A 57,671-nucleotide genomic window follows, 5' to 3' on the forward strand; every position below is an offset into this window, starting at 1 on the left:
TGGAACTTCTCGCTGCCCTGCACCGAGGCCCGCCACTGGAAGAAGCAGACGCCGTCGGCGCCGCGGGCGACGTGGGTGAGGGAGTTGCGGATCATCTCGCCCGGCGCCTTGGGCTTGTTGAGCGGCTGCCAGTTGACGGCGCCGGTCGAGTGCTCCATGAGGATCCACGGGGCGCCCTGCGCGAGACCGCGGGAGAGGTCGGCCGCGAAGGCGAGCTCCGACCGGGGGTCGCCGAGGCGGTGGTCGAGGTAGTGGTCGTTCGCGATGACGTCCATCTCTCCCGCCCACGACCAGTAGTCGAGGTTCTCGATGTGGGCCGTGACCATGAAGTTGGTCGTGACCGGCACGTCGCTGTGCGCGCGAATTACCTCGGCCTCGGCGCGGTAGTGCTCGAGCAGCGCGTCGCTGCTGAAGCGGTGGAAGTCGAGGACCTGACCCGGGTTGCGGCTGGACAGCGTCGCCTTCGGGGTGAGGATCTCGTCCCACTCGTAATAGGTCTGACTCCAGAAGGCGGTGCCCCATGCGCGGTTCACCTCGGCGACCGTGCCGTAGCGGGCCTGCAGCCAGGTGCGGAAGGCGGCGGCGCTCTCGTCGCAGTGGCACAGCGCGTTGTGGCATCCGAGCTCGTTCGAGACGTGCCAGAGCGCGACGGCCGGGTGCGCGCCGTAGCGGGCGGCGACGGCGTCGACGAGTGCGAGCGCGGCCTCACGGTAGACGGGCGAGCTCGGGCACCACGCCTGGCGTCCGCCGGGGTAGCGTCGGGTGCCGTCGTCGACGACGGGGAGGATCTCGGGGTGCGCCGTCGTCAGCCACGCGGGCGTCGACGCGGTGCCGGTGCCGAGATTCACCCGGATGCCGGCGGCGTGCAGCCGGCCGATGATGTCGTCGAGGCGGGCGAAGTCGTACTGCCCCGCGCGCGGCTCGAGGTGGGCCCAGCCGAAGATGTTGATCGCGACGAGGTCGACGCCGGCCTCGCGCATGAGCGCGATGTCCTCGTCCCAGACGCCCGGCGTCCACTGTTCGGGGTTGTAATCGCACCCGAACGCGATGCCGTCGTGCTCGAAGGGGCGGGCGGGGACCGACATGTTCTCCTCTGGATCCTGTGAACGTGCACAGGTCCGAGCGGTGTTCCTCCGCGTTGAGGCTCTGTGAACGTGTACAGACTAGGTGGGACGTCGCTGGCTGTCAAACACTGATCGAGAACCTCGGCGCGCGGTGTGTGCGTGCACATACGATGAACGCGTGAGCAGCGATCGCACGGATGTCATGGGCCGCCGCCGTCGCGCGACCGTCAAGGACGTGGCCACGGAAGCCGGCGTCTCGCGGGGCACCGTCAGCCGGGTGCTCAACGGTCAGCCTTACGTCTCGGACGAGGCACGCGAGGCCATCGAGGCCGCCATCGCCAAGGTCGGCTTCGTCCCGAACCGCGCCGCCCGGAGCCTCGTCATGCAGAGCTCGCAGGCGATCGGCCTCATCGTCCACGAGCCGCACTCGCTCTTCGTCGAGGACCCGAACATCGGCTCGATTCTCCTCGGTGCCAATGCCGCCCTGTCGGAGGCGGACTACCAGCTGACGTTCATGATCGCCGACACGACCCGCGACATCGAGCGCCTCGCCCGCTATCTGAGCGGAGGCCTCATCGACGGCGTCATCATCGTCTCGGCCCGCGTCGGCGACCCCATCACCCGCGCCGTCGCCGACCTCGGCCTGCCCGCCGCGTTCGTCGGACACCCGCGCGACATCGGCGACGCCGCCTTCGTCGCCATCGACAACCGCGGCGCGGCGCGCGAGATCACGAACCGGCTCGCCGCGACGGGTCGCCGCCGGATCGGCATGATCGCCTCCGCTCTCGACCGCGACTCGGGATCGGACCGCCTCGCGGGATTCGTCGACGCCCTCGGCAACCGCTTCGACCCCCAGTTGGTCGAACGCGTTCCGCTGTACTCCTACTCCGACGGACAGGAAGGCATGCGCGCTCTGCTCGAACGTGCACCCGACATCGACGGCGTCTTCGCGTCGAGCGACGCCGTCGCCGCGGGCGCCATGGACGTGCTGCAGTCCGCCGGCCGAGTCGTCCCCGACGACGTCGGCGTCGTCGGATTCGACGACAGTTCGTGGGCGCTGCGCTGCGATCCCCCGCTGTCCACGGTGCATCAGCCGGCCGATCGACTGGGCCGTGCGGCCGCGGAGTCCGTGCTGCGACAGCTCCGCGGCGAGGCCCCCGACGCGGGCGGGCACGTCCTCGAATGCCCCGTCGTCTGGCGCGGCTCCGCCTGACGCGTGCACATATGCGCAGGTCCCGCCCCGCGCATTGACATCCCCGACGCCGCGATGCGACTCTCTGCGTGCACGTTCACAGGCGACTCATCACGGAATCCGTGAACGTGCACAGCCACACACCGGGCATCGATACCCGGCATCCCACGAGGAAGTAGGAATCCGTGCCGCATCACGTCCCCCGACGGCGTCTGGTCGCCGTCTCCGCAGTGGCCGCCCTCGCGGCATCCCTCTGCATCGCCACCCCCGCCGTAGCCGCGCCCGCGGCGCCGACCGCTGCCACGGCGACCGCTGCCACGGCGGAGGCCGCGAGCGTCTCCCTCGACCTGAAGGGCACCTGGAAGTTCACGAAGGGCGATGACCCGTCCTACGCCTCGCCGGAGTTCGACGACTCCGCGTGGCAGGACATCGAGGTCCCGGGCGACGGCACCCCGTTCGCCGACTACGACGGCTTCGGCTGGTACCGCCTCAGCTTCACGCTGCCGGCCGAGGCCGCCGGGACGAATCTCGTCGCCTCGCTCGGCTTCCTCGACGACGTCGACGAGGCCTTCCTCAACGGCACGCGCATCGGCGGCTCGGGCACGATGCCGCCCGCCGCCAGCAGCCAGTGGTTCGAGAAGCGGCTCTACCCCGTCCCCGCCGACGCGCCGAACTTCGGTGGCGAGAACACCCTCGCCGTCCGCCTCTACGACATGAACGGCGGTGGCGGCTGGTACGAGGGACCCGTCGGGATCTATTCGAAGGATGCCGTCCGCACGAACGTCTACGGCATCACCGGTCCGCGCGCCTCGGCCGCGCAGTCCGCGGCCGTCGCCACGGTGCTCGAGAAGCAACGGGCCGCCCTCGCCGCCGGCGACGTCGACGCCTACCTGAAGACCCTCGACAAGGGCTACTTCCACGACGGCCGTTCCAAGGAGCGCCGCGCCCGCGAGCTCCGCGAGTGGATGAAGGAGTCCGGCACCCTGACCCTCACCGACGGCGAGGTCGAGGTCGTCACCGGTGAGGACGGCGCGCTCATCGTCGACACCAACCGGGAGATCACCGGCACCCGCGACGGCACGGCGTACACCTTCCAGCCCGCATCCCAGCAGTTCCTGCACATCGACGCTGCGACGCTGCGCGAGACCGGCAACGACTCGCGGTTCTTCCGCGAGACGGTGGACTCCGAGCTCGAAGGGCAGCCGCGCGAGTTCGCGACCTACCTGCCGCCGTCGTACCTGAGCCAGCCGAAGCGCGAGTACCCGGTCGTCTACCTGCTGCACGGCATCAACGGCGGTAGCCGCGAGTGGGAGCCGCGCGACATCGACGACGTCCTCGACGGACTGTGGCAGCAGGGCCTCGCCGAGTCGATCGTCATCATGCCCGACGGCGAGTCGCTCTGGTACTCCGACCAGCCCGACGGCGGCACGCCGTGGCGCAGCATGTTCCTCACCGAGATGGTGCCCCTCGTCGACAAGGAGTACCGCACCCTTGAGGGCCGTGACTTCCGGGCGCTCACCGGTGTCTCGATGGGCGGCTTCGGCGCCTGGTCGCTGGGACTGTCGAACCCCGGCATGTTCTCCTCGATCGCCTCGCACATCGGCTCACTGAGCTACTCGGGCTCGGCCCTGCCCACGCCGCTGAAGCAGGCGGGCGACATGACGGCGAAGCAGCTGAAGAAGTTCGACCTGTACTTCGACGCGTGCGAGTTCGACGAGTACCGCTTCGACGACGCCGCCCGCTCGATGGACACGATCCTCACCGGAAAGGGTGTGCCGCACACCTGGGCCGTGTACCCCGAGGGTCGCCACAACGACGCCTGCTGGATGCCGCACCTGAAGGACTCGTTCGGCATGCACTCGACACACTTCCGCGACGCCGGCCTGCGCGAGGACTACGTGAAGCCCGAGATCAGCGTGCCGGCATCCACCTCGGTCCGCTTCGGCGCGACGTTCGACGCCCTCGCCGGGGTGAGCGCCCGCGACGCCGTCGACGGGGACGTCACCGCCGACCTGAAAGTGCGCGGCACGGTGGACACGCGCAAGCTCGGCACCTACACGCTGACGTACACGGTGACGGATGCCGCCGGCAACCGCGCGCGCGTCGACCGGGTCGTCACGGTGGTGGCCGCCACGCTGACGGTCGGGACGCCCACCGTCACGGGCACGGCCGCCGTCGGCCGCACCCTGACGGCGAAGCCGGGCACGTGGACGAAGGGCACCGCCTTCGCCTACCAGTGGATGCGGGACGGCGCGCCCATCCGCGGTGCCGTCACCGCGACGCACCGCCTCACGGCATCCGATCTGGGCGCCCGCCTCTCGGTCCGCGTGACGGGAACCCTCACCGGACACGTGACCGCCGCGAAGACGTCGGCGGCCACGGCGAAGGTGGCGAAGGGCGCGCTGAGCGCGTCGACCCCGAAGATCACGGGCTCGGCGAAGGTCGGGAAGACCCTGACCGCGCGCGCCGGCACCTGGACCGAGGGGACGCGACTGTCGTACCAGTGGCTGAACGGCGGGAAGGCGATCAGCGGTGCGACGAAGGCGACCTACACGGTCACCCGCGCCGACCGCGGGGACCGCCTCACGGTGCGCGTCACCGGCAGCCTCGCCGGCTACGACACGACGAGCCGCACCTCGAGCGCCGTCCGCATCGCGCGCTGACCCGACGCGCGGCGCGGAATGCGCCGCCACCGGCCGGGGTTGCAGTGTTCGTTATGAGCATTGCGACCCCGGCCCTCTCCGTTCTCGACCTCGTCCCCGTCCGCACGGGGCAGACCAGCAGCCAGGCGATCGCCGCCTCGCTCTCCCTCGCGCAGCGCGCCGACGAGCTCGGCTACCGGCGCTACTGGTTCGCGGAGCACCACAACATGCCGGCCGTCGCCTCGACCACTCCCCCGGTGCTGATCGCCGCCGCGGCGGCGCGGACCCGCCGCATCCGTGTCGGCTCCGGCGGCGTCATGCTGCCGAACCACTCCCCGCTCGTCGTGGCTGAGCAGTTCGCCGCCCTCGAAGCCCTCGCCCCCGGTCGCATCGACCTCGGCATCGGCCGCGCCCCCGGCTCGGACCCCGTCATCACGCAGCTGCTGCGCCAGTCGGGGACCACGAGCGACGTCGAGCGGTTCCCGAACCACGTCACCGACATCCGTTCCCTCGTCTCGGCCGAGGGCGCGACGCTGCGGTTCACCTCGGGCGGCACGTACGACGTGCGGGCGACGCCCGCGTCGACCAGCACCCCCGAGGTGTGGCTGCTCGGCTCGAGCGACTACTCGGCCCAGCTCGCCGCGGGGATGGGCCTGCCGTACGTGTTCGCGAATCACTTCTCGGGCGACGGCCTCGAGCGGGCGCTCGACCTCTACCGCGGGCAGTTCCAGCCGTCCGAGACGCTCGCCGAGCCCCGCACCTTCGTCACGGCCAACGCCGTCGTCGCCGACACCGACGCGCAGGCCCGCGCCGCCGCGCTGCCGCAGGCGCGCATGATGGCGCGTCTGCGCGGCGGCAAGCCCCTCACGGCGCTCGAGACCGTCGAGCAGGCCGCGGCGGCGGAGGCCTCGGACGGGCTCGCCGCCCCCGTGTTCGACGCCATGATGTCGCGCTGGTTCGTCGGGACCGGCCCCGAGGTCCGCAGCCGGCTCGCGGAGTTCGCCGCCCGCCACGGCGTCGACGAGGTCATGGTGTCGCCCGTGTCCGCCGCGACCGAGGACGAGCCGATGGATGCCGCGCCCTCGCGCATCCGCACGCTCGAGCTGCTCGCGGCCTGAGGCGCGTGCCGCCTGAAGCGCGTGCCGCCGCGCGCGGGCGGCGACAACCGAGGAGATCCGTCACCGAGACGCGGTGGTAACCGATTCCACCCGCCGCGCAGCGGCACATCTCCGCGGTTGGTGCCGCGCAGGCGGGCGGGTCAGGCCTCGGGCTCGCCCGAGACGAGGCCGCGCAGCCAGTCGCGCGCCTCGACGAACACCTCGTCGGAGTACCGCTCGGGGTAGCGGACGATCGCGCGGTCGGCCCGCGGGTACGAGCCGAGGTAGAGCACCCGCGGCGAGAAGCGGCGCAGGCCCAGCAACGCGTCGGCCATGCGCTCGTCCTCGATGTGCCCGTCGGCGTCGATGACGAAGCGGTACCGGCCGAGCTCGTCGCCGATCGGGCGCGAGGCGAGCAGCGACAGGTTGATGCCCCGGGTTGCGAACTGCTCGAGCAGCTCGAGGAGGGCACCCGGGTGGTCCTCGGGCAGCTCGACGATGAGCGACGTCTTGTCCGCCCCCGTCGGCGCGGGCGGTGGAGCCGTGCGGCTCACCAGCACGAACCGCGTCACGGCGTGCGGGTTGTCGCCGATCTTCTCGGCCAGCAGGTCGAGGTCGTAGAGCTTGAGGATGCCGGGCGGGGCGATCGCGGCATCCGCGGAGATCCCGCCGTCGACGAGTCCCACGGCGGCGGCGACGTTGCTCGTGGCGGGGATGTGCGAGTGCTCGGGCAGCGCGGCCGTCAGCCACGTGAGGCATTGCGCGTAGGCGACGGGGTGGGCTGCGACGACCGAGACGTCCTCGAGCCGCACGCCGGGCCGGGCGACCAGCACGAACTCGACCGGCACGAGGTACTCCCCCACGATGCGGAGTCCCGGCACGGTCGCCAGCGCGTCCTGCGTCGTCGAGACGCCGCCGTCGACGGAGTTCTCGATCGCGATCATCGCGGCATCCGACCGGCCCTCGATGACGTCGGCGAGCGCCTCGCCGACGTTGCGGACGGGGCGCCAGGTCTGGTCGCGTGCTTCGGGGACCTGCGCGAGGGCGGCTTCGGTGAAGGTGCCGGCGGGGCCGAGGAAGCTGTACGTGCGACGGGTGGGGGAAGCCGGGGGCTCGGATGTCACGCGGACAGCCTAGTGGGCACCCCCATGAGCCCCACCGTCCGCGGCACCGGCTGTCGACGACGGATGCCGCTGACCAGCACGCCCGCGACGAGAACCGCCCCGCCGACCACCTCTCCGACGCTCGGAGCCCCGCCGCGCAGCAGTGCGGCCGAGCCCATCGCGACGACGGGCGCGAGCAGGATCCACGGCACGACGGCCGCGGACGGATTGCGGCCGAGCAGTCCGTTGAAGACGGCGTACGCGAACAGGGTGCACAGGCCCGCGGTGTAGAGGGTCGAGAGGACGGCCTGGGGTCCGATGGCGGCGAGCCCCGCTCCGACCGCCGCAGGACCGTCGATGACGAACGACAGGGCCAGGGCGGGGATCGGCACGACCAGCGACGACCAGACCGTCAGTGACAGCGTGCCGCCGCGGCCGATCCCGGTGACGACGCCCGCGCGGCGCGAGATCACGTTGCCGACGGCCCACGACAGCGCGGCCGCGAGCGCGAGGCAGACCGCGAGCACGGGAGCGTCGCCGCCGCGGAAGAGCGCCACGATCGCGAGACCGACGACGCCGAGGCCGACACCGATGACCTGCGTCGCTGAGGGGCGCTCGCGCAGGGCGATCGCGGCGATCACGATCGTGAAGACCGCCTGCGCCTGCATGAGGAGCGCGGCGAGTCCCGGGCTCAGCCCCAGCGCGAGCGACGTGTAGAGGAGCGCGAACTGGCCGAGGCTCATGAACAGGCCGACTCCGACGATCACGCGCCACCCGGTCTGCGGCCGCGGCACCACGAGGACGGCGAGTGCGACGACGGCGAACCGGATCGCCGCGAACATCAGGGGCGGGATGCCGCTCATCCCCCAGTCGATGACGACGAAGTTCAGCCCCCACAGCGAGGCGACGAGGGCGGCGAGGAGCATGTCACGGCGGGTCACGGGACCAGTCCACCCGCGGCATCCGTGAAGGACAAGCGATCATTCCGCGACGCGAATCGGTAGCATCGCTTCATGATCGATCTCGAGGCCGTCGTGTCCCTGCGCGCCGTGGCCACGGAAGGGAGCGTCGCCGCCGCGGCGACCGCTCTCGGCTTCACCCCCTCGGCCGTGTCGCAGCAGATCAAGCGCCTCGAGCGCGACACCGGCGTGGCACTGCTCGAGCGGGTGGGGCGCGGGGTCGTGCTCACCGAGTCCGCGACGCGCCTCGTCGTCTCGGCGACGCCGATCCTCGCCGACCTCGAGCGCGTTCGCGCCGACCTCCACGGGGGCGGCGAGCCCGACCGGGTCGCCGGCGAGATCCGCATCGGGGCGTTCTCGACGGTGGTGCGCGGGGTCATGGTGCCCCTCATCGCGGACCTCGGCCGGCGGCATCCGGATCTGCGAATGCCGCTGCGCGAGAGCGAACCGTGGGAGACTGTCGCCCTCGTCGCGTCGGGTCAACGGGACCTGGGACTCGTGCACCGCTGGGGCAACGTCGCGCTCGCGATCCCCGACCACCTCGTCGAGACCCCGCTGTTCACCGACGTCGCCGACATCATCCTGCGCCGCGACCACCCGCTCGCCGGCCGCACCGAACTGCGCCCCGAGGACCTCGGCGGCGAGCCGTGGGTCGCGACGTTCGAGTCGACGATCTGCCGGCAATGGCTGCGGCGGCTGTTCGACGGTGTCGGCGGAGCGCCGCGGATCGTGCACGAGTCGATGGAGTTCGAGAACCACCTCGAGATCGCCCGCGCTGGCATCGCCGTCGCGCTGGTGCCGCGCCTGGGCCGCCCGCCGCTCGGCCCCGACCTGGTCGCGATCCCGACCGTGTCGCCGGAGTCCATCCGCGAGGTGTCGGCGATACACCGCCGGACCATGTCGGACTCGCCGGCCCTGCGGACCGTGCTCGACGCTCTGTCGGAACGGGCGGCGGCGATGGTCACCGAGGCGGGCCGCCTTCCGGCGTGAGCTCGCTGCGGATCCGCGACACGCAGGCGCTCCCGTCCGACTTCCCTGGCAGACTGGGCGAATGAGCCGCGCAGGACAGCCAGCCGAAGCCTCTGACCTCGTCGACGTGGACGCCCTCATCGGCGCCTACTACGACCTGAAGCCCGACCCGTCGGTCGCCGCGCAGCGGGTCGCGTTCGGGACGAGCGGCCACCGCGGCTCGTCGCTGTCGCGCAGCTTCAACGAGGACCACATCCTCGCCACCACCCAGGCGATCGTCGACTACCGCGCGGCGCAGGGCATCACCGGCCCGCTGTTCCTCGGCCGCGACACGCACGGACTCTCGCTGCCCGCCGAGCACACCGCCATCGAGGTCCTCGTCGCGAACGGCGTCGACGTCCGCGTCGACAGCCGCGACTCGTGGGTGCCGACACCCGCCCTCAGCCACGCGATCCTCACCTACAACAAGGGACGGGACGAGGCGGATGCCGGTCGTGCCGACGGCATCGTCGTCACCCCGTCGCACAACCCGCCGCGCGACGGCGGCTTCAAGTACAACCCGCCGCACGGCGGACCGGCCGACACCGATGCCACCGGCTGGATCGCCGACCGCGCGAACGCGCTCATCGAAGCCGGCCTCGAGGGCGTCCGACGCATCCGTCACGCGGACATCGACGACGCGACCCTCGGCCAGTACGACTTCCGCGGGGGATACGTCGCCGACCTGGCATCCATCATCGACGTCGAGGCGATCGCGCGCTCGGGCGTGCGGATCGGCGCCGACCCGCTCGGCGGTGCGTCGGTCGAGTACTGGGCTCTCATCGGCGAGCGCTACGGCCTCGACCTCACGGTCGTGAACCCCGAGGTCGACCCGACGTGGCGGTTCATGACGCTCGACTGGGACGAGAAGATCCGCATGGATCCCTCCTCCCCCTCGGCGATGGCCGCCCTCGTCGCCCGGCGCGACGAGTTCGACATCCTCACCGGCAACGACGCCGACGCCGACCGTCACGGCATCGTGACGCCCGACGCCGGGCTCATGAACCCGAACCACTTCCTCGCCGTCGCGATCGACTACCTCTACCGCCACCGCGAAGGCTGGCCGCAGGATGCCGCCATCGGCAAGACCCTCGTGTCGTCGATGATCATCGACCGCGTCGCCGCCTCGCTCGGCCGCACCCTCCTCGAGGTCCCCGTCGGCTTCAAGTGGTTCGTCCCGGGGCTCCTCGACGGCTCCGTCGCCTTCGGTGGCGAGGAGTCCGCCGGCGCGTCGTTCCTCCGCAAGGACGGCACCGTGTGGACGACCGACAAGGACGGCATCCTCCTGTGCCTGCTCGCCGCCGAGATCCTCGCGGTCACCGGCAAGACCCCGTCGCAGCGGTACGCCGAGCTCGAGGCCGAGTTCGGGGCATCCGCGTATCAGCGCGTCGACGCGCCCGCCTCGCCCGAGCAGAAGGCGGCCCTGTCGAAGCTCTCGGGCGACGCCGTGTCGGCGAGCGAGCTGGCCGGCGACCCCGTCACGGCGAAGCTCTCGCACGCGCCCGGCAACGGTGCGGCGATCGGCGGGCTCAAGGTGCAGACCGAGTACGCCTGGTTCGCGGCGCGCCCTTCGGGCACCGAGGACGTCTACAAGCTGTACGCCGAGAGCCTCAAGGGTCCCGAGCACCTCGCGCAGGTGCAGGAGGAGGCGCGCAAGGTCGTCGCCGCCGCGCTGGGTTCCTGAGTCCGCGGGCGCCGGGTTCCTGGGGTCCGGCGGCCCGGTCCCTGAGGTCCGGCGGCCCGGTTCCGCGCCAGTAGGCTCGGGACCATGAGTTGGCTCGTCACCGGAGGCGCCGGGTACATCGGCGCGCACATCGTCCGCGCTCTCGCCGAGGCGGGTCTCGACCCGATCGTCCTCGACGACCTCTCCAGCGGACACGCCGCGTTCGTGCCCGAGGGAGTGCCCTTCGTGCAGGGCACGATCCTCGACCAGCAGCTCGTCGCCGACACCCTGCGCACGCACGGCGTCGAGGGCGTCATCCACGTCGCCGGGTTCAAGTACGCCGGTGTCTCGGTGCAGCGCCCCCTCCACACCTACGAGCAGAACGTCGAGGGCACCCGCGTGGTGCTCGCGGCGATGGCGGATGCCGGGGTCACGAACATCGTGTTCTCCTCCAGCGCCGCCGTGTACGGCACCCCCGACGTGCCCCTCGTGACCGAGGACCTGCCCAAGCGTCCCGCCTCGCCGTACGGCGAGTCGAAGCTCATCGGCGAGTGGCTGATCGCGGCGCAGGGTGTCGCGACGGCGGCATCCGATGCACCCCTGCGTCACACCTCGCTGCGGTACTTCAACGTCGTCGGCTCGGGCGACCCGTCGGTCTACGACACGAGCCCCCACAACCTGTTCCCGATCGTCTTCGAGATGCTGCTGAAGGGTGAGACGCCGCGAATCAACGGCGACGACTACGACACCCCCGACGGCACGAACGTGCGCGACTACGTGCACGTCGCCGACATCGCCGCCGCGCACGTCGTCGCGGCGCAGCGTCTGCGCGCGGGCGAACCGGTCGAGCCCGCCTACAACCTCGGTTCGCAGAACGGTCTGTCGGTGCGCGAGATCATGGATGCCGTCGCCCGGGTCACCGGCATCCCGTTCACCCCCGAGATCGCCCCGCGCCGCGCCGGCGATCCCGACCGCATCGTCGCCACCGGCGAGCTCGCCGCCCGCGACCTCGACTGGAAGATGCGCTACACCGTCGACGAGATGGTCCGCACCGGCTGGGACGCCCGCCGCACCGCCGGCTGAGAGCCCCCGGTCACGCGCGAGAGCGCGCGTCCGTGCCGACAGCGCCACTTGCTGCCGCGCTCGGACGGGCGCTCTCGGCAGCAGGGGGCGCTTTCGCGCGAACAACCGCGAGCGGGCGGCGCGTCAGCCCGACGCGCGGGCGATGAGCGTCGTCGGGACGACCGTCCGTGTCGCGGGCTCGCCGTCGAGCGTCGCCGCGAGGGCGGCGACGGCGGCCTCGCCGAGGGCGTCGAAGTCCTGCCGCACGGTGGTCAGCGGCGGGCGGTAGTCCGCGGCATCCGCCACGTCGTCGAACCCGATGACGGCGACGTCCTCACGTCCCGCCTCGGCGAGCGCGCGCAGCACGCCGAGCGCCATCTGGTCGTTCGCGGCGAACACCGCGTCGACGCCCGGGTCGGCGGCGAGGACGACTCCCGCCGCGTGACCGGATGCCGCACCCCAATCCCCGCGCAACGGTTCCCGGAGCGGCGGCCCGTCGTGCGCCGCCCGCCACCCGCGCTCGCGCTCGGCCGCCGCGAACGACCCGGCGGGCCCGGCGACGTGCGCGATCGCACGACGCCCGGCATCCGTCAGCCTGCGTGTGGCCGTCTCGGCGCCGCCGGAGTGGTCGGACTGGACCGTCGCGAACGCCCCGCCGGGTGAGTCGACTGCGACCAGCGCGAGACCCGCGGGCGGCGCGACGCCCTCCGCGATGGCCGTCGCCTCGTTGAGAACGATCGCGCCGTCGACGCCGAGGTCGTGCAGGCGGTCGAAGGCGTCGGCGATGCCCGTCCGCTCGGCGAGCGAGATGAGGGTGACCGCCAGGTCGCGCCGGGCCGCAGCGGATGCCACGGCCTCGAGCATCCGCGAGTTGCCGACGGTCGCGAGGGTCGCGACGATGACACCGATCGTGCCGGAGCGGCCCGTGCGCAGGGCCCGGGCGGCGCGGTGCGGGCGGTAGCCGAGGTCGGCCATCGCCGCCTCGATGCGCGCGCGGGTTTCGGGATCGACCCGCGGGCTGCCGTTGACGACACGCGACACGGTCTGGCCGGACACACCCGCGGCCGCGGCCACGTCGGCCATCGAGACGCGTCGCTGCACGGCATCCTCCCCCGGTGCGGCCCCGGCATCACTCCGGAGATCCGCGTGATGTTGACGATAACACAGCCCCTCGGCTACCGTGTTGACGTGAACACACCGGAGAACGGCACGCACGCGCCTGCCGAGACGAACGACCTCGGCGCCGGCGTCGTCAAGCGCAGCACCCGCCTCGCCGACGGTCGCGAGCTGATCTACTTCGACGACCCCGGCACGACGCTCGGCCCGGAGCGCGCCGTCGACACCCGCGATCTCGACGCCCGCCCCGAGACCGCCACGATGCGGCAGGACGTCCTCACCGGCGACTGGGTCTCCGTCGCCGCGAACCGGCAGAACCGCGCGTTCCTGCCGCCTGCCGAGCTCGACCCGCTCGCGCCGCAGACCCCGACGAACCCGTCCGAGATCCCGTCGCTCTACGACGTCGCCGTCTTCGAGAACAAGTCGCCCTCGTTCGGTCCCGCCCTGGCCGAGGCGACCGACGACGTCCCCGCCGCGGTCGACCCGCCCCGCGGGCTCGACGACCTCGCACACCTCGGGCTCGGCCGCACCCGCACGAGCGTCGGCCGCACCGAGGTGGTCTGCTTCTCGCCCGAGCGCACCGGCTCGTTCGGCACGCAGACCGTCACCCGTGCGCGCACCGTCATCGAGGCGTGGGCCGACCGCACCGCCGCCCTGTCCGCCCTCCCCGGCATCGAGCAGGTGTTCCCCTTCGAGAATCGCGGCGAAGCGATCGGTGTCACGCTGCAGCATCCCCACGGCCAGATCTACGCCTACCCGTACGTCACTCCGCGCACGACCCGTCTGCTCGACTCGATCGACCGCACCGCCCCCGACCTGTTCCAGCGCATCCTCGAGTTCGAGCAGGCCGGCCCCCGCGTCCTGCTGCGCGGCGAGCACTGGACCGCCTTCGTACCGTTCGCCGCCCGCTGGCCGCTGGAGATCCACCTGCTCCCGCACCGTCACGTCGCCGACTTCGCGACGCTCTCGGAGCCCGAGAAGGACGAGCTCGCCCCGGTCTACCTGCGACTGCTGCGGGGCGTCGACGCCCTCTACGAGTCCGAGACTCCCTACATCGCCGCCTGGCACCAGGCGCCGGTCCACGTCGGCCGCGACACCGTGCGCCTGAGCCTGCAGCTCACGAGTCCCCGTCGCGCCGCCGACAAGCTCAAGTTCCTCGCCGGATCCGAGGCCGCCATGGGCGCCTGGATCGGCGACGTCCCCCCGGAGGACGCCGCCGCGCGCCTCCGCACCGCCATCGAAGGAGTCACCCTGTGACCGCTGCCGGCGAGGCCCACGGCCTCTTCTCCACCCTCACCGGCAACGAGCCGGTCGGCCTCTGGTCCGCGCCCGGTCGCGTCAACCTGATCGGCGAGCACACCGACTACAACGACGGCTTCGTCTTCCCGTTCGCGACGCCGCACCGCACGCACGTCGCGCTCGGCCGACGGTCGGACGGCCGCATCCGCGTCGTCTCGACCTTCGACGAGGCGCCGGTCGAGGTGGCGCTCACAGACCTCGACGCGCTCTTCCCCGAGCGCCGCGACGAGGTCGTCGAGTGGGCCAGGTACCCGCTCGGCGTCGCGTGGGCGCTGCTGCAGGCGACCGGGACGGATGCCGCATCCGTCACCGGTGTCGACCTCGCGTTCGCCTCGGACGTCCCCGTCGGCGCCGGGCTCTCGTCGTCGGCGGCCATCGAGGGTGCGACCGGCTCGGCGCTCAACGATGTGTGGGGGCTCGGCCTCGACCGCGTCGCACTCGCGCAGGCGGGACGCCGCGCCGAGAACGAGGCCGTCGGCGCTCCGACCGGGATCATGGACCAGATGGCGTCGATGCTCGGTGAGACGGATGCCGGCACCTTCCTCGACTGCCGCAGCCTCGACGCGCAGGTGGTCGCCCTCGGCTTCGACGCCGCGGGGCTCGAGCTCATGGTGATCGACACGCGTGTCGCCCACGCGCACTCGACCGGCGGCTACGGCGAGCGCCGCGCCGCGTGCGAGCGCGGTGCGGAGGCGATGGGCGTCCCGGCCCTGCGCGACGTGCGCGTCAACCAGCTGCCGCAGGTCGAGCAGCTCGTCGACGAGGTGACCTATCGGCGGGTGCGTCACGTCGTCACCGAGAACCAGCGCGTGCTCGACACCGTGCGGACGCTGCGCGAACAGGGCCCCCGCGCCATCGGCGACCTGCTCTACGCCTCGCACGCCTCGATGCGCGACGACTTCGAGATCTCGGTGCCCGAGCTCGACCTCGCCGTCGAGACCGCCCGCGAGAACGGCGCGGTCGGGGCGCGGATGACGGGCGGCGGATTCGGCGGGTCGGCGATCGCGCTCATCGACCGCGCCGCCGTCCCGGCCGTGCGGGGCGCGGTTCTGGCAGCCTTCGCCGCGGCGGGGCACACCGAGCCGCACGTCTTCACGGTGCGACCGTCCGAGGGCGCCCGCCGCGACGGCTGATCCCGTTACGGCTCGGTAAAGCCGGCGATCCGCCCGTGCGCCCGCGGCGGGCGGAGGGCAGGATGGACCCATGCCCTTCGCCACCACCCCCGCCGCCGGCACGCCCCTCCTGCAGGTGCGCGACCTCGCTGTCGAGTTCCAGACCATCGACGGATCGGTGCGCGCCGTGGAGGGCGTCGACCTCGACCTCGCCGCGGGTGAGACGGTCGCGATCGTGGGCGAGTCGGGCTCGGGCAAGTCGACGACCGCGATGGCCGTGATCGGCCTGCTGGCCGGCAACGGACGCATCGCCGACGGCAGCATCCGCCTCGACGGCCAGGAGCTCGTCGGGGCCTCCGAGGCGACGATGCGCGGCATCCGCGGGGCGCAGATCGGACTCGTGCCGCAGGACCCGATGTCGAACCTCAACCCGACGTCGAAGATCGGCACGCAGGTCGCCGAGACCCTGCTCGCGCACGGGCTCGCGACGAAGAAGGACGTCGACCGGAAGGTCGTCGAGACCCTCGCGGCGGCCGGCCTGCCGAATGCCGAGGAGCGCGCGAAGCAGTACCCGCACGAGTTCTCGGGCGGCATGCGCCAGCGCGCACTCATCGCGATCGGCCTGGCCTGCAACCCGCGCCTGCTCATCGCCGACGAGCCCACGAGCGCGCTCGACGTGACGGTGCAGAAGACGATCCTCGACCAGCTCGGCCGCATGACGACCGAGCTCGGCACGTCCGTCCTGCTGATCACGCACGACCTGGGTCTCGCGGCCGAGCGCGCCGCCCGGGTCGTCGTCATGCACCGGGGCCGCATCGTCGAGCAGGGCCCCGCGCGGCAGATCCTCGAGGACCCGCAGCATCCCTACACCCAGTCCCTCGTGCAGGCGGCGCCCTCGGTCGCCGTCGCACGGTTGCGTCCCGAGGCGTTCACGGCCCCGACACCGGATGCCGCGCCGAAGCCGGTCGACAACATCGTCGAGGTCGAGGGGCTCACCAAGCTCTACAAGGTCCGCGGGCAGAAGGAGGACTTCGCCGCCGTCCGCGACGTCTCGTTCGCGATCCCCCGCGGCGAGACGGTCGCGATCGTCGGCGAATCCGGGTCGGGCAAGACGACGACGGCACGGATGCTGCTGAAGGTCGTCGACCCGACGGAGGGTGTCATCCGCTACGACGGTGCGGACGTGGCATCCCTCAAAGGACGGCAGCTGCGCGAGTTCCGGCAGAAGGTGCAGCCGATCTTCCAGGACCCGTACTCGTCGCTGAACCCCATGTTCACGATCGAGCGGATCGTGCAGGAACCGCTCGACTTCTACAACCGCGGCTCCGCGAAGGACCGTGCCGCGCGGGTGCGCAAGCTGCTCGACGACGTCGCCCTGCCCGAGTCGATGCTGCGGCGCTACCCGTCGGAGCTGTCCGGCGGTCAGCGTCAGCGCGTCGCGATCGCGCGGGCCCTCGCCCTGTCGCCGGAACTGATCGTCTGCGACGAGCCGGTGTCGGCGCTCGACGTTCTCGTGCAGGACCAGATCCTGTCGCTGCTGCGCGACCTGCAGAACGAGTACGGCCTGAGCTACCTATTCATCTCGCACGACCTCGCCGTCGTGCGCCTGATCAGCGACTACGTCTGCGTCATGAAGGACGGCGCACTCGTCGAGGCCGCCTCGAGCGAGGAGATCTTCACGAACCCGCGCGACCCCTACACACGCAACCTCCTCGCCTCGATCCCCGGCAACGAGCTCGACATCGCCGTCTGATCAGCCTTCCGGCATCACTCCCCTGTCAGAAAACGCCGCCCCACGCGGCACAACGCGACAGGCGAACACCGGATGCCGCGCCCCGCATCCCTCCCCTGTCACAACACGCCGCCCCACACGGCACAACGCGACAGGCGAACAGCCCCAGCACGCACGGGCAGCGAAGCGATCCCGGTGGGCCGGACAGTCGGGGAAGGGGCCCTGTTGTCCGACCCGCCGGGATCGCGCAGCGGTACCAGCCGACCCGCCGGGATCGCGCAGCGGTGCCCCGGCGAGTATCCCGGCGCGACTACGGCACGACCGCGTTGCCGAGCCCGCCGAGCGTGTACAGCGCGGCCAGCCCCACGACCACGACGACGGCGAGCCCGACAACGACGAGCAGCGCCCGCCGGCTCACGATCAGCGCCCGCGCGTCCGGGGGTCCATGGCTTCGCGCAGCGCCTCGCCGAACAGGGTGAAGCCGAGCGCGGTGATGGCGATGCAGATGCCGGGGAGGAACGCCAACCACGGCGCGATGGCGAGTTCCGCCTGCGCGTAGGTGAGCATGCGGCCCCACTCCGCGGTCTCGGGGCGTCCGCCGCCGAGGCCGAGGAACGACAGCGCCGCGGCGTCGATGACGGCGGTCGCGAGCGACAGGGTGCCCTGCACGATGACCGGTCCGACCGCGTTCGGCAGGACGTGGGTCATCGTGATGCGCCCGCGGCCGAGGCCGAGGGTCTGCGCTGAGAGGACGTAGTCGGCCGACCGCTGCTGCAGCATCGAGGCGCGCAGCAGGCGCGCGAAGATGGGCACCTGCGCGACACCGATGGCGATCATGACCGAGTTCTGGTTCTGGCCGAGGATCGCTGCGATCGAGACGGCGAGCAGCAGGCTCGGCACCGACAGCAGGATGTCGACGAGTCGCATGATGACGTTGTCGACCCAGCCGCCGAACGTGCCGGCGATGAGGCCGAGCAGCATCCCGCCGACGAGTCCGTAGGCGGTCGAGACGACGCCGATGAGCAGCGACGACTGCGCTCCCCAGATGAGCTTCGACAGCACGTCGCCGCCGAACCGGTCGAGGCCGAGCGGGAACGCCGCGATCTCGCCGGGACCGGGGATGTAGGTCGGGGTGATCTCGCGCGCACCCGGGAGGTCGGTCTCGGGGTACGGGGCGAGCAGCGGCGCGAGGATCGCGACGAGCACGAACAGCAGCACGATGACGAGGCCGGTCCACGCGACGGGGCTGCGCCGCAGGCGACGGAAGACGTCGTGCCAGAAGCCGCCGCGCGGCGCTCCGCCGCTGCCGGCCTTCAGGTCGACGGCCGTGGCGTCCTCGGCGGGGCTCCCGCCGGCGGCGGGGGGAAGGACGGTGCTCATGAGACCCTCACTCTCGGGTCGATCAGGCTGTACGAGACGTCGACGAGCAGGTTGATCAGCGCGTAGACGATCGCGATGAAGATGATGAAGCCCTGCAGGACCGGGAAGTCGCGGTTGAAGATGGCGCCGGCGAGGAACGATCCGATGCCGGGGAAGGCGAACACCGTCTCGGTGAGGATCGCTCCCGACAGCAGCAGACCCGCCTGCAGGCCGATCGTCGTGATGACCGGCAGCATCGCGTTGCGGAGGATGAAGCGGTTGCGCAGCAGCGCTCCTGGCACGCCCTTGGCCTTGCCGGTGCGGACGTAGTCCGCGTTCTGGACCTCGAGGACGGATGCCCGGGTGATGCGCACGATGATCGCGAGGGGGATCGTGCCGAGCGCCACCGCCGGCAGGATCAGGTGGAGGACGGCATCCCATGCCGCGTCGAACTCCCCCGTGATGAGGCCGTCGAGGACGTAGAAGTTCGTGTAGTGCGTCGCGTCGATCCGGGGGCTCTGGCGGCCGTCCGAGGGCAGCCATCCCAGCTGCACCGCGAAGACGTACTTGAGGATGAAGGCCAGGAAGAACACCGGCACGACGATGCCGAGCAGGCTGAAGACGACGGCGGCGCTGTCGGCCGCCTTGCCGTGGCGGCGGGCGGCCCAGTACCCGAGGGGCACGCCGACGCCGACGGCGATGATGAGCGCGGCGAGCGAGAGCTCGATCGTCGCGGGGAAGCGGCGCAGGAACTCGTCGAGCACGGGACGGCTCGTCTGCAGCGAGCTGCCGAAGTCGCCCGAGAGGAGCCTGCCGATCCACGTGAAGTACTGCTCGAGGAGCGGGCGGTCGAAGCCGTAGAGCTCGTTGATGCGGGCGACCGCTTCGGGGGTGGACTTCTCGCCGAGCAGGGCCTGGGCGGGCCCACCGGGGAGGGTTCTCACCCACCAGAAGAGCAGGATGCTCAGGCCGAGGAGGGTGGGGATCAGCAGCAGGAGCCTTTTGCCGATGGTTCGCAGCACGGGTGTCGCTTTCGGGGAGGTCGGTGCGGGGCGGGAGGGTGTCCCGCCCCGCACCGGTCAGGCGGCCGGGGCCGCCTCGATCGGCTTACTTCGTGAGGACGATCTCGCTGAACACCTCATCGTTCACGGGGCTCGCCGGGTAGCTCTCGACGCGGGGGTCGAAGGCCAGGGTGGGAGCCGGGTGAGCGAGCGGGACACCGGGGATGAACTCGGCGACCTGCTCGTTGATGTCGGAGTACACCTGCGTCTGCTCGTCGAGGTCCGCGATGCCACGGGCGTCGGTCAGCGCGGAGAACAGCTCGGGGTTGTCGAAGCCCCATTCCGCCGACTTCTGACCGAAGAAGACGCCGAGGAAGTTGTCGGTGTCGTTGTAGTCGCCGGTCCAACCGAGCAGGTGGATGCCGTGGTCCGTACCGCCGGTGATGAGGTCGAGGTACTCGCCCCACTCGTTCGACTTCGGCGTGGTCTCGACGCCGACCTCGTTCAGCTGCTTCGACAGCACCGTGAAGATCTGCTCGGGGTCCGGCATGTACGGACGCGAGACGTTGACCGGGTAGTTGAAGGTCAGCGCGAGCGGGTTGGCCTCGTCGTAGCCGGCCTCGGCGAGCAGCTGCTTCGCCTTCTCGGGGTCGTAGTCGTACGTCGTGACGTCGGCGTTCCAGCCGTTGACGGTCGGCGGCATGAACTGCGTCGCCTTCTCGGTGCCCTCGGGGAGGACCTGCGAGATGAGCGCGTCCTTGTCGACGGCGTACGAGAGAGCCTCACGGACCTTCGGGTCCTGGAGCTCCGGGACCGCCTGGTTGAAGGCGAGGTAGAGGATCGTGAAGGGCGGACGCGACACCATCTTGTAGCCGTCCTCCTCGAGAGCGGCCGTATCGGCGGGGCCGACGAGGTCGTACCCGTCGATGGAGCCCGACTCGAGCGCCTGACGGCGGGCGGTCGGGTCGTCGATCACGCGGAAGATGATCTCGTCGATCTGGCCGGCGTCGCCCCAGTAGTCCTCGTACGAGCTCAGCGTCAGCTGCTCGCCCGGCGACCACTCGTCGAACTTGTAGGGACCGGTGCCGACGGGGTGACCCATCGCGTACTCGCTGAGGGTCGGGGCCTCGGCGGTGCCGCCGACCTCGTCGGCCTTGTACTCCTCGAGGGCGGTCGGCGACTGCATCCCGAAGGCGGGGAGCGACAGCGCCGCGACGAAACCGGCGAAGGGCTTCTTCAGCGCGATGGTGACCGAGTCGTCGCCGTCGGGCGTGCAGGAGTCGTAGACCGCGGTGTCGGGGCTCGACGCGTAACCCTTGAAGAGCTTGTTGTAGTAGTAGCCGAGCGCCTCGCTGGCGGCCAGGCCCTCCCAGTTGTACCAACGGTCGAAGTTGACGCAGACGGCCTCCGCGTTGAACGGGGTGCCGTCGTGGAACGTGACGTCCTTCTTGAGGGCGAACGTGTAGCTCAGCGAGTCGTCCGAGACCTCCCACGACTCCGCGAGGAGCGGCGCCGGGTCGGCGGTGCCGGGCTCGGTGCCGACGAGACCCTCGAAGATCTGACGCGAGACGCGGAACGTCTCGCCGTCCTGGGCGAAGGCGGGGTCGAGGCTGGCCGGGTCGGCCGAGGCGCCGAAGACGAACGTGCCGTCGACGTCGGCCGAGCCTTCGCCTTCGGTCTCGCCGCCGCGCTGACTGGCACACGCGCTGAGCGCGAGCGCACCGATGACGAGGGCCGCGGCGCCCGCGACCACCCGCTTCCTGGACATGGGGAGCATTGCTGTGCACCTTCCGATGAGGCTCGTCGGCGACGCGCCTGGAGGGCGGCGCTGCCGAAGGGATGCCGCTGACGCTACCTGCCGCACTGCGGGCAAGCGGTTACATCTGCATCTCGATCGTGTTTCTTCCTGCGGGCTACCGTAGACGAATGGCCCGCTCCCGCGACCCGATCGACCCGCCTGTCGCGAGACTGTCCGACGGCCGCCAGGCGCGCATCGTGCCGGGTCGCTTCGCCGGCGGCTGGGAACTGATCGTCGACACCACCCCCCAATCCCACGTGGACCTCGACGATCCGTCGCACCTCCACTTCGAGTACGTCGCCCGGATGGGTGCGGTGATCGACCAGATCGGGATGCCGGGCGAGCCCCTCACGGCCGTGCACCTCGGTGCGGGCGCCCTGACCCTGCCGCGGTACGTCGAGCACACCCGGCCGGGGTCGCGGCAGCAGGTGATCGAGCTGGAGCAGGCGCTCGTCGACCTCGTCCGCGCGCACCTGCCGCTCCCGCGCACGGGACAGCTCCGGGTACGCATCGGCGACGCGCGCGACGTCGCGGCGCGCCTGCCCGCGGGGCTCGTCGGCAACGTCGACCTCGTCGTCTCCGACGTGTTCGCGGGCGCCCAGACCCCCGCCCACATCACGAGCGTGGAGTACTACCGCATCCTCGCGGGGCTGCTCGCACCCACCGGCATCCTGCTCGTCAACATCGCCGACGGCAGCGGGCTGGCCTTCGCGCGCCGTCAGGTCGCGACCGTGCGCTCGGTGCTCGAGCACGTCGTGATCCTCGCCGAGGTCGGCACACTCAAGAGCGGTCGGTTCGGCAACATCGTCATCGCCGCCTCTCCCGCTCCACTGCCGATGGACTGGCTGCCGCGGCTCATGGCGGCGGGGCCGCACCCCGCGAAGGTCGCTCACGGCGCCGAGCTCGAGGCGTTCGCGCGCGATGCGCGGATCATGACGGATGCCGACGCCACCCCGTCGCCGAAGCCCGCCGCATCCGTCTTCGACCGCTGAGGCCACGACGCGCGGCGCGCCCTCAGCCGATTCCGGGTCCCGCCCGGCGACACTGGAGGCACACGTCGCTGGGTGGGAAGGATTGGCCGTGGGCTTCATCAAGGGATACGACCCGGAGACACTCCGAGAGATCGTCGACCTCGACGAATGCCAGGCACGGCTCGTCGAGCTCGGCGAGCAGCGCAGCCTCGCGGCGATGCTCGAGAAGGTGTGGCTCCTCAAGGTGACCGGTCGTCTCGACGACGCGCTCGTGGTGTCGGAGGAGTCGGTCCGTCTCGCGCGGATGGCCGGGACCCGCAAGGACCTGCTGCGCGCTCGGATGCTGCACGCCACCGTCCAGCAGTTCCGCGGCGCCTACGCGGCCGCGATCCACGAACTCAACACGTGCGTCGAAGAGGCCGAGGGCCAGGGCTGGGCGGCGGTGGCCGCGTTCGGCTGCCAGCACCGCGGAAAGGTGCACTTCGACGCCGGCGACGATGCGTCGGCGCGTGCGGACTTCAAGAAGGCGCTCTTCCTGCGGCAGGAGGCCGGGGCGCCCGAGGAGCAGCTGGAGTCGACGCTGCTCGCGATCGACGCCGTCGACCGGCGCCGCAACCGTTCCACGGTCGCCAGCTGAGCCGTTCCCGGCGAGTGTCGTACATCCGTTCTATCGTGCTGGCATGAGCGATCTGATCGACGTCCGCCGCGAGGCGGAGTCCCTGCTGCGGCAGCTGCTCGACGACTCGTGGAGCTTCGCGTTCGACAACGCCAAACGCCGCGCGGGCGCGTGCGACTACCTGCGCAAGCGCATCACACTCTCGCGCTACCTCGCCGCGCGGTACGACGCCGAGACCAATCGGCAGACGATCCTGCACGAGATCGCCCACGCGATCGCGGGCGCCGCCGCCGGTCACGGCGCGGACTGGAAGCGCATCGCGCGCTCGCTCGGCTACACCGGCGGCGTGACGCACCGCGGTGAGACGGCGACCGAGCTCGCCCCCTGGGTCGGGGTCTGCCCCGCGGGGCACGTCGCCTACCGGCACCGCAAGGCCACGCGGGCGACCTCGTGCGCACGCTGCGCACCGACGTTCGATCCGCGCCACCTCATCACCTGGCGGCGGCGCGAGATCACCGCCGAGACGCGGCGGGCCGCCCTCACTCCGCGCTGATCGTCTCGTACGCCCGCCACACGCCGCCGCGCAGGACCGGCACCGCATCGTCGGCGTCGTGGACCGCGGCGGCGAGCACCTCGGCGCGGCGGTCGGCCTCGAGCAGCTCCTGCCCCGAGCCGCTCGCCGTCAGCAGGTGACGGACGGCGGAGCGGAGCCCGCGGAACGACTCGGATGCCGCCGCCGCCTCCGGCGACGAATGGTCGAGCCCGAGCGCCTCGAGGGCGGCGAACACCGCGCCCGCGCCCAGCTGGTCCTCGACCGAGAAGCGGAGGACCGCGGCATCCCCCTGCCCGGACAGCTCCCCCGCCGCGATCACGTTGACGCTCGTCCGCGCCGCGCGGCGGTTCTGCTCGGCCAGCACGGCGTGCGCGACCGCGGTCGCGTTGCGCAGGCACCCCAGGAAGACGACCGCGCCCGCGTCCGCGGCGGCTGAGGCGACGGCGGCGCCGTTGCGCGAAACGGCGTGGGCCGCATCGTCGTGCGGCACGGTCTCGCCGCCCACGATCCGCGCCGACACGGTCGACGAGAACCGCAGGACGTCGACCACGACGACCACGTCCGCGGGGGCGAGGCGGCGCAGGCCCTCCTGCCCCCAGTCGAAACGCAGTTGGTAGCGGGACTGGTCGAACGGGCTCGCGGTCATCCCTCCAGCGTACGAGCGTCGACGACCGGCTTCAGCGCGAGCGCGAGGCCGAGGACGTTCCGCGCCGTGCGCTGCAGTTCAGCGCGGGTGAGGCCGTCCGCGCGGGCGAGCGAGTCGAGGATCGACGTGTCGGCGTACGCCTGCGGCGCGCCGTCGCGCTTGACCCCGCCGGGCATGAGGACGTCCACCTGCGCACGGACGCGGTAGGCGTTGTCTGCGAGGGCGGGGAAGTCCGGGTCGGCGGACTCCTCGATCCACCAGTCGGTGATGACCGTGCCCTCGTACCCCCACTCGCCCCGCAGGACGACCGTCGCGAGGTCGTGGTGGTAGTGCGCCCATACCCCGTTGATCTGGTTGTACGACGTCATGATCACGCGGGGCGCGGCTTCGCGCACGCAGATCTCGAAGCCGCGCAGGTAGATCTCGCGCAGCGCGCGTTCGGAGACCCGCGAGTCGTTGCGGGTGCGGTTGGTCTCCTGGTTGTTCGCGGCGAAGTGCTTCGGGCAGGCGGCGAGTCCGGTGCTCTGCACGCCGCGCACGACGGCGGCGGCGATGCGTCCCGAGACGACCGGGTCCTCGCTGAAGTACTCGAAGTTGCGCCCGCACAGGGGGTCGCGGTGGATGTTCATGCCCGGGCTGAGCAGCACGTCCGAGCCCTTGCGCAGCATCTCCTGGCCGTGCAGCGCGGCGAGCTCCTCGATGAGCGGGACGTTCCAGGTCGAGGCGAACGCCGTCCCCGAGGGCAGCAACGAGGCGTAGGCCGCGAGGCGGATGCCGCTCGGCCCGTCGGTCGTCGTGATCGGGGGCACGCCCTTGGCGCGCAGCGACTCGGACACCCCGCCCAGCACGCCCGCGTTGCCGGCGGCTCCCAGCGGGCTGTCCATCGTGACGTCGCCGCGGGCGAGGAGCGACAGTTCCTCATCGCTCAGCTGCGCGACGAAGTCGTCGAGGGATGCCGCACCCGCGGCGACGTCGGCGAGGTCGACACCCCTGTCGCCCGTGTGCGGGATCTCGGCGGGCAGGGTGGTGAGGATCCGGTCGGCCCGCGCGACGGTGCGCGTGGGGACGGTCTCGTGGGCGACGACGGCCGAGCCGTCTGCCGCTCGCGCGAGCGTGAGTCGCTCGAAGGGCAGGACCGGGGCGGCGACCTCGGTGGCCGTACGCACGACCCGCGTCTCGGGCACGTCGAACGCCGCCACGCGCGTCGCCGAGCGCACGTCGGTCCCCACGAACACGGGGTACTCGCCGGCTTCGAGGACCCAGGCGCTGCGGGTACCGGTCGCGCCGGCGTCGTCGTACGAGGCGAGGTCGTCGAGACGCACCGTGAGCCGGACCGTCTCGCTCGCCCCGGGCGCGAGCAGCCCGGTCTTGCCGAACGCCGCGAGCTGACGGGCGGGCTTGCCGAGGGCGCCGTCCGGAGCGCCGGTGTAGACCTGCACGACCTCCTTTCCGGCGACGGCCCCCGTGTTGGTGACGACGGCCTCGAGGGTCAGGGCACCGGCATCCGTCGTCACCGTCGTCGACAGATCGAACGTCGTGTACGACAGGCCGTGGCCGAACGGGAACAGCACCCGGTCGGGGGCGAACGTCTCGAAGTAGCGGTAGCCGACGAAGACGTCCTCGGCGTAGACGTTGACGTCGAGGTGACCGAAGTTCGGCGCGCTGGGGTAGTCCTCGTAGCTGAGGGCGATCGTGTCGGTCAGCTTGCCGCTGGGGCCCGATTCGCCGGCGAGCACCCCCGCGACGGCGCGGGCACCCTCCATGCCGCCCTGCCAGGCCAGCAGCACGGCGCTGATCCGGTCGCCGTACGCGACGACCCACGACAGGTCCATCACGTTGCCCGCGTCCACGACGACCACCACACGGTCGAAGTGCGCGGTCACGGCGTCGAGGAGGGCGCTCTCCTCCGGCGTCAGGTAGTAGCTGCCGGGCTCGAGGATGCTGTCGCGCGCCTCGCCCGCCGCGCGGCCGATGGCGACGACCGCCGTGTCGGCACGGGATGCCGCGGCCGCGACCTCGGCGTCGGCGATGGGCATCTCGGGGAAGTGGTGCGGCCACTGGCCCCAGTTGGCGGTGAACACCGGCCGGTTCTCGGCGGACCACGTCGAGTACCGGGTCGCGAGGTCGTCGTCGACGCGGACTCCCGCGTCGCGGAGCCCGGCGAGCAGGTTCCAGATGTAGGGCACCTTGACGTCGCCGCCCGAGCCGTAGCCGACGGCGAACCAGTCCACCTGCACCCGCCCGAAGACCGCGACGGTGCGCTCGCCGAGCGGCAGCGTGCCGTCATTCGTCAGCAGCACGACACCCTCGGTGGCGGTCGCCCGCGCGATCTCGGCGAGGGCGGGATCGAGGGTCGGGTCGGTGTCGAGCAGCATCGACGAGATCTGCGCAACGGACTCGACGGGAGCGAGCGTGTGCGAGCGGTCGCCGGATTCGATGGCGGGTTCGAGGGGCATGGCGGTCTTTCGCAGGGTCACCGGGGCGACGGGAGGTCTGGGAGCGCTCCCAACGTACCGACTCCCCCGCCGGAATGCGAGAGTGGAGGCATGCGGATCCTGCTGAAACTCGAACTCGACTGCACCGCGGATGCGGCGTGGCGCGCCCTGCACTCGCCGCGGGCGGTCACCGAGCTGTACGGACCGCTCCTCGACATGGCGCCGATGGCCGCCTCGCTCCCCACCTCGTTCGAGCCGGGCGCCGACGTCCCGGTCGAGATCCGCGCCCTCGGCCTCCTCCCCGTCGGTCAGCAGCTGATCCACGCGAGCGACCGCTACACCGAGGACGCGAACGGTCCGGTGCGGATCTTCCGCGACAGCGGCATCCCGCTCACCGGTCCCCTCGCGGCGCTCGACGTCTGGGACCACCAGATGGCGGTCAGCCCGCTGCCGGGTGATCCGTCCAAGACGCTGTGGCGCGATCGCCTCACGATCGGCGGGATCGCGGCGGTGCCGCTGTGGCCGATGCTGTGGGCGGCGTGGCAGTACCGCGGCTTCCGCCTGCGGGCCCTCGCCCCGACCTGGTCGTACGACCCGCCCGCCGCGGAGACCGACTGACGGACGGATGCCGCCCCTCCGAGCGACCCGGACAGGTCGCGCGGAGGGGCGACGGTCTCACTCCGCGAGCGCCTCGACGGGCGCGGTGCGCGTCGCGATCCGCGTCGGCGCGACGGCTGCGCCGAGGGTGAGGGCCGCGGTGGCGACGATCACGATGGCCACCGGCAGGAGCGGGATGGCCGGGGCGACGAAGGTCGGCGACAGCCACAGGGGCGGCATCGCGACCGATCCGAGCAGGGACTGCGCGGCGACCCAGCCGTAGAGCACGCCGAGCGCGAGGCCGAACAGCAGCGCGGTGACCGTGACGTGCGCGGCCTCGATGAGCACCATGCGGCGGATCTGCGCCGACGTGAGGCCCAGCGCGCGGAGCAGGCCGAGCTCCCGCTTGCGCTGCACGATGCCGATCGTGAGGAGGTTCACGAGACCGGCGGCCGCGATCACCGCGCTGACGGCGACGAGGCACATCATGACCGTCGAGAACGAGTCCATCATCTGGTTGAAGGCGGCGTCGGGCTCTCCGCCCCCGGAGACGGCGACGAGCGACTTCGCGGACTCCGCGGCCACGGCGAACATCACGACGAGCGCGACGCCCATCACGACGCCGATCGCCATGCGGCTCGAGCGCTCCGGGTAGCGGACGGCGTTCTCCGCGGCAAGGCGAGCGGTCACCGACGTCCCGAAGAGGCGGCCGGTGGCCTTCAGGAGCGGCGGCATGATCGAGACGGCGCTGATCGAGACGGCGGTGAAGGAGAACAACCCGCCGAAGAAGGCGACCAGCACACCGATCGGGTTCAGAAGGCCCAGCAGCAGCCCGCCGGCGAGCAGGACGGCGCCGATGACGCCGAGCACGACGGCCGTGGCCTTGCGGCCGCGCCCCTCCGCGATCTCCTCGCGGGATCGCTCGACCGAGCCGCCCAGCGCCTCGAGCGGCGTGACGGTGAGCACCCGACGCGATCCGGACCAGGCCGCGATCCAGGTGGTGAGGGCGACGGCGGCGGTCGGCACGAGCAGCGACGGCTGCAGGGGCGACCAGGACGACGTCACCTCGAGGGCGCGGTTGAGGAACGGGACGGCGACGAGCATGAGGATCGTCGTCACGACGAGGCCGAGGACGGCGCCGATCGCGCCGACGATGAGACCCTGGCGGGCGACCTCGGCCCGCTGCGACCGGGCGGTCGCACCGATCAGACGCAGGAGCGCGATCCGGCGGGTCCGGCCGGCGATGATCGTCGAGAAGGTGTTCGCCGTCACGATCGCGGCCACGTAGACGGCTACGGCGAGCAGGATGCCGCTGAGCAGCATCAGCACGAGGGTCATCGTGCCGGAGGCCCCGTACTCCGGGTTCGACCCGAGCGCGTTCGAGAGGTATCCGGTGGCCGACAGCAGAACGACACCGAACGCGGTCGAGATGGCCGAGACGAGGATCGTGGCCCCCATCCCGCGTTCCCGCAGCCAAGCGAGTCGAGAGGTCCGAGCGGGCTCCGGCACGGCGGTGACGGGGGCGGCCGGAGCGGCGAGCGCGGTCACGCGGTCACCTCCGCGCTGAGCATGTGGGCCGAGACCTGCTCGGCGCTCTGACGCGGCTTGTCGGCGACGATGCGGCCGTCGCCGAGGAACAGCACGCGATCGGCGTACGACGCGGCGACCGGGTCGTGCGTGACCATGGCGATGGACTGACCGTGCTCGGTGCTCGCGGCGGCGAGCAGCGAGAGCACCTCGCGCCCGCTGCGGGAGTCGAGGTTGCCGGTCGGCTCGTCGGCGAAGACGAGGTCGGGCGCCGTCGCGAGGGCACGGGCGATCGCGACGCGCTGCTGCTGCCCGCCCGAGAGCTGGTGGGGGCGGTGCCGCAGACGCGGGCCGAGGCCCAGCGTCTCGACGAGTCCGTCGATGCGGGCGCGCTCCTGCGTGGTCGGCCGGCGACCGTCGAGGTCGAAGGGCAGCAGGATGTTGCCGATCGCATCGAGGGTCGGGACCAGGTTGAAGGACTGGAAGACGAAGCCCACCCGGCGGCGGCGCAGGATCGTCAGCTCGACGTCGGACAGGCCCGTGATGTCGGTGTCACCGATCCAGACGCGGCCGGAGGCCGGGGCGTCGAGTCCCGCCATGATGTGCATGAGGGTGGACTTGCCCGAGCCCGACGGGCCCATGATCGCGGTGAACTCCCCGCGGCGGATGCCGACGGTCACGTCGTCGAGTGCGCGGACGATCGACTCGCCCCCGCCGTAGGTCTTGGTCAGGTGCTGGACGCGGGCGGCGAGGCCCAGGTCGGTGGTCGTGATCTCCATGTCTTCGACGCTACGGAGGAGGCCCCCCGCGCCGCGTCGGCCTGACGGCGCCTCCGCGTACATCGTGAGGATGATCCGGCATCCCCCGTCGCGACGGTGGTCAGGCCAGGCCGTGCTCGAACGCGAAGACGACGAGCTGCACGCGGTCGCGCAGGCTCAGCTTGGCGAGGATGCGGCTGACGTGCGTCTTCACGGTGGCCTCGGAGAGGAACTCGCGCGCGGCGATCTCGGCGTTGGACAGGCCCCGTGCCGCGAGCCCGAAGATCTCGCGCTCGCGCTCGGTGAGGGCGTCGAAGGCGGGCGGGACCGGACGGGTCGGCCCGCCGAGCGAGGCGAACAGGTCCCGGGTCGCGGCCGCGGCGATGACCGACGACCCGGCGTGGACCGTGCGGATCGCGGCGAGCAGGAACTCGGGGTCGGCGTCCTTCAGCAGGAACCCGCTGGCGCCGCGCTGGATCGCCCGCGCGGCGGCCTCGTCGAGGTCGAACGTCGTGAGCATGACGACCTTCGGCGGGTCGGAGTCGGCCAGCAGCGCCTCGGTCGCGGCGAGTCCGTCCATCACCGGCATCCGGATGTCCATCATCACGACGTCGGGCCGGGTCGCGCGGACGACCTCGATGGCCTGCGCGCCGTCGGAGGCCTCGCCGACGACCTCGAGGTCGGGCTGCGAGGCGACGACCATCCGGATGCCGGCGCGGAAGAGGGCCTGGTCGTCGACGAGGACGACGCGGATCGGGGTCATGCGGGGTCTCCAGTGGGGGTCATGCGGCGGGTGCGCCGATCGGCAGCGATCCCGACACGAGGAAGGACGAGCCGGCGGGGGCGGCGTCCAGGCGGCCGCCGATCAGCTGCGCCCGCTCGCGCATGCCGATGAGCCCGTGACCGGGGGCGCGCTTCTCACCCGCCGACACGTCGACGAGGTCGTTCCGCACCGACAGGTCGACGCGGTCGGGATGCCACGCGAGCGCGACGTCGACTCCGCCGTCGCCGCCGTGGCGGATCGCGTTGGTCAGGGCCTCCTGCAGGATCCGGTACACGGCGAGCTGCACCGAGGCGGGCACCTCGGCGGTGGGGGCGGGGTCGACGTCGACGCGCAGCGGCGTGCCCGCCGCCCGCACCTGCGCGTACAGCTGCTCGAGGTCGGCGAGCGTCGGCTGCGGCCCTTCGGCCTGCGAGTGGCGCATCTGGGTGAGCAGCAGGCGCACGTCCGACAGCGCGGCCCGGGCCGTCGACGAGATCGTGCCGAGGGCGTCGGACTGCGCCTTCGGATCGGATGCTGCCGCGTACCGCGCGCCGTCGGACTGCGCGATGATGACGGCCAGTGAGTGCGCGACGATGTCGTGCATGTCGCGCGCGATGCGGGTGCGCTCCTGCTCGGCCGCGGTCTCCTCCTCGGCCCGCGACTGCGCCGCGCGGTTCGCTCGCGCGCGGAGGGCGGTGCGGACGAGAGCGCCGGCGGTCCACGAGAGACCGAGTGCGAAGAGGGCGGCGAGCAGGACGAAGATCAGGGTCGGGATGTCGGACAGCGAGCCCGTGCCGAGGAACGCCCAGCGGAAGAGGTAGGCCGTGATGGTCCCGGCGCCGAGGACGACGGAGGACAGCCCCAACCAGAAGACGCGGCGCGACCCGTAGGCCGCCGTCGCGTACAGGACGGCGAAGATCGCGATGTCGGCGAAGCTCGGCCCCCGGCCCAGACCCATCTGCACGACGGCGCCGACCCAGGCGACGGCGAGCGCGAGACCCGGCGAGAATCGTCGCAGACCGAGGGCGCCCGCCAGGAGGAAGACGACCGGGACCGCCGACCACCCGCCGATGGGTGACGACATCGTGCCGGTGTTCAGCTCGTACGGCAGCGCCACCAGCGCGAACAGCACCGCGACGGCCGCATCGACGGCGGCCTGGTAGGGGCGGAGCTTGCGGAACACTCCCCCGACGCTACGCGGTCGGCGGCGGCGCGGCATCCGCCCCGGGATGTATCCCGCGCTCAGCCGTCGGCGGCGGGAAGGTAGACCCGCAGACCGTCCGCGACCGCGCGCACCCGCATTCGGAATCCGTCGGCGCCGACCTCTTCGAGCTCGCCGTCGTGCACCCAGATGTCGGGCGCGCTGCCGGCGGCCACCTCGAGTTCGAAGTCCTCGTCGAGGATCCGTTCCAGATCGGATGCCGGGGGCATCACCCGCAGCGCGCGGAGGACCTTGACGGTGTTCTTGCCGAAGGCGAGCGAGGCGATGGCCCGCAGCCGCGACCCGCGGGCGTGGTGGACGCGGACGTCGATGACGGCGTCGTGCAGGGTGGCCCGCTGCATCGTCGCGATGTGGTCGGGGTCGTTGCGCCCGACACCCGCGAACACCGACCACACGCGGGCGCGCTTGCCGCCGCGGACGACGTCGACGGGGTGGGCACCGTGGACCTCGCGCCAGGCGGCGACCGCGCCGCCCCACCACTTGCCGAGGCTCGTGCGCCGCTCGCGCTCGGCGAGGAACTCGGGGTACGCCCCGAGCGAGACCGCGTTCAGGACCGTAATCGGATCGCCGCCGTCGACCGAGACCTCAGCGACCGCGACCGGACGCACGTGTCCCGCCGCGTAGGCATCGAGCCCGGCGTCGACGTCCTCGATCCCCGCCGAGCGCGCGAAGTGGTTGAACGTGCCGTTCGGCAGCACCAGGAGGGTGAGGTCGTGGCGGCGAGCGAGGTGCGCGGCGCGCGAGACCGACCCGTCGCCGCCGAGGATCGCGAGGACCCGCGGCGGACTGTCGTCGGCCACGGCCGCCGCGACGACGTCGTCGAGGGTCTCGTCCTCACCCAGGCGGTGCACGGTGGCGCCCGGCATCCGTCGCTGCACGTCGGGGACGCGATCGGGTCGCCCGAGAGAGGCACCCGAGCGGGCGTTGGCGACGACGAGGACCTCGGAACCGATCGGGGTGTCGCTCATGCCGCCACGGTAGGCGGCCTCGGGGTCCGTCGCCTCCCCTTGACACCCGCACGCGGTTCGCCGACGCGCACCGCCCGGCGCCGAATCACCGCCCCTGTGCCGAATCACCACCATATTGGCGACATCGCGATGGTGATTCGGCAACCGAGTGGTGACTCGGCGGTGAGGGGCGGGGGCGGGTCAGGCCGGCGAGAGCGGACGGTGCTCGAAGAAGGTCTGCAGGACGACGGTCGTGCGGGTGCCCACCGAGGCGGCCGAGCGGATGTCGCGGATCAGCCGCTCGAGGTCGCGCGGGGTGGCCACGCGCACGAACAGCATGTACGCCGCGTCGCCGGCGATCGAGTGGCACGCCTCGATCTCATCGAGGTGCGCGATGAGCTCGGGGGCGTTGTCGGGCTGCCCGGGGTCGAGCGGGGTGATCTCGACGAACGCGGCGAGCGGCTTGCCCGCGACCTCGGGGTCGATGACGGCGCGGTACCCCGAGATGAGCCCGCGCGCTTCGAGCCGGCGCACGCGCGCCTGCGTCGCCGAGACCGAGAGCCCGGCGACCGCGGACAGCTCGTTGAGCGTCGCGCGCGCGTTGGCCGAGAGGGCGGCGATGATCGCGGTGTCGGCGGTGTCGGTCTCGTCTGCGGCCACGCTCCGACCGTACCGCAGGCGGGTTGCACACGAGATCCTTACGGCCTTACCCTGAAATGACCGGAAATCTTCCCGCATCAGCGCGAGGAAACCGTGAGGAACCGATAGGAGGTCCACCATGAGCACCGTCACCACTGCGCCGACGATCATCGGGATGCCCGAGGTCGTCGAGGACGCCCGCACGGCCGAGACCTCCGCGGCCTGGGCGATGCTGCGGGATGCCGCGACCGCCCTGCAGGAACTGCAGACCACCGACGGCTCGGTGCCCGACGCCGCCGACCACGACGCCGCCCGCCGCCACGTCGAGGCGATCACCGCCGGCATCCGCTCGCTCTCCCCCGCCTTCCCGCACGACGCCGCCTACCTCGAAGCGAGCGTCGCGGACTTCGACCGCTGGGTCTCGGAGGGGTTCGGCGTCCCGGACTTCCTCGACTCGCTCGTCGCCTTCCAGCCGCAGGAGCACCGCATCGACGGGCTGCGCCACCTCGTGGTCTTCCCGATGTACACGCAGAACGGCACCCGCGACCGCAAGGTCGAGGCCGTGCTCGTCGAGACGATTTGGCCCGAGTTCATCGCCGAGCTCGAGCAGACCTACACGAACCGGCTGTTCGTCTCGTTCCGTCTGCTCGACTTCACCCCCGGGTACGACACCAACTCGGCCGTACTCTTCCCCGAGACCGTCGCGATGCGCGAGATCCCGACCTTCACGTGGGGCGCGATCTTCCAGGACCGCGAGGCGGCCCGCTACCGCCGCGTCGTGCGCGCCGCCGCGGACATCACCCGGCTCGACCTGCCCGACGCCGCCGCGCGGCTGCTCGACGACCAGCGCCTCGCCGAGAAGACGTTCGTCATGTGGGACCTCATCCACGACCGCACGCACATGCGCGGCGACCTGCCGTTCGACCCGTTCATGATCAAGCAGCGGATGCCGTTCTTCCTGTACTCGCTCGAGGAACTGCGCTGCGACCTCACCGCCTTCCGCGAATGCGTCGCCATCGAGAAGGACCTGTCGGCGAAGACCCAGCTGACGGATGCCGAGACCGAGATGCTCGAGCACGCCGGACTCGTCCAGTACGCCGTCATCTTCGACCGCATCTTCCGCTTCGCGATCACCGGCACGCGCGTGCGCAACTACGACGGGCTCGGCGGGCAACTGCTGTTCGCGTGGCTGCACCAGCGCGGCGTGCTGCACTGGACCGACACCTCGCTGGCGTTCGAATGGGACCGTGTCGCCGACGCCGTCATCGCCCTGAGCGACGCGATCGACCGGCTCTACTGGGAGTCGATCGACCGTCCGAAGGTCGCGCACTGGCTCGCCGCCTACGACCTCGTCCGCCAGACGGTCACCCCCCACCCCGCCTCGCAGTGGGCCCGCGGCCTGTCGGATGAGATCCTGGCCGGCCCCCCGAAGGGCTACACCGACGCGGTCCTCGACGACGAGTTCCCGCTGTCGATGTTCTTCGAGGCCCTCGAGAAGAAGATGCGTCCCGTGATCGCCGGCGTGGCCGGCATACGGGCCACCGACGCCTGATCCGCCGGCGGCCGGCTCCGGGGGGATGCCGGCCGCCGCGGTTCAGTGCCCGCACGGTCACTCGCCCGCGACGCCGCCCGCGGCTTCGCGTGACGACGACGGGATGCCGGGAGCCGCCGCATCCGCTTCGGTCGTCTCGGGCGCCTCGCGGTACTCGGCCGAGAGCGTCCGGTAGGAGCGGGTGAGGAAGGCGGCGAGCGCCGCGGCCACCATGACGAGCCCGCCGATGAGGAAGATGAGCGCGATCCCGCGCATCTCGCCCTCGCCGAGCAGCCAGGACCAGGTGCGCCGGCCCTCGTCGGTGCGCAGGGCGGGGATGATCCAGAACTCGGCGATCGGGGCGATCGCGAACGACGTGATCGGCCCTGTCGACACCTCGAGGGCCGTCGCGGCGCCGAACACCCGGCCCTGGCGCTCGAACGGCACGACCTTCTGGATGACGGTCTGCTCGGCGGACTCGATCACGGGGACGAGCGTCATGTACGCCCAGATGCCCAGTGCGTAGAGCCACCACCACTCCCGCAGGGTGAAGACCGCACCGAGCAGTCCCATCGCCGCGACCGCGAGCAGGAGCGTGCGGATCGGGTTCGTGCCGAGTCCCTTCGCGGCGACGATGCCGCCGCCGATGAGGAAGCCGGTCGCGGTCACCGCCAGGACGACGCCCCAGATCTTCACGTCGAAGAGTTCGAGACCGTAGGGGTCCATCAGCGCCATGTAGAGGCCGCCGATGAGGTTGTTGAAGGTGGAGAAGAGGATGAGCGCGAACAGCCCGGGGACGGCGCGGATGGCCGCCGCCGCGCCCCGGACGTCGAGGATCTTCGAGCCCGGGTCGGGCGTCGGCGCGTCTTCGGGGATGCGGACGAACAACAGGTGGACGAGGGGAACCGCGGTGAAGGCGATCGCGACGGCGAGCGTGCCACCCATGCCGACGAAGCCGACAGCGAGACCCGACAGGGCGCTCGTCACGATGAACGCGATGCCCTGCACGGTGCCGACGAGACCGTTCGCGTTGGCGTGGCGCTCGGTGGGGACCAGCAGCGTCACGGTCGTCGACAGGGCGATGTTGCGGAGGTTCTCGACCACGGCGCCGATGAGGATGATGCCCGAGAAGAGCCAGAACCAGGGGCCGCCGAGGTCGAGGATCGCCGACTCGGGCTGCGCGAGGTAGATCGCACCGGCGGCGAGGAAGGCGGCGAGGGTGAAGACCCCCGAGAACACCATGACGGCGTGCTTGCGGAACCGGTCGACGAGGGTGCCGAAGACCATGCCGAAGATCGCGAGCAGCAGCATGTAGGCGCCGCCGATGATGCCCGTCGCGAGCACGGACTCGGTCTCGAGGTACACCCAGAAGGTCAAGGCGAACCACAGGAAGCTCGTCGTGACGTTCGCGACGGCCGTGTTCACCAGCACGTGCAGGAACGTGCGCATGCCGCCGGGCGGGACGGTGCGGGATGCCGGCGTCGCGTCGCTCATGCCGCGAGGGTATCGCCGGCCTCCGACACGGGAAAGAGGGTCCGCGCGCGACCTAGGCTGGAGGGGTGACGACGCTCCACGACCCGACGATCCGTTCCTTCGCCAGCGACAACTACTCAGGGGTGCACCCCGAGGTGCTGGCGGCCCTCGCCGCAGCGAACGACGGACACCAGATCGCCTACGGCGAGGACCTCTACACCGAGCGCCTGCAGCACGTCCTCGCCCGCCACTTCGGCGACGACGCGCAGGCGTTCCCCGTCTTCAACGGCACCGGCGCGAACGTCACCGGCCTGCAGTCGATGCTCCCCCGCTGGGGCGCCGTGGTCGCGGCATCCACCGCCCACATCAACGTCGACGAGGGCGGCGCTCCCGAGAAGGTCGCGGGCATCAAGATCCTGAACGTGCCCACCGACGACGGCAAGCTCACCCCCGAGCTCGTCGACCGCGAGGCGTGGGGCTGGGGCGACGAGCACCGCGCGCAGCCGCTCGTCGTCTCGATCACGCAGTCGACCGAGCTCGGCACCCTCTACACGCCCGACGAGATCCGGGCCCTCGCCGACCACGCGCACGCGCGCGGCATGCGCCTGCACCTCGACGGCGCACGGCTCTCGAACGCGGCAGCGGCCCTCGACCTGCCGATCCGCGCGTTCACGCTCGACGCGGGCGTCGACGTCGTCAGCGCCGGCGGTACGAAGAACGGCGCGCTCGCCGCCGAGGCGATCGTCGTGCTCGACCCCGCGGCATCCGCGGGGCTCCCCTTCCTGCGCAAGCTCAACATGCAGCTCTCGTCGAAGATGCGCTTCGTGTCGGCGCAGCTGATCGCGCTGTACGAGGACGACCTCTACCTGCGCAACGCCCGCCACGCCAACGCGATGGCCGCGCGCCTGCGCTCCGCCGTCGAGGCCGGGCTCGCGGACGGGTCGATCGCCGGGGTGCGCTTCAGCCAGCCCACGCAGGCCAACGGCGTGTTCGCGATCCTGCCCGACGGCGTCGCCGACCGGCTGCGCGAGTCGTTCCGCTTCTACGACTGGGATGCCTCGAAGAATGAGGTGCGCTGGATGTGCTCGTTCGACACGACCGAGTCGGACGTCGACGCGTTCGTCGCCGAGCTCTCGCGCCTGACGCGCGGCTGAGGCTCAGCGCAGGGCGCCGACCGAGGCGAGCGCCTGCCGCACGAGCGTCGAGCGGCCGCCCTCCATCTCGGCGGCGAGGGCGTCGGATGCCGCCTCCTCGGGCGACATCCACGTCACCTCGAGGGCGTCCTGACGCGGCTCGCACGTTCCCGTCACCGGAACGACGAAGGCGAGAGACACCGCGTGCTGCCGGTCGTCGTGGAACGCGCTGACGCCCGGGATCGGGAAGTACTCCGCGACGGTGAACGGCGCGGGCTGCGGCGGCAGCAGCGGGAAGGCCATCGGGCCGAGGTCGTTCTCGAGGTGACGGAACAGCGCGTCGCGCACCGTCTCGCCGTACCGCACACGGCCCGACACGATCGTGCGCGAGATCTCCCCCATCGGTGTCGCGCGCAGCAGGATGCCGACCTCGGTCACCGCCCCCATGCCGTCCAGTCGCACCGGCACCGCCTCGACGTAGAGCATCGGCAGACGCCGACGCGCCTCCGCGAGCTCGACGTCGCTCAGCCAGGCCGGATTGCTCGCAGACCCCGGCCGCCCCATCGACGAGCCGAGCCCCCGCAGCGGATCGCGCGCGGCCCCCTCGTCGTCGCGCTCGTTCGGGTCGGGGTCGGGAGTGCGGACGGCCATGCCTCCATGTATACCCGAGCGGATGCCGCGCCGCCCGGCTCGTGCGCCGGTGCCGCCGGAGCGGTGTCGGCGCCCTGGTGCAGGATGGACGCATGGCCGCCGCCTCACCGCTCGATCCCGATGTCGTCCTGTGGTCCGCGCCCGCCGAGGAGCGCGGCGACCGCCCGCTGCTCGTGCTGCTGCACGGGTACGGCTCGCACGAGGGCGACCTGTTCGGGCTCGTGCCGCACCTGCCCTCCGCGTTCGTCGTCGCCGCCGTGCGGGCCCCGCTCGCCCCCCGGTTCCCGATGCCCGGGTACTCCTGGTTCACGATCGATGGCGTGGAGAGCCGCGATCACGGCGAGGTGTTCGCCAGTGCCGAGGCGGTCTGGGACTGGGTCGACGAGGTGCGAGGGGACGCGGCATCCGTCGGTCTCCTCGGCTTCTCGCAGGGCGCGGTCATCGCGCTGCAGATGCTGCGGATGCGGCCACGCGGCGCGGCGTTCGCCGTGAACCTCGCCGGCTACGCGTTCCCCGAGCCGCATCCCGGCGACGCCGAGCTCGCCGAGGGGCGCCCGCCGGTGTTCTGGGGGCGCGGCGCGCGCGACGAGGTCATCCCGCCGCGGTTCGTCGACCACACGGCGCAGTGGCTGCCGGGCCACGTCGAGCTCAGCGGACGCGTGTACCCGAACCTGGCGCACAGCGTCTCGGAGGAGGAGCTCGGCGACGTGCGGGTGTTCCTCGAGAAGCAGCTGGCCGCGCCGGCGAGCTGACCGGCCCCTGGCATCCGCTCGTCGTCGCGGCTACCATGGTCCGGTCCCCGTCCCGAGTGTGAGGAAGAGCCGTTGAAGGCAATCGACGCGATCGCGCTGTGATCCCGCGCTGACCCGTCGACCCTCCTCGAGGACGATTCCGACGGTCCGCCCGGTGATCGATTCACCGACCGGCGCGGACCGTCCCCCTTCGACCGCAGCACCTCGTGCTGCCCGGCTGCATCCAGCGCTGCACCCGGACCGTCGACGCCGGCGTCCGCGCACCCCGCTCACAGGGAGGCGCTCATGCCCACCACTCTCACCTCCGCGGTCACCCTCGACCGCGTCACCTACGCCTGGCCCGACGGCACCGTCGCGCTGAGCGACGTGTCCGGCGCCTTCGGCGGCGGCCGTACCGGCCTCGTCGGCCGCAATGGCAGCGGCAAGTCGACACTGCTGAAACTCATCGCGGGGACCCTCGTCCCGGCATCCGGATCCATCTCGACGGCCGGACGCGTCGATCTGCTGCCGCAGCAGCTCACGCTCGACACCGGACGCCGCGTCGCCGACGTGCTCGGGATCGCGCCGGTGCTCGACGCCGTCCGTGCGATCGAGCGCGGCGACGTCGACGAGCGGCACTTCGACACCGTCGGCGACGACTGGGACGTCGAAGCGCGCGCGACGGCGGCCCTCGCCGAGGTCGGCCTGCCCGACAAGGCGCTCGACCGCCGTGTCGGCGAGCTGTCGGGCGGCGAGGCGGTGCTCGCCGCGCTCGTCGGCGTGCGGCTGCGCGGCGCCGAGATCGCGCTGCTGGACGAGCCGACGAACAACCTCGACCGCGACGCGCGGGCGCGGGTGCACGAGCTCGTGCGCACGTGGCGCGGCACGCTGATCGTGGTCAGCCACGACGTCGCGCTGCTCGAGGAGCTCGACGACACCGCCGAACTCTACGAGCACGAGCTCTCGGTGTTCGGCGGCCCGTACTCCGCGTGGAAGGCGTGGCTCGACACCGAGCAGGCCGCGGCCGTGCAGGCCGAGACCGCCGCGCGGCAGCTGCTCCGGCGCGAGAAGCGCGACCGGCAGCAGGTCGAGTCGGCGATCGCCATGCGGAACGCGCACGGCAAGAAGCTCGCCGCGAAGAAAGCGGCGCCGAAGATTGTGCTGGGCGCCATGAAGCGCTCCGCCGAGGTCACCGCGGGCAAGCTCCGCGTCGAGGCGAACGAGAAGGTCGAGGCCGCCCGGGCGGCCGTCGACACCGCCGATCGACGCGTGCGCGACGACGACACGGTGCACATCGACCTGCCCGACCCCGGCGTCGGCACCGGTCGGCGCATCGCGACGATCGGTGACGGCGAGCGCTCCTGGACCATCCAGGGGCCCGAGCGCGTGGCGCTCGTGGGGCCGAACGGCGCGGGGAAGACGACCCTGCTCGAGCGGCTCGTCGCCTCGGCGGGGGCGGTCGGGATCCCCGGTCGGGCGCTTTCTGTGCCGAATGCAGGTTCAGCCGGCGGCGAAGGGGGCGAAACGGGGTCGGATGCAGCTTCGGCCCTGCACTCGGCACATCACGACGTCACCGCCGAGGCGCACACGGACCGGATCGGGTACCTGTCGCAGCGGGTCGACGGGCTCGACGAGGCCGCGTCGGTGCTGGCGAACGTCCGCGCCGGGGCGCCCGGCGTCGGCGACGCCGAGCTGCGGAACCGGCTTGCCCGGTTCCTCATCCGCGGCGACACGGTGCTGCGGCCGGTGTCGGCGCTGTCGGGCGGCGAACGATTCCGCGTCGCACTCGCCCAGCTGCTGCTCGCCGACCCGGCGCCGCACCTCGTGGTGCTGGACGAGCCGACGAACAACCTCGACCTCGACACGGTCGACCAGCTCGTCGACGCCGTCTCGGCGTATCGGGGCGCCGTGCTCGTGGTCAGCCACGACGACGCGTTCCTCGAGCGGATCGGTCCCGACCTCACGCTGGAACTGCGGGACGGCCGGATGACGGAGCTCTGACGCGTGGGCCGGGGCGCAAGCCCCGGCCCGATGTCGGTGGTCCGCGTGATGATAGGAGCATGGCGGACGTGCTCGAGCGCTTCAGTCCTGCGACGCAGGACTGGTTCCGCGGCGCCTTCCACGCCCCGACCGCGGCGCAAGCCGGCGCCTGGCAGGCGATCTCAGCGGGCAAGCACGCCCTCGTCGTCGCGCCCACCGGCTCGGGCAAGACGCTGTCCGCGTTCCTGTGGGCCCTCGACCGCATCTTCCGCGACCGTGTCGCCGAGGCGCCGAGGCAAGACGCGAAGCCGACCAAGAAGCGAGCGGATGCCGCATCCCCCCGTACGCGCGTCCTCTACGTCTCCCCGCTCAAGGCCCTCGGCGTCGACGTCGAGCGCAACCTCCGTTCCCCGCTGGTGGGCATCGGCCAGTCGGCCCGGCGGCTGGGGATGCCGGCGCCCGACGTCACGGTCGGCGTCCGATCCGGCGACACGCCCTCCGCCGACCGGCGCCGCCTGCTCGCGGATCCGCCGGACATCCTCATCACGACGCCCGAGTCGCTGTACCTCATGCTGACCTCGCAGGCGGCCGAGACGCTGCGCGGCATCCACACCGTCATCGTGGACGAGGTCCACGCCGTGGCCGCGACGAAGCGCGGCGCCCACCTCGCCGTCAGTCTCGAGCGGCTCGACGCCCTGCTCGACACCCCGGCGCAGCGCATCGGACTGTCGGCCACGGTGCGTCCGATCGACGAGGTCGCCCGGTTCCTCGGCGGCGCGGCTCCGGTGGACATCGTCGCGCCGAAGGCGAGCAAGGCCTTCGACCTCTCGGTGGTCGTCCCGATCGACGACCTCACGAACCCGCCCCCGCCGCCGGGTGCGCCCGAGGAGGAGGCGCCCGTCGCGACCAATGACGACGATGACGGCGACGGCGACGGCGGCAACTGGTACACGCCGCCGCAGTCGTCCGAGATGACGGGGTCGGTCTGGCCGCACGTCGAAGAGGCGATCGTCGACCGCATCCTCGCGCACCGCTCGACGATCGTGTTCTCGAACTCGCGCCGGCTCGCCGAGCGGCTGACCGGCCGGCTGAACGAGATCTACGCCGAGCGCGTCGGCATCGACGTGCCCGACCCGACGGTTCCCGCCGCGATGAGGGTCCCGGGAGCAGAGGCTCCGGGCGTCGCGAGTGCGACGTCTGGAGGAGCGGTCAGGGCGGCGCAGGCGGGGGCGTCGGCCGGCGTCGAGGCGATCCTCGCGAAGGCGCACCACGGCTCGGTGTCGAAGGAGCAGCGCGCGCAGGTCGAGGACGAGCTGAAGTCGGGTGCGCTGCGCTGCGTCGTCGCGACGAGCAGCCTCGAGCTCGGCATCGACATGGGCGCCGTCGACCTCGTCATCCAGGTCGAGGCGCCGCCCTCGGCGGCCTCCGGTCTGCAGCGCGTCGGCCGCGCGGGCCACCAGGTCGGCGAGGTCAGCCGAGCCGCGCTCTTTCCCAAGCACCGCGGCGACGTCCTGCACACCGCGGTCGTGACCGAGCGGATGCTGGCGGGCCAGATCGAGGCGATCTCGGTGCCGCAGAACCCGCTCGACATCCTCGCCCAGCAGACGATCGCCGCCTCCGCCGTGGCCGTCCTCGACGTCGAGGGGTGGTTCGAGACGGTCAAGCGGTCGGCCCCGTTCCGTTCGCTGCCGCGCTCGGCCTATGAGGCGACGCTCGACCTGCTCGCAGGGCGCTATCCGTCCGACGCGTTCGCCGAACTGCGCCCCCGCGTCGTGTGGGATCGGGATGCCGGCACCATCACCGGGCGGCCGGGTGCGCAGCGCATCGCCGTCACCAGCGGCGGCACGATCCCTGATCGCGGGCTGTTCGGCGTGTTCATCTCGGGCGAGGCCCGCAACGCCCGCGTCGGCGAGCTCGACGAGGAGATGGTCTACGAATCGCGCGTCGGCGACGTCTTCACCCTCGGCACGACGAGCTGGCGCATCGTCGAGATCACCCACGATCGCGTCAACGTCCTGCCCGCGTACGGGCAGCCGGGCAAGCTGCCGTTCTGGCACGGCGACGGCCTCGGCCGCCCCGCCGAGCTCGGCGAAGCGCTCGGCAAGTTCTCGCGCGAGCTGTCGACGGCGAAGCCCGAGAAGGCGACCGAGCGGCTGCGCGAGTCCGGCCTCGACGACAACGCGATCGGCAACCTGCTCGCCTACATCGGCGAGCAGCGCGAGGCCACGGGCAGCCTGCCGACCGACAATACACTGACCGTCGAGCGGTCCCGCGACGAGGTCGGCGACTGGCGCGTCATCCTCCATTCCCCGTACGGCATGCACGTGCACGCCCCGTGGGCGCTGGCCGTGAACGCGCGCATCCGCGAGCGTCTCGGCGTCGAAGGCGCCGCCGTCGCCAGCGACGACGGGATCATCGCGCGCGTGCCCGACACCGATGCCGAGCCGCCGGGCGCAGAGCTCTTCGTCTTCGACGCCGACGAGCTCGAGCAGCTCGTGACCTCCGAGGTCGGCGGCTCCGCGCTGTTCGCCTCGCGCTTCCGCGAGTGCGCCGCCCGGGCTCTTCTCCTGCCGCGCCTCAACCCGAACAAGCGATCGCCGCTCTGGCAGCAACGGCAGCGCTCCGCGCAACTGCTCGAGGTCGCGAAGGAGCATCCGACCTTCCCGATCATCCTCGAGACCCTGCGCGAGGTGCTGCAGGACGTCTACGACCTGCCCGCCCTGCTGCGCATCGCGCGGAGCATCGCGGACCGCCGCATCCGCCTCGTCGAGACGACGACCAGCTCGCCGTCGCCGTACGCGCGCGACCTGCTCTTCGGATATGTCGGGGCGTTCATGTACGAGGGCGACTCGCCCCTCGCCGAGCGTCGCGCCGCCGCGCTCTCGGTCGATCCGGCGCTGCTGAGCGAGCTGCTCGGCAAGATCGAGATGCGCGAGCTGCTCGACCCGGGGGTCATCGAGCAGTACGAGCGCGAACTGCAGCGGCTCGACCCGACGCGGCGGGTGCGCGGCGTCGAGGGTGTCGCCGACCTGCTGCGTCTGCTCGGTCCGCTCTCGGCCGCCGAGGTCGCCGAGCGGCTCGAGGGAGCGTCCGTCGATCCCGACGCGCCGGCGCCGGCCGCGACCGAAGCGGACGCCGCAGCGCTCCTCGACGAGCTCGTCGAGGCACGCCGGGCGATCCGCGTCACGTTCGGCGGCGTCGCACGCGTCGCGGGCATCGAGGACGCGGGCCGCCTGCGCGACGCCCTCGGGGCGGCGCTGCCCGTCGGCATCCCGACCGCCTTCCTCGAACCCGTCGCCGATCCGCTCGCCGACCTCGTCGCCCGCTACGCGCGCACGCACGGCCCGTTCCGCACCTCCGACGTCGCGACCCGCCTCGGCGTCGGCGGTGCGGTCGCGCGCCAGACGCTGCAGCGACTCGAGGCGCAGGGGCGCCTGGCGAGCGGATTCTTCCTGCCCGCCGACTCCGCGCACACCGACGACCTGGAATGGTGCGACAGCGAGGTGCTGCGCCGGATCCGGATGCGGTCGCTCGCCGCGATCCGCGGCAGCGTCGAACCCGTCGCCCCCGACGCGCTCGGCCGCTTCCTGCCGGTCTGGCAGCATCTGACCCGTCCGCTCGAGGGCGTCGACGGGGTGCTCGCGGTCGTCGAGCAGCTGGCGGGTGTCCCGCTGCCGGCGAGCGCGTGGGAGTCCCTCATCCTCCCCTCGCGCGTCCGCGACTACTCCCCCGCACTGCTCGACGAGCTCACCGCGACCGGCGAGGTGCTGTGGTCGGGTCACGGCTCGCTGCCCGGTCGGGACGGCTGGATCGCCCTGCACCCCGCGGATGCGGCATCCCTCACCCTGCAGGTGCCCGAGGACGAGCCCACGCCGTTCGAGCAGTCGATCCTCGACGCGCTCAGCGCGGGCGGCGCGTACTTCGCGGGACAGCTCGCCGGCATGGTCGAGGCGCCGAACGAGCAGTCCGTCATCGACGCGCTGTGGAACCTGACCTGGTCGGGACGGGTGACGAACGACACGTTCGCCCCGGTCCGGGGGCTGCTCGGCGGGGGGTCGCAGGCCCACCGCGTGACCCGGCGCACACCGCGCAGCCGCATGTTCCGCGGCACGCCGATCGCGGCCGCCGCACGTCCCGCACCGCAGCGTCCCGCGATGGTGGGCGGGCGATGGTCGCTGCTGCCGACGCCCGACTCTGACGCGACGCTGCGGGCGACCGCGACGGCCGGTCTGCTGCTCGAGCGCTACGGCGTCGTCACGCGCGGCTCGGTGCAGTCCGAGGGCGTGCCCGGCGGGTTCGCGCAGGTCTACCGGATCCTCGCCGGATTCGAGGATGCCGGGCACTGCCGCCGCGGCTACTTCGTCGAGAAGCTGGGCGCCGCCCAGTTCGCGACGTCCGCCACCGTCGACCGGTTGCGCGAGTTCGCGTCGGTGCCCGAGCCCGCGCCGCTCACCGCGCGGACGCTCGCCGCGACCGACCCGGCGAACCCGTACGGTGCGGCGCTCACCTGGCCCGCGCTCGAGGGTGTGAACCACCGGCCCGGGCGCAAGGCGGGCGGGCTCGTCGTGCTCGTGGACGGCGCCCTCGTGCTCTACCTCGAACGCGGCGGGCGCACGGCGCTGGCCTTCACCGACGACGAGGAGGTCCTCGCCGCCGCCGCCCGCAGCCTCGTCGACACCGCCCGCGCGCGGAAGCTCGACACCCTCACGATCGAGCAGGTCAGCGGCGCGTTCGTCTACACGACCGCCGCGGGCCGCGCCCTGCGCGACGCCGGGTTCGTCGAATCGCCGAAGGGCCTCACGCTGCGGCGCGGGGCTCGCGACCCGCAGCGAGCGTAGGGAGGCCGCATGCCCGAGGGCGACACCGTCTTCCGCGCCGCGCGGAAGCTCCACGAGGCGCTCGCCGGCCACGAGGTGACCCGTTTCGAGGTGCGGGTGCCGCGCAGCGCGACCGTCGACCTGCGCGGCGAGACGGTGCGCGAGGTCGTCCCCCGCGGCAAGCACCTGCTCATGCGCATCGGCGCGCAGACCCTGCACTCGCACCTCAAGATGGAGGGCCGCTGGCACGTCTACCGGCCCGGGCAGAAGTGGCGCGCGCCCGCGTTCCAGGCACGGGCGATCGTCGGCACGAGACCCGCGGATGCCGTCGGTTTCGAGCTCGCCATGGTCGAGGTCCTGCCGACCGCCGACGAGGGCCGCGTCGTCGGACACCTGGGGCCGGATCCCCTGTCCGCCGACTGGGATGCCGCCGAGGCGGTGCGCCGGGTCGCCGCCGACGAGCGGGCGATCCACGTCGCGCTGCTCGATCAGCGGAACGTGGCCGGGTTCGGCAACGAGTACGCCAACGAGCTGCTGTTCGTGCGCGGCATCCGTCCCACCGCCCTCGCCCGCGAGGTCGACGTGGCGGGTCTCATCGACACCGGGGTGCGGATGATCCGCGCGAACCGCGACCGGCAGGGGCGGACCTTCACGGGCGACAACCGACCCGGCAAGCAGACGTGGGTCTACGGACGCGGCGGCAAGCCGTGCCGCCGGTGCGGCACGCTCATCCAGGGGTCCGAGCTCGGGGCGCGCGCCACGAGCGAGCGGATCGTCTTCTGGTGTCCCGTCTGCCAGCCGTGACGGAGGCTCACTCCTCGGGCGGCAGCCCCTCGATGCGGTAGCGGCGTTCGATGCCCGCCGTCGCGCGGCCCCACTCGCTCTCCGCCGTACGACGCTGGTGGGCGCGGAACGCCTGCGCGTCGGTGAAGAGCTCCTCGACCGACCAGGCGCGACCCCCGCCGAGCGGCGTGATCTCGAACAGGAGGCATCCGGGCTCGGCCCGCGTGCGCTCGATGTGCGCGTCGAGGTGGCGACGCACGGCATCCGCTTCTTCCTGCGTGTGGCAGATCATGCGGCCCGACAGACGGACGCCTCCGATGTCGACCATCAGTGACCGATGTACCGGCCGGGCCGGTGGTTGAGGGCGAGCACAAGATTTAGCACGACGGCCCCCGCAGCGCTGAGCAGGACGTTCGGCCACGGGACCACGAGGAGGGCGAGCAGGATGACGAGGACATCGAAGACCATCATGGTCCACCCGACGCGGATGCCGGTCGCATCCTGGATGATCAACGCCACGACGTTGACGCCGCCGAGGCTGGCGCCGTGGCGGAAGACGATGAGCAGCCCGATGCCGGCGAGGAGGTTCCCGGCGACGGTGCCGAAGATCGGGTCGATGCGCTCAACGACGAAGAAGTGCTCGATGAGCACCGAGAACCCCGAGACGGCGCCGATGCAGACCAGGGTGCGGAGCGCGAAGTCCCAGCCGCGCTTCCAGACGGCCAGGATGCCGAAGGGCAGGTTGACCACCGCGAACAAGGCCCAGAAGGGCCACGAGACCGCATAGTTCAGCAAGAGCGAAAGGCCCGCGGTTCCGCCGGTGACCGCGGTGCTGAGGTGCAGCAGGAACAGGCCGAGCGAGACGGTGAAAGTGCCCGTCGCCAACCCCACGACGTCGTCGAGCCATGAATGCGGAGCGGCTTTCTGCTCGAACACGAGCGACGGACCGGTCTCGGGAGCGGCGGAGTCGATCGGGTCTGCGGGCGCGGTCACCGAATCAGGTTACCCAGCCCTGGTCAACCCCATGATTTCGGTGGTCTCAGGGGAATGAAATGCCTTGTGGGACGTTGTATCCGTCAAGGAGGACCCGTGGGCAAGAACTACATCGACATCGAGAACGACCGAGGCGAGACGCTGCGCTACCGCAAGCACGCCAACGGACGTGGCTTGATCGCGAACGGCGCCAAGGTGCACCCGAGCGCGGTCGTCGAAGCGGGCGCCTACGTCGAACCGGGAGCGCAGATCGCGGCCGGGGCGCGGATCGGACGCGGCGTCTGGATCGAACCCGATGCCATGATCGGCCCGAACGCCGAGATCGCGCCGCACGCGCACATCGGCCCGGGCGCCGTGATCGGCGCGGGCGCGAAGATCGGCGTGCGCTGCTTCGTCGGGGCGGGCGCCCGTGTGGCGAACGAGTCGCTGATCGGCGACGACGAGAGCATCGGCGACGGCGAGCGTGTCGCGACCGACCGTCGCGGGCTGCGACTGGCGGCCTGACCTGATCGGACGACCCGACCCTCACCCGGTCGGGTCGTTGTCCGTGCCGCGGGTTAGCCTCGGCGGGTGAGTACTCCCCGGTCGCGTCGTGTCGTCCTGGCGGCCGTAATCGGGATGCTGGTGCTCGCCGGGCTCTGGGTGGCGTGGTCCACTGCGCCCGAGCCCGCTGGTGTTCCCGAGGGCGCGGGTGTCCCCGAGGACGCGGTCGCCTACACGGTCGAACGGGTGGTCGACGGCGACACCCTCGTCGCACGGGGGCCGGACGGCGAGGTGCGGGTGCGCCTCATCGGCATCGACACCCCCGAGGCCCGGCCCGAGCCGGAGTGCGGAGCGGATGCCGCGAGCGCCCGGCTGCGGGAACTCGCCCCCGACGGGAGCCGGGTCTGGGCGACCGCCGACCGGGAGCCGGTCGACCGGTACGACCGTGCGCTGCGCTACCTCTGGACGCCCGACGGGGTGTTCGTCAACGAGACGCTCGTCGCCGAGGGCCACGCGGAGACTCTCCGCATCCCTCCGAACACGCGCTACGCGACGCGGTTCGCCGACGCGCAGCGCACCGCGGAGGCGGACGGTCTCGGCCGCTGGGGGTCGTGCTGAGACCCGCGCGGCTACGCTGACAGGCATGGCGACACGCGGCGGACCCCAGCGCAAGGGCGGCCGCCCCGGCCTGGGCAAGGCTTCGGCGAAGACGTCTGCGAAGCCGAAGTCGCGCGCGAAGGCCGTGCCTGAGCCGGCGACCGTCGCGGCACTTCCCGCGGGACCGTTCCGGCTGGGCGCCGTGCCCGGCGCGACACCCGGCAAGTGGATCGACACCTGGAAGACGCGGATGCCGCGCACGCCGCTCGAGCTCGTCCCCCTGATCGTCGCGGAGCAGCGCGGGGCGTTCGAGCGGGGCGATGTCGACGCCGCGATCGTGCGGCTGCCCATCGACCGCGACGGACTGCACGTCATCCCCCTGTACGAGGAGACGACGGTCGTCGTGTGCGCCGCGGACTCGCACCTGACCGCCGCCGATGAGCTGACCGTCGAGGACCTCGCCGGCGAGGTGCGGATCGTCCCGCGCGACGATGTGCTCGGCGTCGAACTGCCGGGAACCGAGGCGCCCCGCTTCGCCGCACCTGCGACGACGGGCGAGGCGATCGAGACCGTCGCCGCCGGCGTCGGGATGGTCGTCGTGCCGATGTCCCTCGCACGGCTGCATCACCGCAAGGACGTGACGTTCCGTCCGCTCGCGGGGGCCCCGGCATCCGCTGTCGCCCTGGCGTGGCCGGCGGACGGGACGACCGAGCTGGTCGATGCGTTCGTGGGCATCGTGCGGGGCCGCACCGCCAACTCGTCCCGCTGACACGCGGCGTTCGGCCTCCGACCGGGCATTTAGACTGGACGGATGGCCCCGCTCGTCTACCTCTGCGTGCGCCCGCAGGTGGATGCCGCGGACGGCGAGTACGCGTCGTTCCAGCACGCGATGGGCGTCGACGAGACCGGGCTCGAGCGGTGGAACCTCGTCGAGGACGACCTGCCCGCCGAGGCGTTCACCCGGTGGCGCGGATTCGTCGTGGGTGGGAGCCCGTACAACACGACCGATCCCGCCGACACGAAGCCGGTGGAGCAGCGGCGGATCGAGGCGGGCCTCGGTGCGGTCGCGCAGGCTGCCGCGGCGGGCCGGACGACCGCGCTGTTCACGTGCTTCGGGATCGGGGTCGCCTCGCGCGCGTTGGGTGGCGAGGTGACGCGGGACTACCCGGAGGGGACGGGACCCACCGGCATCCGTCTCACCGAGGACGGTCGTCGCGATCCGCTGTTCGGCGACCTGGCACCGGAGTTCAGCGCGCTGACGGCGCACAAGGAGGGCACCTCGCGTTTGCCCGAGGGTGCCGTGCTGCTCGCCACGAACGACGACTGCCCGGTGCAGGCGTACCGGCTGGGCGAGCGGCTGTACGCGACGCAGTTCCACCCCGAGCCGACCGGGGTCGCCTTCACCGAGCGGATGACGATCTACCGCAACCACGGCTACTTCGACGCGGACGCGTACGACGCCGTCGCGGCGCACGTGCTGTCGGCCGACCTCGCCGAGCCGCAGCGTCTGTTGCGCCGTTTCGCTGCCATGTTCTGACCCGGTCGCCGGGCATCTGCACGATGCGTGGTGCTGGTGTGCACACGCGAGCCGCGTGAGGCGACACCAACCCCACGGGTCGTGCGGACGTCAGGCGCGGGCGAGGGCGAGTTCGCCGCGGCGTCCGCGGATCCAGAGCGCGATCGGGACGAGCACGACGACGGCGGCCGCGATGAACGCCGCGATGGCGATCGGGGTCGACTGGGGCTCGCTCACGGTGCGGCCGACGCCGATCCAGAGCAGGCCCCAAGCCGAGGCGAGGGCCGGGGCGAGGCGGCCGCCCGTGCCGATCGCGCTGGCCGCGGCGATGAGGGCGACGACGATGAGGACGGCGACGCCCCACGCGTTCGCGGCCCGACCCCACGACTCGGGAGCGACCTCGGTCGTGAGCCAGGCTGTCGTGTTGGCGACCGTGGCCAACGTCACCCATCCGAGGTGGAGCCCCACGGTGACGTCCGCGAAGAACGTCTCGGCCACCGTCCGCGGCGGGTTCAGGACGAGCAGACGCATGGTCCAGCCGAGCGCGACGAGGAGCGCGACGATCGTCACGACGGTCAGCAGGAGCGTCGTGTACTGGGCCGCGAGCAGCCACAGACCATTCAGGACGGCCGTCAGGGCGATCGGGTAGCCGACGCGACGCTGACGGTCGCTACCGCGCTGCGACGGCAGCGCCTGCCAGACCGTGTACGCGATCATGAACGTGTAGATAACGCTCCAGATCGAGAACGCGGAGCTCGCCGGCGCCAGCACGGTCGAGGTCGCGGAGAGCGCGCCGTTCTGCAGATCCTGCACCGGGGTGCCGCCGAAGACGCCCGAGCCGAACAGCGCGGCGATGATCATGAACGTCACCGCCGAGATGACGACGATCTGACGTGTCAGGTCGGAGGAGCGGGATGCGGTGGAGCTCATCATGGCGCGACGGTACGTCGCGCCCCGGCGGCGCAGCGAGCTCTTGACAGTCGGATGCCGGGACGCCCAGCGCGGTCGCGGTTCCGGATCTTCGGGCGGGATCTCAACACTCGTGCGCTTCGATCCGAATCCGGTGCCGTTCTCCGGATCCGGGGGACGGCGAGATGACGGGGTGGGGTGCGGGCACGGGCACGGGCACAGGCGGCCGATGGGCTCGCAAAGCGGTTCGCCGTGCGGGGCACGGTGTCCGACGCTGCGACGTGGTCCGGGCGAGGCGCTGAGTGCGATCCGCGCGTGCTCATCCAGCACCTTGGAAGATGAGAGGACTCTCATTTTCGAGGTGTCCACATCATGTGATCCGGGCCGGTTTCGACGGGGTGGATGTCGGTGGTCAGTGGCAGAGTGCAGGTATGACGGATGCGGCGGAAACCCCCGGTGGCGAGGGCTATCTCGCCACCCTGGCGGGGGTCGTCGCGGACGTCGACTCGGTGGCTCGGCGGATTGCTGCCGCGCAGATCGACGAGCTCCGCGTGCTGGCCGCGGCGGGGCGTTTGGCGGAGGCGCAGACCGCGCAGCGGAACGCCCGGGTGCAGGTGCATGACATGGCGTTGCGGTCGATCGCGGCCGAGGTCGGCGGGGTGATGCGGGTCACCGATCGGACCGTCCAACGCCGGATCGGTGAGGCGCGGACGTTGATCGAAGGGTTCCCGGCGACTGTTGAGGCGTGGGAACAAGGCCGCATTGTTCGAGGGCACGCGATCGCGATCGTGGAGACCGGCACAAGTCTGCCTGCGGAGATGTGGGCGGAGTTCGAACAGATCGCGATCAGCCGATGCGAGAAGGACACCCCGAACCGGGTGCGAGGCGAGTTGGAGATCCTCGCGCACCGGATGCATCCCCGCTCGTTCGCCGAGCGGCATGAGGAAGCTGCCGCTGGGCGTTGCGTCCGGATCGTGCCCGGACGAGACGGAATGTCCGACGTGGTCGCAACCGTCCCGACGGTGATCGCAGAGGGCATCCACGACCGATTGACGCAGCAAGCGAGAGCGATCATCGACACCCGTGACGAGCGTGCCGCTGCGCACGGCGCCGCTGGTCTCGCGTTCGGGGACGCCGCCACGACACGCACTGGTGACGGCGATCGCGACCGCGACGCCGCCGCGATCGTCGCCACCGACCAGCGCTCCACCGATCAGGTCCGCGCTGACGTGTTCGCCGATCTGCTCCTCGCCGGGACCCCGGCACTGGATGACACCCACGACACCACCGCCGGCCCGCTCGGTGCGATCCGCGCACGCGTCCAGGTGCTCGTCCCCGCCGCGACGCTCACCGGTCAGGATGACGGGCCGTGCGACCTCGCCGGACGTTCCCCGATCGACCCCGCCACCGCACGCACCCTCGCCGGCGGCACCCACATCTGGGAGCGGCTGTTCCACGACCCCACCACCGGGGTCACCGTCTCCACCGACTCGTACCGTGTCCCGTCGGGGATGCGCCGTTTCCTGCAAGCCCGGGACCAGCACTGCAGGTTCCCCGGATGCCGCATCGCCGCGATCCGCTGCGAAGTCGATCACACCCACGACCATGCCCTCGGCGGACGAACCGAACTCACCAACCTCGCGCACCTGTGCCAACGGCATCACTCGATGAAGCAGTTCACCGCCTGGAGAGTGCGACAACTGGGGGGTGGCGTCCTGGAATGGACCTCACCCCTCGGCAGGACCTACCGCGAAGACGCCCCCACCCCGGCCGTCGCGTTCACCCCTGCACCACCACCACCACCACCACCGACCGCAGCAGCGGAACCCGCACCCTTCTGAGGAACACCGCACACCGTCTCACCCGCGCGCGGAATCAGGGACGCTCTGCGCATCCGAGACCTGCACCGCGGCGAGCTCCGCCCGGGACAAGACCGACGCATACACACCCCGGGTGTTCCGCTGCCTGCGGGAACCAGGCACCCCGCCAACCGCCAACCGCCAACGCCAACGCCAACGCCAACGTCAGTCCCCGCACCAGCACCGGCGCCGGCGCGACCTACTCCCCGATGACGACCGCGGAGTCCGGCGCGACGACGAGTCGATCGCCCTCGCGACCGGGGTCGGTCGACGCGATCCAGACGTCACCGCCCGGCACGTCCCAGGGCTCGCTCGACAGGTTCACGACCACGCGCGCACCACCGCGTTGGAGCCTGTACCGGTTGCCCGACGCCGTCGGCAGCACCTCGGCATCCCGCCCACCCGGACCCGGATGCGTCAACTCGGGGCGCGAACGCCGCAGCTCGGCCAGCCGCCGGTACAGATCCAGCAACCGCGCGTGATCGCCGACCTCGACCTCCGACCAGTCCAGCTTCGACCGCTCGAACGTCGCCGGTTCGTTCGGATGCGGCACGATGCTCTCGTCCCAACCCATCTTCACGAACTCCTCGATGCGTCCCTTCGCGGTCGCCTCGGCGAGCTCAGGCTCGGGGTGCGAGGTGAAGAACTGCCACGGCGTCGACGCGCCCCACTCCTCCCCCATGAACAGCATCGGCGTCCCCGGCGCGGTCAGCGTCAGCACCGCGGCCACCGCCAGCCGATCCGTCGACAGCGTCGCCGCCAACCGGTCGCCCGCCGCGCGGTTGCCGATCTGGTCGTGGTCCTGCGCGTACGTCACCAGCCGCCACGACGCCGACTCGTCGGGCACCGGCTTGCCGTGATCGCGCTCCCGGAACGACGAGTAGGTCCCGTCGTGGAAGAAGCCCTTCGTCCACACCTTCGGCAGCGCCTCCGGATCGGCGAAGTCCTCGTAGTACCCCACCGTCTCGCCCGTCAGAGCCACGTGCACAGCGTGATGCCAGTCGTCCGACCACTGCGCCGTCAGACCGTACCCGCCGGCCTCGCGCGGCAGGAACATCACCGGATCGTTCATGTCGCTCTCGGCGATCAGCGTCAACGGCCGTCCGACGTGAGCGCTCAGCGCATCGGTCCGCTCCGCGATCTCCTGCAGGATGTGCACCGGCTGCGCGCCCGACTCGTGCAGCGCGTGCACCGCGTCCAGACGCAGACCGTCGACGTGGAAGTCCCGCATCCACATCAGCGCGTTCTCCACGATGAACGACCGCACGGCCGCCTCATCCAGGTTCAGGCTGTCGCCCCACGTGTTCCGCGACCCGTCCCGCAGGTACGGCCCGTACTCCGGCAGGTAGTTTCCGCTCGGACCCAGGTGGTTGTAGACGACGTCCTGGATGACCGCGAGACCCGCGGCGTGCGCGGCATCCACGAACCGCTGATACGCGGCCGGGCCGCCGTAGGTCTCCTGCACGGCGTACCACAGCACACCGTCGTAGCCCCAGTTGTGGGTGCCGTTGAAGGCGTTCACCGGCAGCAGCTCGATGTGCGTCACGCCGATGTCGATCAGGTGGTCGAATCGGGCGATCGCGGCATCCAGCGTCCCCTCCGGTGTGAACGTCCCCAGGTGCAGCTCGTAGATCAGCCCGCCAGCGAGCTGACGCCCCGTCCACGCGTCATCCGTCCACGAGAAGGATGCCGCGTCGAACCACGCCGACGCCTCGTGCACACCGCGCGGCTGCCGCCGCGACCGGGGATCCGGCCGCAGGTCGTCGCCGTCGCCCAGCACGAAGCCGTACTCGTTGCCGTCCGCGAGCACGACGTCGGCACGCCACCAGCCGTCGCCGGCCGCGACCATCGCCACGTCGTCCATCCCGGGACGGCGCAGACGCACCCGCTCGACCCGCGGAGCCCAGACCTCGATCACGATGCGTTCCCCTCGATGACATCCGCCGGCGCCAGCAGCGCGACGGGATAACTGTCCAGCAGATCGGCCAGGCGCACGCGCCCACCCTCGACACGACGGCCGGTCAGCACGTCGACCATCGCACCGGCGCGCGTCAGCAGCTCGGTGTCGCCCCAGCCGCCGCGCGCGGCGAGACCGGTGGGCAGGCGCGTCGCCACCGCGACGGCCCCGCCGCGGTCGAACGCGACCGCGTGCTCGGCGGCGTCCCCCGCCGCCGTCATCGGCGTGTACCGCGTGAACAGCTCCGGATGATCGCGCTTCAGCCGCAGCGCGCGCGACACCACGAGCAGCTTCGCCGCGCCCGAGCCATCGACGGGCGGCATCCACCCCTCGTCGAGCCGCGCGAGCAGCCGGCGACGCTCCGCGAAGTCCACCTCGCGGCGGTTGTCGGGGTCGACGAGCGAGTGGTCCCACAGCTCGGTGCCCTGGTAGACGTCCGGGACGCCCGGTCCCGCCAGCTGCAGCAGCTTCAGCGACAGCGAGTTCGACCGGCCGAGCGGCGCGATCTCGTCGACGAACCCTTCGACGATCGCCCGCGCGTCGCCGAACGCGGTGTCGACGAGGTGGTGCATCTTCTCTTCGAACGCCTCGTCGGGCTCCGACCACGTCGTGCTGTTCCCGGCTTCGCGCGATGCCTTCTCGGCGTACGCGTGCAGCCGCTCGCGCGACGCGGGCCACGCCCCCACGATCGCCTGCCACAGCAGGTTGTCGAAGGGACCGTCGCCCGTGGACGAGACCTCGCGCAGCGCGCCGAGCACCTCGGCCCACCGCTCCGGCATCTCGGCCAGCACCGACAGTCGCGCGCGCACGTCCTCGCTGCGCTTCGTGTCGTGCGTCGACAGCGACGTCATCGCCGCGGGCCACGCCGCCTGACGGTGAGCGGATGCCGCGTGGAACCCGTCGGCATCCACCGCCCACTCGGTCGGGTCGCCGCCCACCTCGGTGAGCGTGCCCAGCCGGGTGAACCGGTAGAAGGTCGTGTCCTCGACGCCCTTCGCCATGACGGGGCCGGTCGTCTGCATGAACCGTCGCGTGAACTCCGCCTCGGGCTCCGCGACCAGCCGGGCCGCGATCGCCTCGAAGGCGGCGGCGAGCTCGGGGCGCCGTCCCGACGCCAGCGCGACCGCCGCGTCGAGTTCCTCGGTTCCCGCCGGCAGGTACGCGCGGTACACCGGGAAGGCTGCGAGCAGCTCGGCGAGCGCGTCGAGCCACTGCTCGTCCGACGCTCCGCCGCGCTCGGCGGCGGGCACGAGGGCCGCGAGCCGCAGCACCTCGGCGTGCAGCCCGTCGGTCGCCCAGGCGAGCTTCGCCTCGTGCATCATGTCGGCGTAGTCGGCGTCCTGGCCGCCCCGCAGCCGGGCGTCGAGCGCCGTCAGCGCCTGCTCCCCGGCCGGATCGATCAGCACACGGTCGAGCACCGCCATCGCGTCGTACCCGGTCGTGCCGTCGGTCGCCCACCACGCGGGCAGCTCCTCGCCGTGCTCGAGGATCTTCTCGACGAGCACGTACGCGCCGCCGGTCGCATCCGCCAACAGGTCGAGGTATCCGCCCGGGTCGGCCAGGCCGTCGGGGTGGTCGACCCGCAGGCCGTCGGCGAGACCCTCGCGGATCCACCGCACGATCTCGACGTGCGACGCGTCGAAGACCGCCGGGTCCTCGACGCGCACACCCGCGAGCGTCGTCACGGCGAAGAAGCGCCGGTAGTTGAGCTCCGCGTCGCCGCGCCGCCAGAACAGCAGTTCGTAGTGCTGCCGGGCGAGCACGTCGCGCACGTCGCCCTCACCGGTGCCGTCGGCCAGCGGGAACTCGTGGTCGAAGTACCGCACGACTCCCGCTGCGGCGTCGACCTCGATCTCGCCGTCGTCGATCGCCTGCTCGAGCTCACGGCCCAGCACCGGCAGCCGCAACCGCCCGCCGCGCGCCCAGTTGACGTCGAATGCGGCCGCGTGCGGCGAGTCCTGACCGCGCCGCAGCACGTCCCACCACCACGGGTTCTCCCGCGGGGCGGACACGCCCTGATGATTCGGCACGATGTCGATGAGGATGCCGAGGTCCGCCGCCCGGGCGGCGTCGGCGAATCGCTGCAGACCCTCCGCGCCGCCCCGCTCGGGGTCGACGACGGTCGGATCGGTCACGTCGTAGCCGTGGTCCGAGCCGCTCGTCGCCTGCAGGATCGGCGACAGGTAGGCCCAGTCGACGCCGAGGTCGCGCAGATAGTCGGTGAGCTCGGCCGCGGCATCCAGGTCGAAACCCTTGCGGATCTGCAGCCGGTACGTCGACCGGGGGGTGCTCCGTCGCCCGGTCATCAGTGGGGCAGCTCGATCTGCGGCGCCTCAGCGGGGATCACGTCGATCGCGCCCGTCAGGGCGGCGAGCGAGGCCGCGACGGACGGATCCGGCTCGACGGTCTCCTCGACGTGGTCGCGCAGGACGACGAGCGCACGACCGCCGACCGAGACGGTGCCACCCGGGTCGACGAGGGGGGCGTCTGCCGCACCGCCGGCGGTGTCGACGATCACCTCCCAGCGGGGGCTCGCCGACGCTGTCGGCACCGTGAAGTCGATGTCCTCGTCGCTCGCATTGAAGAACACGAAGAAGTGCCGGTCGTGGATCTCCTCACCGCGACGGTCGCGTTCGCGGATGCCGTCGCCGTTGAGGAACACGCCGACCGCGCGCCCGAACCCGGAATCCCAGTCCTCGGGCTGCATCTCGGAGCCGTCGGGGCGGATCCACGCGATGTCCGGGAGCGGCGCCCCCTCCTCGCGCCGCACCGGCCGGCCGTCGAAGAACCGCCGACGCCGGAACGTCGGGTGGTCGCGCCGCAACCGAGCGAGCACCGAGGTGAACTCGATGAGCGGCTGGTCGACGGAGCTCCAGTCGATCCAGGTGATCTCGTTGTCCTGCGCGTACCCGTTGTTGTTGCCGCCCTGCGTGCGGCCGAGCTCGTCGCCGTGCGCGATCATCGGCACGCCCTGGCTCAGCAGCAGCGTCGCGAGGAAGTTCCGCTGCTGCCGCGCCCGCACCCGCAGGATGTCGGGGTCGTCGGTCGGCCCCTCGACGCCGTGGTTGTAGGAGCGGTTGTGCGACTCGCCGTCGTTGCCGTCCTCGCCGTTGGCGTCGTTGTGCTTCTCGTTGTACGACACGAGGTCGCGCAGCGTGAACCCGTCGTGCGCCGTGACGAAGTTGATGGATGCCACCGGCCACCGCCCGTCCTGCTCGTACAGGTCGGCCGACCCCGTCAGGCGCAGCGCGAACTCGCCGAGCGTCGAGGGCTCGCCGCGCCAGAAGTCGCGGACGGTGTCGCGGTACTTGCCGTTCCACTCCGTCCACTGCGGGGGGAAGTTGCCGACCTGGTACCCGCCGGGGCCGATGTCCCAC

Annotated in this window: 47 protein-coding genes (2 of these 47 cut by a window edge); 24 read left to right on the top strand and 23 right to left on the bottom strand. The window is 71.9% G+C overall.

Features of this window, described 5'->3' with window-relative positions; translation table 11 throughout:
• Positions 1 to 1,085, bottom strand: the 5' portion of a protein-coding gene (locus Q9S71_RS02820) for a beta-galactosidase (RefSeq protein ID WP_311860386.1). Its footprint begins 931 nt before the window's first position; only the first 1,085 of its 2,016 coding nucleotides appear in the window; it begins with the start codon at positions 1,083 to 1,085; its stop codon lies off the left edge, out of view.
• A 157-nt stretch (positions 1,086 to 1,242) separates the two neighbouring features.
• Here Q9S71_RS02820 and Q9S71_RS02825 point away from each other — a divergent pair, with 157 nt between their 5' ends.
• The 3 genes from Q9S71_RS02825 to Q9S71_RS02835 all read left to right on the top strand — a co-directional run bounded on the left by Q9S71_RS02825 (position 1,243) and on the right by Q9S71_RS02835 (position 6,016).
• Positions 1,243 to 2,277: a LacI family DNA-binding transcriptional regulator gene (locus Q9S71_RS02825; RefSeq protein ID WP_064003773.1), complete on the top strand. Its 1,035-nt coding sequence runs from the start codon at positions 1,243 to 1,245 to the stop codon at positions 2,275 to 2,277.
• A gap of 164 nt (positions 2,278 to 2,441) precedes the next feature.
• A complete protein-coding gene (locus tag Q9S71_RS02830; RefSeq protein ID WP_311860388.1) occupies positions 2,442 to 4,919 on the top strand; it encodes an alpha/beta hydrolase-fold protein in 2,478 nt (825 codons plus the stop codon).
• 53 nt (positions 4,920 to 4,972) lie between these two features.
• Positions 4,973 to 6,016, top strand: a complete 1,044-nt coding sequence (locus tag Q9S71_RS02835) for an LLM class flavin-dependent oxidoreductase (RefSeq protein ID WP_064003771.1) — start codon at positions 4,973 to 4,975, stop codon at positions 6,014 to 6,016.
• A 140-nt stretch (positions 6,017 to 6,156) separates the two neighbouring features.
• Here the strand turns inward: Q9S71_RS02835 and pheA are convergent, their stop codons facing one another.
• Together pheA and Q9S71_RS02845 are read right to left on the bottom strand one after the other, a co-directional pair.
• Entirely contained in the window at positions 6,157 to 7,119 is a 963-nt protein-coding gene (pheA, locus tag Q9S71_RS02840) for a prephenate dehydratase (protein ID WP_064003770.1), read from the bottom strand.
• Entirely contained in the window at positions 7,116 to 8,039 is a 924-nt protein-coding gene (locus Q9S71_RS02845) for an EamA family transporter (protein ID WP_311860391.1), read from the bottom strand. The genes pheA and Q9S71_RS02845 overlap by 4 nt, the downstream gene beginning before the upstream one ends.
• A 72-nt stretch (positions 8,040 to 8,111) precedes the next feature.
• On the opposite strand from Q9S71_RS02845, the gene Q9S71_RS02850 reads away from it, so the two are divergent.
• The 3 genes from Q9S71_RS02850 to galE all read left to right on the top strand — a co-directional run bounded on the left by Q9S71_RS02850 (position 8,112) and on the right by galE (position 11,811).
• On the top strand, positions 8,112 to 9,047 hold the full coding sequence (locus Q9S71_RS02850) for a LysR family transcriptional regulator (protein WP_311860393.1): 936 nt from the start codon (positions 8,112 to 8,114) through the stop codon (positions 9,045 to 9,047).
• 61 nt (positions 9,048 to 9,108) lie between these two features.
• The gene (pgm, locus tag Q9S71_RS02855) at positions 9,109 to 10,749 is read left to right on the top strand and encodes a phosphoglucomutase (alpha-D-glucose-1,6-bisphosphate-dependent) (RefSeq protein WP_311860395.1); all 1,641 of its coding nucleotides are present in this window, start codon (positions 9,109 to 9,111) and stop codon (positions 10,747 to 10,749) included.
• An 84-nt stretch (positions 10,750 to 10,833) separates the two neighbouring features.
• On the top strand, positions 10,834 to 11,811 hold the full coding sequence (galE, locus tag Q9S71_RS02860; RefSeq protein WP_311860397.1) for a UDP-glucose 4-epimerase GalE: 978 nt from the start codon (positions 10,834 to 10,836) through the stop codon (positions 11,809 to 11,811).
• Positions 11,812 to 11,934: 123 nt separating this feature from the next.
• On the opposite strand, the gene Q9S71_RS02865 is transcribed toward galE, so the two are convergent.
• Positions 11,935 to 12,873, bottom strand: coding sequence for a LacI family DNA-binding transcriptional regulator (locus Q9S71_RS02865; RefSeq protein ID WP_311861685.1), 939 nt, complete (start codon positions 12,871 to 12,873; stop codon positions 11,935 to 11,937).
• 105 nt (positions 12,874 to 12,978) lie between these two features.
• On the opposite strand from Q9S71_RS02865, the gene galT reads away from it, so the two are divergent.
• The 3 genes from galT to Q9S71_RS02880 all read left to right on the top strand — a co-directional run bounded on the left by galT (position 12,979) and on the right by Q9S71_RS02880 (position 17,070).
• Positions 12,979 to 14,163: a galactose-1-phosphate uridylyltransferase gene (gene galT / locus Q9S71_RS02870; protein ID WP_311860399.1), complete on the top strand. Its 1,185-nt coding sequence runs from the start codon at positions 12,979 to 12,981 to the stop codon at positions 14,161 to 14,163.
• Positions 14,160 to 15,338 carry a galactokinase gene (galK, locus tag Q9S71_RS02875; protein WP_311860400.1) on the top strand — a complete coding sequence of 393 codons (1,179 nt, stop codon included), beginning with the start codon at positions 14,160 to 14,162 and terminating at the stop codon, positions 15,336 to 15,338. The genes galT and galK overlap by 4 nt, the downstream gene beginning before the upstream one ends.
• A 70-nt stretch (positions 15,339 to 15,408) precedes the next feature.
• Positions 15,409 to 17,070: an ABC transporter ATP-binding protein gene (locus tag Q9S71_RS02880; RefSeq protein ID WP_217529473.1), complete on the top strand. Its 1,662-nt coding sequence runs from the start codon at positions 15,409 to 15,411 to the stop codon at positions 17,068 to 17,070.
• A gap of 399 nt (positions 17,071 to 17,469) precedes the next feature.
• Here the strand turns inward: Q9S71_RS02880 and Q9S71_RS02885 are convergent, their stop codons facing one another.
• From Q9S71_RS02885 to Q9S71_RS02895, 3 genes are all read right to left on the bottom strand, one after another.
• Complete coding sequence (locus Q9S71_RS02885; RefSeq protein ID WP_311860406.1) at positions 17,470 to 18,429, bottom strand: ABC transporter permease; 960 nt, start codon at positions 18,427 to 18,429, stop codon at positions 17,470 to 17,472.
• On the bottom strand, positions 18,426 to 19,430 hold the full coding sequence (locus Q9S71_RS02890) for an ABC transporter permease (RefSeq protein WP_064003762.1): 1,005 nt from the start codon (positions 19,428 to 19,430) through the stop codon (positions 18,426 to 18,428). Before Q9S71_RS02890 ends, Q9S71_RS02885 begins: the two co-directional genes overlap by 4 nt.
• A gap of 85 nt (positions 19,431 to 19,515) precedes the next feature.
• Positions 19,516 to 21,186 (bottom strand): ABC transporter substrate-binding protein, encoded by a 1,671-nt coding sequence (locus Q9S71_RS02895; RefSeq protein WP_311860407.1) that lies wholly within the window; start codon positions 21,184 to 21,186, stop codon positions 19,516 to 19,518.
• Between the two features lie 149 nt (positions 21,187 to 21,335).
• Here Q9S71_RS02895 and Q9S71_RS02900 point away from each other — a divergent pair, with 149 nt between their 5' ends.
• The 3 genes from Q9S71_RS02900 (at position 21,336) to Q9S71_RS02910 (ending at position 23,347) form a co-directional block, all read left to right on the top strand.
• Positions 21,336 to 22,199 (top strand): spermidine synthase, encoded by an 864-nt coding sequence (locus tag Q9S71_RS02900; RefSeq protein WP_253034819.1) that lies wholly within the window; start codon positions 21,336 to 21,338, stop codon positions 22,197 to 22,199.
• Between the two features lie 88 nt (positions 22,200 to 22,287).
• Positions 22,288 to 22,815 carry a hypothetical protein gene (locus Q9S71_RS02905; protein ID WP_064003759.1) on the top strand — a complete coding sequence of 176 codons (528 nt, stop codon included), beginning with the start codon at positions 22,288 to 22,290 and terminating at the stop codon, positions 22,813 to 22,815.
• Positions 22,816 to 22,858: 43 nt separating this feature from the next.
• Positions 22,859 to 23,347 (top strand): SprT-like domain-containing protein, encoded by a 489-nt coding sequence (locus Q9S71_RS02910; protein ID WP_217529482.1) that lies wholly within the window; start codon positions 22,859 to 22,861, stop codon positions 23,345 to 23,347.
• Here the strand turns inward: Q9S71_RS02910 and Q9S71_RS02915 are convergent.
• Positions 23,334 to 23,993 carry a 2-phosphosulfolactate phosphatase gene (locus Q9S71_RS02915; protein ID WP_311860409.1) on the bottom strand — a complete coding sequence of 220 codons (660 nt, stop codon included), beginning with the start codon at positions 23,991 to 23,993 and terminating at the stop codon, positions 23,334 to 23,336. The two genes, Q9S71_RS02910 and Q9S71_RS02915, sit on opposite strands and share 14 nt — an antisense overlap.
• Positions 23,990 to 26,449: a beta-glucosidase gene (locus Q9S71_RS02920; protein WP_311860410.1), complete on the bottom strand. Its 2,460-nt coding sequence runs from the start codon at positions 26,447 to 26,449 to the stop codon at positions 23,990 to 23,992. The genes Q9S71_RS02915 and Q9S71_RS02920 overlap by 4 nt, the downstream gene beginning before the upstream one ends.
• Before the next feature lie 90 nt (positions 26,450 to 26,539).
• On the opposite strand from Q9S71_RS02920, the gene Q9S71_RS02925 reads away from it, so the two are divergent.
• Positions 26,540 to 27,046, top strand: a complete 507-nt coding sequence (locus Q9S71_RS02925) for a hypothetical protein (RefSeq protein ID WP_311860412.1) — start codon at positions 26,540 to 26,542, stop codon at positions 27,044 to 27,046.
• A 57-nt stretch (positions 27,047 to 27,103) separates the two neighbouring features.
• On the opposite strand, the gene Q9S71_RS02930 is transcribed toward Q9S71_RS02925, so the two are convergent.
• The 6 genes from Q9S71_RS02930 to Q9S71_RS02955 all read right to left on the bottom strand — a co-directional run bounded on the left by Q9S71_RS02930 (position 27,104) and on the right by Q9S71_RS02955 (position 32,902).
• Positions 27,104 to 28,573 carry an ABC transporter permease gene (locus Q9S71_RS02930; RefSeq protein WP_311860413.1) on the bottom strand — a complete coding sequence of 490 codons (1,470 nt, stop codon included), beginning with the start codon at positions 28,571 to 28,573 and terminating at the stop codon, positions 27,104 to 27,106.
• Positions 28,570 to 29,331 (bottom strand): ABC transporter ATP-binding protein, encoded by a 762-nt coding sequence (locus Q9S71_RS02935; protein WP_422880327.1) that lies wholly within the window; start codon positions 29,329 to 29,331, stop codon positions 28,570 to 28,572. Before Q9S71_RS02935 ends, Q9S71_RS02930 begins: the two co-directional genes overlap by 4 nt.
• 100 nt (positions 29,332 to 29,431) lie before the next feature.
• Positions 29,432 to 30,073, bottom strand: coding sequence for a response regulator (locus Q9S71_RS02940; protein WP_311860415.1), 642 nt, complete (start codon positions 30,071 to 30,073; stop codon positions 29,432 to 29,434).
• A gap of 19 nt (positions 30,074 to 30,092) precedes the next feature.
• Positions 30,093 to 31,256, bottom strand: coding sequence for a sensor histidine kinase (locus Q9S71_RS02945; protein ID WP_311860416.1), 1,164 nt, complete (start codon positions 31,254 to 31,256; stop codon positions 30,093 to 30,095).
• A 59-nt stretch (positions 31,257 to 31,315) separates the two neighbouring features.
• The gene (locus Q9S71_RS02950) at positions 31,316 to 32,263 is read right to left on the bottom strand and encodes a diacylglycerol/lipid kinase family protein (RefSeq protein WP_311860418.1); all 948 of its coding nucleotides are present in this window, start codon (positions 32,261 to 32,263) and stop codon (positions 31,316 to 31,318) included.
• Positions 32,264 to 32,443: 180 nt separating this feature from the next.
• Positions 32,444 to 32,902, bottom strand: coding sequence for an Lrp/AsnC family transcriptional regulator (locus tag Q9S71_RS02955; protein WP_217529504.1), 459 nt, complete (start codon positions 32,900 to 32,902; stop codon positions 32,444 to 32,446).
• 118 nt (positions 32,903 to 33,020) lie between these two features.
• Here Q9S71_RS02955 and Q9S71_RS02960 point away from each other — a divergent pair, with 118 nt between their 5' ends.
• Positions 33,021 to 34,433, top strand: a complete 1,413-nt coding sequence (locus Q9S71_RS02960) for a DUF6421 family protein (protein WP_311860419.1) — start codon at positions 33,021 to 33,023, stop codon at positions 34,431 to 34,433.
• Between the two features lie 57 nt (positions 34,434 to 34,490).
• Here the strand turns inward: Q9S71_RS02960 and Q9S71_RS02965 are convergent, their stop codons facing one another.
• Positions 34,491 to 35,906 carry an MFS transporter gene (locus Q9S71_RS02965; protein ID WP_311860421.1) on the bottom strand — a complete coding sequence of 472 codons (1,416 nt, stop codon included), beginning with the start codon at positions 35,904 to 35,906 and terminating at the stop codon, positions 34,491 to 34,493.
• 65 nt (positions 35,907 to 35,971) lie between these two features.
• Here Q9S71_RS02965 and Q9S71_RS02970 point away from each other — a divergent pair, with 65 nt between their 5' ends.
• Entirely contained in the window at positions 35,972 to 37,039 is a 1,068-nt protein-coding gene (locus Q9S71_RS02970) for a threonine aldolase family protein (RefSeq protein ID WP_311860423.1), read from the top strand.
• A 3-nt stretch (positions 37,040 to 37,042) separates the two neighbouring features.
• Here Q9S71_RS02970 and Q9S71_RS02975 read toward each other — a convergent pair whose 3' ends face one another.
• Positions 37,043 to 37,669, bottom strand: a complete 627-nt coding sequence (locus tag Q9S71_RS02975) for an NUDIX hydrolase family protein (protein WP_217529510.1) — start codon at positions 37,667 to 37,669, stop codon at positions 37,043 to 37,045.
• 92 nt (positions 37,670 to 37,761) lie between these two features.
• Here Q9S71_RS02975 and Q9S71_RS02980 point away from each other — a divergent pair, with 92 nt between their 5' ends.
• The 4 genes from Q9S71_RS02980 to Q9S71_RS02995 all read left to right on the top strand — a co-directional run bounded on the left by Q9S71_RS02980 (position 37,762) and on the right by Q9S71_RS02995 (position 46,001).
• Entirely contained in the window at positions 37,762 to 38,421 is a 660-nt protein-coding gene (locus tag Q9S71_RS02980; protein WP_311860425.1) for an alpha/beta hydrolase, read from the top strand.
• Positions 38,422 to 38,706: 285 nt separating this feature from the next.
• Positions 38,707 to 40,401 (top strand): ABC-F family ATP-binding cassette domain-containing protein, encoded by a 1,695-nt coding sequence (locus tag Q9S71_RS02985; RefSeq protein ID WP_311860426.1) that lies wholly within the window; start codon positions 38,707 to 38,709, stop codon positions 40,399 to 40,401.
• Between the two features lie 59 nt (positions 40,402 to 40,460).
• Positions 40,461 to 45,218 (top strand): ATP-dependent helicase, encoded by a 4,758-nt coding sequence (locus Q9S71_RS02990; protein ID WP_311860427.1) that lies wholly within the window; start codon positions 40,461 to 40,463, stop codon positions 45,216 to 45,218.
• Positions 45,219 to 45,227: 9 nt separating this feature from the next.
• Positions 45,228 to 46,001, top strand: a complete 774-nt coding sequence (locus Q9S71_RS02995) for a DNA-formamidopyrimidine glycosylase family protein (RefSeq protein WP_311860428.1) — start codon at positions 45,228 to 45,230, stop codon at positions 45,999 to 46,001.
• A 7-nt stretch (positions 46,002 to 46,008) separates the two neighbouring features.
• Here the strand turns inward: Q9S71_RS02995 and Q9S71_RS03000 are convergent, their stop codons facing one another.
• Together Q9S71_RS03000 and Q9S71_RS03005 are read right to left on the bottom strand one after the other, a co-directional pair.
• The gene (locus Q9S71_RS03000; protein WP_290440563.1) at positions 46,009 to 46,308 is read right to left on the bottom strand and encodes a putative quinol monooxygenase; all 300 of its coding nucleotides are present in this window, start codon (positions 46,306 to 46,308) and stop codon (positions 46,009 to 46,011) included.
• The gene (locus Q9S71_RS03005) at positions 46,308 to 46,973 is read right to left on the bottom strand and encodes a YitT family protein (RefSeq protein WP_311860430.1); all 666 of its coding nucleotides are present in this window, start codon (positions 46,971 to 46,973) and stop codon (positions 46,308 to 46,310) included. The genes Q9S71_RS03000 and Q9S71_RS03005 overlap by 1 nt, the downstream gene beginning before the upstream one ends.
• A gap of 96 nt (positions 46,974 to 47,069) precedes the next feature.
• Between Q9S71_RS03005 and Q9S71_RS03010 the strand changes: the two genes are divergently transcribed.
• From Q9S71_RS03010 to Q9S71_RS03025, 4 genes are all read left to right on the top strand, one after another.
• A complete protein-coding gene (locus Q9S71_RS03010; RefSeq protein ID WP_064003742.1) occupies positions 47,070 to 47,477 on the top strand; it encodes a transferase in 408 nt (135 codons plus the stop codon).
• Between the two features lie 66 nt (positions 47,478 to 47,543).
• Positions 47,544 to 48,074 carry a thermonuclease family protein gene (locus tag Q9S71_RS03015; RefSeq protein WP_311860431.1) on the top strand — a complete coding sequence of 177 codons (531 nt, stop codon included), beginning with the start codon at positions 47,544 to 47,546 and terminating at the stop codon, positions 48,072 to 48,074.
• A 25-nt stretch (positions 48,075 to 48,099) separates the two neighbouring features.
• A complete protein-coding gene (locus Q9S71_RS03020; protein ID WP_311860433.1) occupies positions 48,100 to 48,822 on the top strand; it encodes a LysR substrate-binding domain-containing protein in 723 nt (240 codons plus the stop codon).
• Between the two features lie 42 nt (positions 48,823 to 48,864).
• Positions 48,865 to 49,590 (top strand): glutamine amidotransferase-related protein, encoded by a 726-nt coding sequence (locus Q9S71_RS03025; RefSeq protein ID WP_311860434.1) that lies wholly within the window; start codon positions 48,865 to 48,867, stop codon positions 49,588 to 49,590.
• A 90-nt stretch (positions 49,591 to 49,680) separates the two neighbouring features.
• Here Q9S71_RS03025 and Q9S71_RS03030 read toward each other — a convergent pair whose 3' ends face one another.
• Complete coding sequence (locus Q9S71_RS03030) at positions 49,681 to 50,499, bottom strand: tryptophan-rich sensory protein (RefSeq protein WP_422880345.1); 819 nt, start codon at positions 50,497 to 50,499, stop codon at positions 49,681 to 49,683.
• A gap of 410 nt (positions 50,500 to 50,909) precedes the next feature.
• On the opposite strand from Q9S71_RS03030, the gene Q9S71_RS03035 reads away from it, so the two are divergent.
• On the top strand, positions 50,910 to 52,319 hold the full coding sequence (locus Q9S71_RS03035) for an HNH endonuclease signature motif containing protein (protein ID WP_311860436.1): 1,410 nt from the start codon (positions 50,910 to 50,912) through the stop codon (positions 52,317 to 52,319).
• A gap of 217 nt (positions 52,320 to 52,536) precedes the next feature.
• Here the strand turns inward: Q9S71_RS03035 and treZ are convergent, their stop codons facing one another.
• The 3 genes in view from treZ to glgX are tightly spaced (each overlapping or abutting the next) and all read right to left on the bottom strand, a layout consistent with a single transcriptional unit that may run on beyond the window.
• Positions 52,537 to 54,255, bottom strand: a complete 1,719-nt coding sequence (treZ, locus tag Q9S71_RS03040) for a malto-oligosyltrehalose trehalohydrolase (protein ID WP_311860437.1) — start codon at positions 54,253 to 54,255, stop codon at positions 52,537 to 52,539.
• A complete protein-coding gene (gene treY, locus Q9S71_RS03045; protein WP_311860438.1) occupies positions 54,252 to 56,600 on the bottom strand; it encodes a malto-oligosyltrehalose synthase in 2,349 nt (782 codons plus the stop codon). Before treY ends, treZ begins: the two co-directional genes overlap by 4 nt.
• On the bottom strand, positions 56,600 to 57,671 hold the final stretch of the coding sequence (gene glgX / locus Q9S71_RS03050; RefSeq protein WP_311860439.1) for a glycogen debranching protein GlgX. It continues 1,139 nt past the right edge of the window; the window shows 1,072 of its 2,211 coding nt (coding positions 1,140-2,211); the start codon falls outside the window, past its right edge — the gene reads right to left on this strand; it ends in the stop codon at positions 56,600 to 56,602. The genes treY and glgX overlap by 1 nt, the downstream gene beginning before the upstream one ends.

Origin of the sequence: Microbacterium gawkjiense, from assembly GCF_031932225.1 — a bacterium.
GTDB classification, from domain to species: domain Bacteria; phylum Actinomycetota; class Actinomycetes; order Actinomycetales; family Microbacteriaceae; genus Microbacterium; species Microbacterium gawkjiense.

What these genes read in the sequence shown, in the direction of transcription:
- Q9S71_RS02865 (WP_311861685.1), bottom strand. Translation starts at nt 12,873, where the DNA reads ATGGCCGACGTGGCCGCGGCCGCGGGTGTGTCCGGCCAGACCGTGTCG.
- Q9S71_RS02990 (WP_311860427.1), top strand. Translation starts at nt 40,461, where the DNA reads ATGGCGGACGTGCTCGAGCGCTTCAGTCCTGCGACGCAGGACTGGTTC.
- Q9S71_RS02975 (WP_217529510.1), bottom strand. Translation starts at nt 37,669, where the DNA reads ATGGCCGTCCGCACTCCCGACCCCGACCCGAACGAGCGCGACGACGAG.
- Q9S71_RS03000 (WP_290440563.1), bottom strand. Translation starts at nt 46,308, where the DNA reads ATGGTCGACATCGGAGGCGTCCGTCTGTCGGGCCGCATGATCTGCCAC.
- Q9S71_RS02960 (WP_311860419.1), top strand. Translation starts at nt 33,021, where the DNA reads ATGAGCACCGTCACCACTGCGCCGACGATCATCGGGATGCCCGAGGTC.
- Q9S71_RS02900 (WP_253034819.1), top strand. Translation starts at nt 21,336, where the DNA reads ATGGCCCGCTCCCGCGACCCGATCGACCCGCCTGTCGCGAGACTGTCC.
- Q9S71_RS02895 (WP_311860407.1), bottom strand. Translation starts at nt 21,186, where the DNA reads ATGCTCCCCATGTCCAGGAAGCGGGTGGTCGCGGGCGCCGCGGCCCTC.
- Q9S71_RS02910 (WP_217529482.1), top strand. Translation starts at nt 22,859, where the DNA reads ATGAGCGATCTGATCGACGTCCGCCGCGAGGCGGAGTCCCTGCTGCGG.
- Q9S71_RS02980 (WP_311860425.1), top strand. Translation starts at nt 37,762, where the DNA reads ATGGCCGCCGCCTCACCGCTCGATCCCGATGTCGTCCTGTGGTCCGCG.
- Q9S71_RS03025 (WP_311860434.1), top strand. Translation starts at nt 48,865, where the DNA reads ATGGCCCCGCTCGTCTACCTCTGCGTGCGCCCGCAGGTGGATGCCGCG.
- Q9S71_RS02880 (WP_217529473.1), top strand. Translation starts at nt 15,409, where the DNA reads ATGCCCTTCGCCACCACCCCCGCCGCCGGCACGCCCCTCCTGCAGGTG.
- galE (WP_311860397.1), top strand. Translation starts at nt 10,834, where the DNA reads ATGAGTTGGCTCGTCACCGGAGGCGCCGGGTACATCGGCGCGCACATC.
- Q9S71_RS02935 (WP_422880327.1), bottom strand. Translation starts at nt 29,331, where the DNA reads ATGGAGATCACGACCACCGACCTGGGCCTCGCCGCCCGCGTCCAGCAC.
- Q9S71_RS02940 (WP_311860415.1), bottom strand. Translation starts at nt 30,073, where the DNA reads ATGACCCCGATCCGCGTCGTCCTCGTCGACGACCAGGCCCTCTTCCGC.
- Q9S71_RS02850 (WP_311860393.1), top strand. Translation starts at nt 8,112, where the DNA reads ATGATCGATCTCGAGGCCGTCGTGTCCCTGCGCGCCGTGGCCACGGAA.
- Q9S71_RS02985 (WP_311860426.1), top strand. Translation starts at nt 38,707, where the DNA reads ATGCCCACCACTCTCACCTCCGCGGTCACCCTCGACCGCGTCACCTAC.
- Q9S71_RS03030 (WP_422880345.1), bottom strand. Translation starts at nt 50,499, where the DNA reads ATGAGCTCCACCGCATCCCGCTCCTCCGACCTGACACGTCAGATCGTC.
- Q9S71_RS02995 (WP_311860428.1), top strand. Translation starts at nt 45,228, where the DNA reads ATGCCCGAGGGCGACACCGTCTTCCGCGCCGCGCGGAAGCTCCACGAG.
- Q9S71_RS03020 (WP_311860433.1), top strand. Translation starts at nt 48,100, where the DNA reads ATGGCGACACGCGGCGGACCCCAGCGCAAGGGCGGCCGCCCCGGCCTG.
- pgm (WP_311860395.1), top strand. Translation starts at nt 9,109, where the DNA reads ATGAGCCGCGCAGGACAGCCAGCCGAAGCCTCTGACCTCGTCGACGTG.
- Q9S71_RS02925 (WP_311860412.1), top strand. Translation starts at nt 26,540, where the DNA reads ATGCGGATCCTGCTGAAACTCGAACTCGACTGCACCGCGGATGCGGCG.
- Q9S71_RS02835 (WP_064003771.1), top strand. Translation starts at nt 4,973, where the DNA reads ATGAGCATTGCGACCCCGGCCCTCTCCGTTCTCGACCTCGTCCCCGTC.
- Q9S71_RS02950 (WP_311860418.1), bottom strand. Translation starts at nt 32,263, where the DNA reads ATGAGCGACACCCCGATCGGTTCCGAGGTCCTCGTCGTCGCCAACGCC.
- Q9S71_RS02965 (WP_311860421.1), bottom strand. Translation starts at nt 35,906, where the DNA reads ATGAGCGACGCGACGCCGGCATCCCGCACCGTCCCGCCCGGCGGCATG.
- Q9S71_RS02885 (WP_311860406.1), bottom strand. Translation starts at nt 18,429, where the DNA reads ATGAGCACCGTCCTTCCCCCCGCCGCCGGCGGGAGCCCCGCCGAGGAC.
- Q9S71_RS03035 (WP_311860436.1), top strand. Translation starts at nt 50,910, where the DNA reads ATGACGGATGCGGCGGAAACCCCCGGTGGCGAGGGCTATCTCGCCACC.
- Q9S71_RS02920 (WP_311860410.1), bottom strand. Translation starts at nt 26,449, where the DNA reads ATGCCCCTCGAACCCGCCATCGAATCCGGCGACCGCTCGCACACGCTC.
- treY (WP_311860438.1), bottom strand. Translation starts at nt 56,600, where the DNA reads ATGACCGGGCGACGGAGCACCCCCCGGTCGACGTACCGGCTGCAGATC.
- Q9S71_RS02915 (WP_311860409.1), bottom strand. Translation starts at nt 23,993, where the DNA reads ATGACCGCGAGCCCGTTCGACCAGTCCCGCTACCAACTGCGTTTCGAC.